We start from the raw sequence: 57,671 nt of genomic DNA on the forward strand, positions 1-57,671 counted from the left end.
GCTCGCGCCTCCTTCGTCGTAAGCACGCACCCTTTACCCTTGCAGGCAAACGGCACTCGCCCTCAGTGCCTCTCAGCACCGAAGACTCTGCGCTTCCGCCGGTGCTCTCGCTCCCGGTGTGCTGCGCAGTCCAAAACCATAACCCATCTCGCTCCGATCGCGCAAGCTTCCCTCGAATGGCGCAGGTCTTCCTCTGCCTGCCTGGCCAGTCCCGGCCTCTGAAGGCCCCAGCTCAACCGTGCCAGCACGGGCCGAAGCAGCTCCATAGAAGGGGCAGGAGCAGCGACGAGCCAGGCTCAAGAGGTGACTCAGTCAGGAGCCAGGCAAGGGAGTAGGCAGGGATGGCACGGGGGGCAAAACCCGGACCCCTGAGCACCCACATCAGGGCGTCAGGCCGGGCACTGCTCCGCTCAGACTCAGATGCAAGCGGGTCAGGGACGACTGAAACGCTGCTTCACGCCAACACAGCTGCAGTTGCAGGCAGACACAACCCAAGCCCAAGCGCCTGATCCAGCCCTGGACCAAAGCGCAAGCTACGGATCCAGCCCGGGCCCTGTGGCTCCTTCTTGGACCTGAGACCTTCCTTCTTGGACCTGGCAGTGCTGCCCGAAAGAAGCTGTGCACATTCAAGGCTCTGCAGCCACTCTCGGGCAACCTGCATCCCCCCCCTGCATCCCTGAATTGTTCGATCCGTGGTTCAGGGCGGGCACAACGTTTCTAGCGTTGGCCCAAGCTCCGATGGAGGCCCGTGGCCCGACCTTTCAGCCAAGAGCACCAACGGGTTCGGCCCAGCTCCAAGGAAGACGCCGTGGTGATCCGCGCCCAGGAGCACTTCGAGCGCACCCTGGTGCGGGTCAAAGGCGAACTGGTGGGATCGGTCGCCGCGCTCGACCATCCCGGCCGCTCCGGAGAGGCCAATTACGGCGAGGTGTTCCTGCGGGACAACGTGCCGGTGATGATTTATCTGCTGCTGCAGGGCCGTTATGAGGTGGTGCGCAACTTCCTCTCCGTCTCGCTGGAACTGCAGAGCAACGACATCAAGACCCGCGGTGTTTTCCCCACCAGCTTTGTGGAGCAGGACGGGGTCGTGCTGGCCGACTACGGCCAGCGATCGATCGGACGGATCACTTCAGTCGACGCCAGCCTGTGGTGGCCCATCCTCTGCTGGCTCTATGTGAAGCGCAGCCGCGACATGGAATTCGGCGCCAGCCAACAGGTGCAGCGCGGCGTGCAGCTGCTGCTGGATCTGGTGCTGCATCCCACCTTTGAGGGCACGCCGGTGCTGTTCGTGCCGGACTGTGCGTTCATGATTGATCGTCCGATGGATGTCTGGGGCAATCCGCTGGAGGTGGAGGTGCTCCTCTACGGCTGCCTGCGCAGTTGCTGCCACCTGATGGAACTGGCCCAGCGTGACCGCATGAGCCGCCTGCTGCATCAGCGGATCGAGCTCACCCAGGAGTGGATGCATGATCTGCGATCCTTCCTGCTCAAGCACTACTGGGTGACTAGCAAAACGGTGCAGGTTCTTCGTCGACGGCCGACCGAGCAGTACGGCGACCACCAGCACGAAAACGAGTTCAATGTGCAGCCTCAGGTGATCCCCCCCTGGCTGCAGGACTGGCTCGAGAACCGGGGCGGCTACCTGATCGGCAATATGCGCACCGGTCGGCCGGACTTCCGCTTCTACAGCCTCGGCAACTCCCTCGCCTGCCTGTTCGGCGTGATCACGGCGCCGCAACAACGTGCTCTGTTCCGGTTGGTGCTGCACAACCGCGACCACCTGATGGCGCAGATGCCGATGCGCATCTGCCATCCCCCCATGGAGGGTGACGAATGGATGAATAAAACCGGATCAGACCCGAAGAACTGGCCGTGGAGCTACCACAACGGTGGGCACTGGCCAAGCCTGCTCTGGTATCTCGCCGGTGCTGTGCTGTTGCATGAGCAGCGCCATCCCGAGGCGGACGTGCTGTTGATGGGCCAGATGCGGGCGATGATGGAGGAGTGCTACTGGGCCCAGCTCAACCAGCTGCCGCGCCAGCAGTGGGCCGAGTACTTCGACGGTCCCACAGGCACCTGGGTGGGGCAGCAGGCTCGCACCTACCAGACCTGGACGATCGTGGGCTTCCTACTGCTGCACCACATGCTGCGGGTCAATCCCAGCCAGGTGAGTCTGATTGATATCGAGACCCACTGAAGTCAGGTCGACGCAACCCAGCCTGACAAACAACGCTGGATGAATCAGGATCACTGCATGAAACAACATCACTGCATCAAAAAACCCCGGCGTCGGCCGGGGTTGAAGTGTCAACAGAAATAAGGTCTTTGAATCAGCTGATTCAGAACAGACCGAGAGTCAGGGATTTGTCGATCGGCAGAGCGGCTCCGATGCCGAGATAAATCGTGAAGGCTGTGCCAAACAGGAAGGCAGCCATGGCGACTGGGCGACGGAAAGGATTCTGGAACTTGTTGAAGCTCTCAATAAAGGGAATCAACATCAACCCCAGCGGAACCATCGTCTGCAGGGCGATGCCCAGCAACTTGTTGGGTACCACTCTCAGAATCTGGAAAACCGGATACAGGTACCACTCCGGCAGAATTTCCAGAGGAGTGGCAAAGGGATCCGCCTTATCCGCCAGCATGGCGGGATCCAGCACGGCCAGCCCTACAACACAGGCGATCGTGCCCAGGATAACCACCGGAAAGATGTAGAGGAGATCGTTGGGCCAGGCGGGCTCGCCGTAATAGTTATGGCCCATGCCCTTGGCCAGCTTGGCCCTCAGCTTGGGATCGGTGAGGTCAGGCTTCTTGAGGATGTGCATGACGAAGGCCGTGGAGGGAGAGCCGGAAAGCCGGCAGGAACCTGGAGACGAAAGCTAGGAAGGGCGCAAGTCCGAAGGTGTGGCCAGTCCAGGCAACAACGGGTGGATTGCAATACTTCGCAAAACAGGGCCCAGGTCGCATCGGACCTGGGCTGCCTGGAATCACAAGGGACCGGAAATGCCCTGCTTGCGGATCATCAGGAAGTGCATGAGCATGAACACCGCCAGCAGCCAGGGCATCACAAAGGTATGCAGGCTGTAGAAGCGGGTCAGGGTGGCCTGGCCAACGCTTTCGCCACCACGCAGCAGTTCGACCATGAAGTCGCCCACCACGGGCACAGCTGCCGGAACGCCACTGACGATCTTCACGGCCCAGTAGCCCACCTGATCCCAGGGGAGCGAGTAGCCGGTGACACCGAAAGACACGGTGATCACGGCCATGGTGACGCCGGTGATCCAGGTGAGCTCACGGGGGCGCTTGAAGCCACCGGTGAGGTAGACGCGGAACACGTGAAGGATCAGCATCAGCACCATCATCGAGGCGCTCCAGCGGTGCACCGAACGGATCAGCCAACCGAAGCTGACATCGGTCATCAGGTACTGCACCGAGGAGTAGGCCTCAGCGACCGTGGGCTTGTAATAGAAGGTCATCGCAAACCCAGTGGCGAACTGGATCAGGAAGCAGACCAGGGTGATGCCGCCAAGGCAATAAAAAATGTTGACGTGCGGCGGCACGTACTTGGCGGAGATGTCGTCGGCGATCGCCTGAATTTCCAGGCGCTCCTGGAACCAGTCGTATACAGGTGACGACTTTGCGGCAGGAGAGGAATTCGCCATGCAGCGGGCGGCTTGGGTTGCGAGAGTCTACCGACCGCCCGAAACCCTCCGTGAGCGCGCAACGGCAGCCCCCCCCGCCGAACCGAATCCCATCGCAGAGCCAGCCAAGCCGCAGGCCCTGGCTGGGGTGGGCCAGTGAACCCTGGCAGCGCCGGCTGGGACGGGGACTCGGGCTCACCCTGTTGCTGAGCCTGCTGCTGGCCCCCTGGAATGCCCCGGCGGCGCTGGCCCTGAACGACGCCCAGCAACTGGTGGTGGAAGCCTGGCGGCTGGTGAACCAGAGCTACGTGGATCCAGGCCGCTTCGTGCCGATTCACTGGCAACGGCTGCGGCAGAAGGCCCTGGAGCAGCCAATCAGCAGCTCAGCGGACGCTTACGCGGCGATCGAAACGATGCTGACCCCACTCGACGACCCCTACACCCGCCTGCTCCGGCCCACCGAATTCAGCACCCTGCAATCCGCCACCCAGCAGGGCACCGTGACCGGCGTGGGTCTGCAGCTTGGCCTGCGTGCCGCCGACGAGCAGATCGTCGTGATCGCCCCGCTGGACGGCTCTCCGGCCGCCGATGCCCACATCGCCAGCGGTACGGAGGTGCTGGCCGTGGACGGCAGCGACACCGCTGGACTGGGACTCGATCTGACCGCAACACGGCTGCGAGGCGCCTCCGGCAGCACCGTTCTGGTACAGCTGCGGGACCCGCAGGGTCAGGAGCGGGAGGTGGAACTGGAACGGCGCCAGGTGGACCTGCGGCCGGTGCGCAGCAAACGGCTGCGCCAGGACAATCTCACCCTTGGCTACCTGCGCATCACCCAGTTCAGTGAACCGGTGCCGGAACTGGTGCAGCAGGCGATCGCCGACCTGACCGGCAAGGACATCGAAGGCCTGATCCTCGATCTGCGCAACAACTCCGGCGGACTGGTGAGCGCCGGGCTCGCCGTGGCCGACGACCTGCTCAACGGGTCGGTGATCGTGGAGACAGAAGACCGTGGCGGCATCGGCGATCGCCAGCAGGCCCATCTCGGCGTGCTCTATGACGGCCCGATGCTCACCCTGGTGAATGGCGGCACGGCCAGCGCCAGCGAGATCCTGGCGGGCGCCCTGCAGGACCAGGAGCGCAGCCGGCTGGTGGGCAGTCGCACCTTCGGCAAGGGCCTGATCCAGACCCTGATTCCCCTGGGAGACGGCAGCGGCCTGGCGGTGACGGTGGCCCGCTACCTCACCCCGGATGGTCGCGACATCCAGAACCAGGGCATTCGGCCTGATCTGGAGCTGGCGGCGCCGGAACCACTCGATCCGGGCGGGGAGGACGACACTTGGTTGGCGGAGGCCCAGCGACTGCTGACCCACCAGATCGAGCAGGCACAAGCCCCGACCCACGCCCAGTGATGGGCCAGCGCACCTATCACGATCCCCTGCATGGCGCCATCCAGCTCGATCGGGAGGATCCAGCCGAAGCCCTGGCGATCGACCTGATCGACACCGCACCGTTCCAGCGGCTGCGTCGGATCCGCCAGCTTGGACCGGCGTTCCTCACCTTTCACGGTGCCGAATCGAGCCGCTTCACCCACTCCCTCGGCGTGCTGCATCTGGCCCGCCTCGCCCTGCAGCGGCTGATCCGTCAAGACCCCTCCCTTGAGGAGCACAAGGCCGTGCTGTTTGCCGCGGCCCTGCTCCACGACCTGGGCCACGCCCCCTTGAGCCACACCGGCGAGGACATGTTCGGGCTGCGCCACGAGCGCTGGTCTGCGCGGCTGGTGCGGGATCACCCGGATCTGCGGCAGCGCCTCGATGCGGAAGGCGTCGGCACCGCCGATGCGGTGGCGGATCTGCTGGAGCACGGCCGCTATCCCCGCCAGGCGATCGGGGCCCTGGTGAGCAGCCAGCTCGATTGCGACCGCCTCGACTATCTGGTGCGGGACAGCTACAGCGCCGGCACCCGCTACGGCCAGCTCGATCTCGAACGCATCCTGGCGGCCCTGACACTCGCGCCCGACGGCAGCCTCGCCCTTCACCCCAAGGGACTGATGGCGGTCGAGCACTACCTGGTGGTGCGCCAGCTTATGTATCGCAGCGTCTACAACCACCGTCTCAACGTGGTGTGCAACTGGCTGCTCAGCCAGGTGATCGCCGTGGCGCGGCGGCTGGGTCCAGGGCAGGTGTTCAGCGACACGGTGATGGGCCGCTGGCTGTGGCACAGCGACGAGCTGGACCTGGAGACCTACCTGGCCAACGACGACCTGCGCAGCGGCTACCACCTGCTGCGCTGGCGGGAGGAAGGGCCCGAGGAACTCAGGGAGCCCTGTGCCCGTCTGCTGGATCGGCGCCTGCTCAAGGCCACCGACGTGAGCGATCTGGCCAGCACCCAGCGGCTGGAGCTGCTGGCCGAGGTGCAGGGAATGGCCCGGCGCCAGCAGCTGGTGGCGGAGCGCTGCTGCGGGCTGCAGCAGAGCCAGAACCGGGGCTATCACCCCTACAAAGGCGGGCTGCGGCTCTGGGATGGCGAACGGCTGGAGGCGCTCGAAACCCGTTCGCCCCTGGTGCGGAGCCTGATCCACCCGGTGGAGCAGGCCTGGCTGATCCATCCTGCGGAGGTGCGCGAGCCCTTGCAGCAGCGCCTGGCGGAACTGCACACCTAGCCTTCGCCCCAATCGAATCCGGAACGGATGGCAGCGGTGTTCCTGGCGGCGGCTCCGGGCCAGCCCCACCGGCTGGTGCTGACCGCCACGGCCGATGGGGCCAGCGGAGTCGAGGAGGTGCGCTACGCCCTCGGGGCCTCACCCCCACCGGGCTGGGTGGAACTGGAGGCCCTCGATCTCCGCCTCACCTTGCCGCAGCTGCGGGCCATCCAGGAACTGCTGGACACGGCCGGGCATGGCCTGCTGCGGGTCGTCAGCCGCAGCGACGACACCCTGGTGGCTGCGGCCGCCCTTGGCGTCGAGAGCGGCTGGCCACCGCCACCGCGGAACGCCGAGCTCGGAGCCCATCCCGGCGAGAGCCCTGCCTCAGCAGCGGCTTCCACAACCGGCCAGGAGCTCGAATTCCTGATCCATCGGGGCACCCTGCGCTCCGGAGATCATCTGCAGGCCCCCGGCTCGGTGCTGCTGCTGGGGGACGTGAACCCGGGGGCCCGGATCAGCGCGGCTGGCGACGTGCTGGTCTGGGGCCGGCTGCGGGGCGTGGCCCATGCCGGCTGCCAGGGTGATGACCAGGCCAGGATCGTGGCGCTGCAGTTGCGCCCCCTGCAATTGCGCATCGCCGCGGCCGTGGCCCGGGGCCCTGCGGAGCCGCCACCGCCGGGCCTGGCGGAGGAAGCCCGGTTGATGGACGGAACGATCCGGATCGATCCCGCCGGACCTCAGCTGCCCAGGCCACGGGGGGGCCTGAGCGCAGCCGAGCGGATCAGCGGTTGATCACCCCGAAGCCGCCCAGCACCCCTGCCACCGCCATGAACCAGAGGGGCGAGATCCGCGTGCGCAGCATCAGCGCACACACCACCAGCGACACCACCACCCCGGGGGGGTTGGTATCGGCGGTATGGAGGATTTTCAGGCCCACCGCGAACAGGATGCCGAGGGTGATCGGCCCCAGGCCCCGCTCAAAGGACACCCGCCAGGGGGAATCGCGGAAGCGCTGCCAGCTGAGGCAGGCCACCACCATCAGCAGGGTGGAGGGCAGCAGGATGGCGCATTCGGCTCCGTAGGCCGAAAGCAACGCCCAGAAGGGCCCCTCACGCTGGGCCGCCCCCAGGCCAAGCAGGCCCACGATCATCGAGCTGGGTCCGGGCGCCGCCTCGGCCAGGGCGTAGAGATCGGCGAACTGGGCATTGCTGAGCCAGCAGAACTGGTCGACGCTGAGATGGTGGTATTCGGCCAGCAATGTGTTGCCGCCCCCCAGGGAAAACAGCGACAACGACAGGAACTCCCCGATCACGCGCAGCAGGTTGGCCAGATCCGAGAGGGGCAGGGGGCTGCAGGCCTGGGCCTCGGCCAGAAGCCGGGTCGATGGGGACAGCCAGATCAGAGGCACCATCAGGGAGGACCCGATGGGGTTGTGCCTGGGCGGGGCCAGTACCACGCCATTGCGAGTGGACCGAGCACCAGTACCACCGGCACGAGGCGCACATGAGCCAGGGTCAGGGCCAGGAAGGTGACGGCCGCCAGCAGCAGGGCCATGCGGTCGCTCAGATAGGTGTGGAGAATCTTGAACCCCATCGACAGGGCCATGCCAGCGGCGGCGGCCACCACTCCGGCAAGCACCCGATCCACCGCCGGCAGCCCATGCAGCTGGAAGTAGGCCAGCCCCACCAGCATCAGCAGAGTGAAGGGCACCAGCAGCATGCCGGCCAGGGCCACCAGAGCGCCGGGCAGGCCGCGAAACCTGGTGCCGATGTAGATGGCCATGTTGATCTGATTCGGCCCAGGAAACAGACGGGCCACCGTGAGCCCGGTGATGAAGGCCTCATTGCTCATCCAGCGGCGCTGTTCCACCACGATCCGCTGGCTCCAGGCCGACAGGCCACCGCCGAAGGAGGAGAGGGCGACCTGGAGCATGCCGCTGAACAGGGCCCCCAGCCCGGGGGGCGGGGCCAGGGCGAGATCCTCGTCAACAGGATCCCGATCAGGGAGGACCACGCCCTCAGGAGGGGCACCCATCAGTCGTGCACGAAGTGGGGATCGGGCGGCAGCTCACCCTCCTCATGCAGGCTCGGATCCAGCGGGTCGGGAGCGTCGTATTTGCAGGCCTGGTCCCAGTCGGCCTCGAAGGTGGCCTTGAGGCGCTGCACCACCGCAGGGGCATCACTCTCGATGCCGAGTTCGCGCCGCAGATCGAAGGCGCTGCGGTCGATGTTCATCGAGCCGGTCTGGGCAAAGGCCCCATCCACCAGGATCAACTTGGCATGCAATTTGAGGTGCTTCTGCCGGCGCACCTTCACCCCGAAGCGGCGCATCACCCGAAGGGAGGAGAAGGTGTCGTAGATGTCCCAATCACTGATGCCGTGCTTACCACCGCACAGCACCCGCACCTTCACACCCCGCTCCCGCGCCGAGAGGATGCGCTCAAGGATCACCGCATCCACGAACTTGGGGTGCTGGATCCAGAGGGTGTGACGGGCCGCGTCAACGATGCGGGCCATCTGGCCTCGGCTGTGCATGCTGCTCCACACCAGGCCCACGGCGAGATCGGGCTGGAAGAAGGTGCGGTTCCAGTCGGCCTCGAAACCAGCGATCACCTGCTCGATCACCGGGGCCGCGTAGGTGACCACGCCGTAGTCGCGGGTCTGGGTGAAATATTTATCCGACAGGTTGAAGGTGGCGATCAGCGCACAGTCGTGATCCACCACCAGCGACTTCTCATGGGTCACCGGAAAGGCCTCGCTGGTCCAGGCCACGGCAATCCCCCAGCCCTGCAGTCGGGAGTAGGTCTCGTCATTCCAGCGGTCGCCGCCGGAGGTGTGGGGGTTGAGCATCACCCGCACCTGCACGCCGCGCTGCTGAGCCCGCAACAGGGCCTGCTCCACCGCTTCGGACTGGAGCTTGAACTGCTTGAGACGCAGCTCCGACCGGGCCTGGTCGATCAGCGCCACCACCGCATCGGCTCCGTCGTCCGGCATCACGATCAGGTGCTGATGGCTGCGGATCGGCACCGGCGGCGATGCGGCTGTCGATTCGGCCACGCGTCTATCCCGGGCAAGGGGGAGGGAAGAAACCCTGTTCTATCGGGGTCCGGGTCCGGCGGCCCGCATCAGCCAGCACCGCCAGCGCCTGGGGGTGGCCTTAACCTGCTGCAACGCCAGCCAGTGCCGTGACCGCCGCCCCGACGCGCATCATTCTGATCTGCTCTGGAAAAGGCGGAGTGGGCAAGACCACCCTCACCGCCAACCTGGGCATCGCCCTGGCCCGCCAGGGTTCCCGCACCGCTGTGCTCGACGCAGATTTCGGTCTGCGAAACCTCGATCTCCTGCTGGGGCTCGAGAACCGGATCGTCTACACCGCCCAGGAGGTGCTCGCCGAGACCTGCCGCCTGGAGCAGGCGCTGGTGAAGCACAAGCAGGAACCCAACCTGGCTCTGCTGCCGGCGGGCAACCCGCGGATGCTGGAGTGGCTGACGCCGGAGGATATGCAGCGGATCGTCGCCCTGCTGGCCGAGCGCTTCGACATCGTGCTGATCGACTGCCCCGCCGGCATCGAAGACGGCTTCCGCAATGCCGCAGCGGCGGCCCGCGAGGCGATTGTGGTCACAACCCCGGAGGTGTCCGCCGTGCGGGATGCCGACCGGGTGATCGGGCTGCTCAACACCCAGGGGATTGAGCCGATCCAGCTGGTGCTCAACCGGGTGCGGCCCAAGATGATGCTCAACCAGGAGATGCTGGCGGTGAGCGATGTCACCGACATCCTGGCGCTGCCACTGCTGGGCCTGGTTCTGGAGGACGAGCAGGTGATCGTCTCCACCAACCGCGGCGAACCGCTCACCCTGAACGGCAACGGCTCACCAGCCGCGAAGGCTTATCACAACATCGCCCGGCGCCTGCGGGGCGAGACCGTCCCCCTGATCGATCCGGCCAAGGAGGGGCAGGGCCTGCGGGCCAAGCTCGGTCGATTCATGCAGACCCGGATTTTCTGAACCGATGACCCTGCGCGATTTCATCAACCGACTGCTGGGTCGTCAGCCCGCCAGCGCCACCCTGGCCAAACAGCGGCTGCAGCTGGTGCTTGCCCACGACCGCAGCGACCTCAACCCCGAGCTGCTCGAGAAAATGCGGAGCGAGATCCTTGAGGTGGTCTCCCGCTACGTGGAGATCGATGTGGAGGGAGGTGATGTGAGCCTCGAAACCGAGGACCGGGTCACCGCCCTGGTGGCCAACCTGCCGATCAAGCGGGCCCGTGCCATCCCCCTGGCCGCCGTCGCCGAGCCGGCGGAAGGGTGAGCCAGCGGATTGCTGAGTCGCCAGAAAGCTGAGCCTGTCCGTATTGGGGAATCCTGCAGACAGCTCGACCCGGATCGATGGCTCTCTGCACCAACACCGCTCCTTTCCCCCTGTCGCCGCTCACCCCAGCGGAACAGCGGGTGCTGCAGCAGCTGCGCTGTGGCTTCAGCAACAAGGGCATCGCCGCTGTGCTGGTGGTGAGCCCGCGCACCGTCGAAAGCCACATCTCCAATCTGCTGGCCAAGACCGGTTGCCGCAACCGCACCCAACTGCTCCTGTGGGCGCTGGGGGAGCGATAAAGTCGGCGCGGGGCCTGAGGGCCCGGCCCTTGCCGGCTTAGCTCAGCGGTAGAGCAGCGCTTTTGTAAAGCGAAGGTCATCGGTTCAAATCCGTTAGCCGGCTTCCTGCTTCAGTTCAAGAAAGCGCTCCACCATTGGGGTCTGGGCGTATTGGGCAGACTGAAGCGTCCACACGAGCGAGCCTCCTCGCGCCCGGTTTGACACGGATTTGTCCGAGTGTTGTCCGACAGACTGAGGGGGATCAAAGTCTTGAACCATGGACGCCGAGGGCCTGCGTGAGCTGCTGAAGAAGGATCGTCTGGTAGGCCGCGGCCAAGGATCCCTCTTCAGTGACCGAGGGTCCCTCTACCTCCGGGTGGACGGGCTTCGGCTTCGCTTGGGGGTCCCTGAAGAGTCGGCCCGCTACGAAGAGGTCCGTGACCTGGTTCATGGCCTGCAAGCACTAAGACGGAGGGGCGCCCTCAGCCGGCCTGCTTGGGAAGCCCACCTTCGACAGCTGGAGACCGAGCAGGCTGCAACGAATCTGGACGGCTTTGCGGAAGTTGCAAGGTTCGTCTTGGCACAGAAGCTCGACGAGGGAGCCTCTGAGGCAACCGTCCGCTCCAGGTACTTCCCTGTGCTGCGCCGGATGTACGAACACCCCTCTGGCGCACCATGGGCAACAACCACAATTAGGGAGGCACTTCAACCCCTAGCCCCCTTAGGCCAGACAAGGAGGCAAATCGTGCCCTTCCTGCGTCAACTTGCTCAGGAGCTCAGCAAGCCCTGGGATCCGGTGCTTGATCGAGCGGCAAACGCAGGTAAGAAGATCGAACGAAGCCGCGGACTCGACTACTACGACGACCAAAGGATCCTCCGGATGCTTCATGCGGAGCTTGAGCCGGAGTGGAGAGTCGTGGTCGGCCTTCTTGCCATTTACGGCCTGCGCCCATGGGAGGTCACCGTCGCGGAGCCCTGCGAAAGGTACCGGAAGATGGTCTGGGTCAATCAAGGGAAGAAGTCAGCTCGCGGAACAAATCCCCCGAGATCTGTCCCCCCTTTCAGAAGTGAGTGGGTCGAGGAGATCGATCTTTTCCAGTTGTGGCGAATTCACGGACTGCCAGAGGCCCTAGGGGTACAGAACCGACGACAAGCCGGCAGCATCATCCAGGTGGCACTCCAACGGAAATCCCGAGGGGTCCTCACACATGGGGAAGGAGCTTATGGATTTCGTCACTCATGGGTCCGAAGGATGCACCAGGCCTTCGAGATCTCCGATACGGACGGGGCACTCTTTGCAGGGCACACCCTGGACTGCCACATCCGCACCTACAGGAGCTGGCTTCCCGGCATGGATGATCCGTACCAGCGGCTCACCACCCATGAGTGTCCAGCAACCGAGTGATGTTCTCAACATGGAACTGCATCCTGTCCCGAGTGCCAACAGTGATGCAGCGAAAATGCTTGCCCCTGACCCAGTGCGGGGCCGTCTTGGAACGATCGCGAAGGGTCGTCGGGCTCATACCAAGCTGGCCAGCCGCATCCCCGGTCCCAAACCATGAGCGAGCCCTAGAGCAGGAAGCAACAGGGCGAGCGGAGTCCACCACAAGCAGGGGTCCTATCAGAGTCCTTACACCCTAGTCGGTCAAGCGCAGATCGTGACAAGCGTGGAGCTGCTGTTCCGACTTGGAGGGCAGCACCGCCAGGGGGTCACCGGGCGCGCCCGTGAGCTCATCAATCAAGCCGCGCGGGGTTCTGGCCATCCCATCGATGAGGCCGAAGACCTTGCAGATACCTTCTGCATCCAGAGAAAGCTCTTCAGGCTCGTATTGATCAAGTCCAGCCGCCACTGCAATAAGCTTCGACGCGCGCTCCCTTGCAGGAAAGACCTTCTCTGCGATGGCCTTGACCTCAATGAAATCCTTCCCTGACCTGGAGATCAGTCGTGACGCGTACTGAGGGAAACGACTGACAGCGATTTCCATGCTCTGGTCACCTCTGGCACCCCCCACAACCCCAGTGATAGCAATGTATCCCAGGTAAAGCAACATCCATCCTCCCTGATCCAAGGGCAGGCCACTTCGGGGATCTTCGATCACGAAAGCGTCCTTAATCAGGCCCTCAATCTTGGAAGTAACAGGCGCCGTTCCGAGCTTCTGGAACAAGTCACGACGATTCTGGTAGGCCCAAACAGCCAAGTTGATGGCTCCAAAAGCATCCAGAGTCTTAACGCCCATCATCCGCATCTTGCCATTTCGGATGTGTGAGATCTGGGAGGTGTGAAGTACTCCCGTCTCGTTTAGCGCCCAGGTCGCGAGGGCCTCGGTGGCTGGATGGCTCCATTGATTTCGAGCCAGCCAGTAGATCATGACTGCACTCATGTGCTGCCTGCCCAGCTCACGCCGGGTGTGCCCATCGGCGGGGGCGCCGGGGATCAGGAACTGCGGCGACAGGATCGCCGTGGCAAGAGCTTTCGTCATGCTTCGCACCCTAACGAGTCCACGAGCAGAGAGGAAGGCGTTCCACAGGAGGCATTTCTGTCAGCATGCGCATTGGGGTCTAGGCTGTCGGAGTACTGACAGCAGACCACCATGACATCGAATGCCGAACACCGCTTCCTGTCCGCTCAAGAATTTGGAGGGTGGTGGGCACCTGTAAGCCTTCGCGATGCCTTGTCAGGCGGCAGGTTTGTAGGCCAGACGATGCGGGAACACCGCAGGCGCCAGGAACGCATCAAGCGCCGTGCTGCCAAGGCCTCCTCTTTCCCTGGGTGCAAGCGCCGTAACGGCCGTAAAGACAGGTAGGCCGTCACGCTCCGATAGGCGGCGACGGGACCTAGTGCTCCGTCGCCGCCACCATTGACATGAGCCCCAGAAGCTCAGTCACGAAAGAGCCGGGGACGAGTCAGCCGGCCCAGCGGTTCGACTTCTGGCCCCACACAGGGGGCACCTCTCTCCCCCCTCCCCCTTGCAGCTGAGTGCATTGTTCGGATTTCCCTATTCCGTCCCCCCACCACAGACGCCGACTCAAACGGCCGCATTCATCGAAGCGGTAGCCGAGCTCGCCACCTATGGCATTGATCCCAATCTGGCTATGGCAAGCATTCGGGTAGGGGTTGCCCCAGAGCAGGAACAGGCCTGGGCACGTCTTGAGCGTAAGGCTGCAGAGAACTCCTTGCATGGCCAAGCCGCTGAGATGCGCCGCATAAACGACTGGACCAGGCAAGCCCGTCAAATCGCATCGACCAACGGAATCGGGTTCTACGGCGTCAAGGTGGTGCACGGCGTCATCAAACAGGAGGCGACCTTCTCGACGATGCGACGACCTACTGGACCTCGTTATGACAGTTCCTACCAATCGGACGCCGACCGGATTTATCTAGCACCGGTGCCCTTGTCCGTCGCGGCCCGAATCTTCCCTGGGACCTTCACCAAACTGGGGTACACGCCAGATCAATTCTGGAGGCACGTCCTTGCAGACCCGAAGATCGGGATCTATCTGGAAGAGGGCGTGAAGAAGGCTCTCGCTCGTCTCAGCGCTGGAGGTGTCGCGATCGCACTGGGAGGCATCGATGGAGGATTTCAAGCTGGGAGTGGGGGCAGGCTCCAATCCATCCTCCGCAAGTTCGCGAAGGGTGGGCGACAGATCATCGTTCAGTTCGACCGGCCCGGTGAGAAGCGCCCCGAAGTCCGCGCCGGTAAGCGAATGGTCCGGGCTTTAAATGCCAGTGGAGCCGACGCCAGACTTGCACTCTGGGAAGGCGACCAGAAGGGCACCGATGACGTACTCAAGATGCTCACAGAGCTGCGCAGGCTCGCGACAGAAGACCTTGAGCTCTTGCCCAATGAGCTACGTACCCGAATAGAGGCTTACCTGCAAGCTGCACCTGATTCAGCGACGGCACTGGCGATGCTCACTGTCGCAGAATTGGTACCTGATGGAGATGCACCTCGACGCCTCACCAGAGAGCCCTGGCTGATCTCCTCAACAGAGTTCAACGTGGTTCATGTTCTCGACGGCTTAGGTCTCTCCAATATGAGCGCCGCTGCCTGGGATGGGAACCACACACTGGCGATCGCCGGTGCCACTGGCACGGCAAAGACTGAATCTGTGCTGGCCGCACGTGATGCTCTAATCGACGCCAATCCAGAAGATCCAATCCTCACGATATGCCCCACCTACCGGGCCTCATTGGCTGGAAAATATGGCAGCCAGTTCGGCGTTCCTCTGATCCGCGGCAATAAAGTGCTACGCGCCGGCTCAACGAAACCAGGAGCATCTTTCTGCCTAGAGTCTGGCCTCAGGCCTGGGGGACTGGAAGACCTGCATCGCAAGCTCAAGGACGGCGCTCGCGCACTGCTTCTACTTGACGAAGCTGATCAGGTGCTGGTCTCGTTGCTCATCGGCGGGACAGAGCCTCTCGTAGAGAACCGCCGCAAGACGCTTGATCTCCTGCTCGCACTACTGGCTCATGAGAATGTCCTTACCGTCGCCCTTGATGCGGGGCTAAGCGATATGACTCTGGACTTCCTGGAACACGCCACGGGGCGTCCTGTTCGACTGCTCTCAACCTCGTTCACCAGGCAGAAGTCAGTTCGGTTAGTCACCCACAAAACCGCCATAGGGAAAGCATTACGGGCCGCAGCAGATGGGATTCCTGTGCGAGTGGCCGTGGCAACCCCGAAGCTTGCTGCCGAGGTCGTCGAAGCTCTTTCTGAACACATTCCCAAAGACAAGATCCTCACCATCACTGGAGAGAACTCCGGCGAACCGAACGCGCTGGTATTCATGCAGGATCCTGATGGTCAGGCTCCTCGGTGGCGTGCACTCGTTCATACTCAGGCGCTGGTCTCGGGCGTGTCCCTGACTGGTGGGCATTTCAAGGTCATCGTCTGTCTGCAGGATCACGCGATGGGCCCCGCAGACGTGATCCAACTCCTGAACCGCGACCGTCTCGCGACACAGCGCTTCCTCGCCATTCGGCGTTCCGTACCGCAGGCCTGCCCACAGCATCGCATCAGCAGCCCTAAGGGAGTGGACCGCTACTACCGCGATCTCGCGATGCAAGCCGACCCCGGCCGCTTTGTAGAGGATCTCCGGACAATGCCGTATTGGCTCCACTCGCTGATCTCTCGATTCGAGGCCCAACAAGTCTCTGAAGCTCTGAACAGCGAGGTTGTTCTGCGGCGCATGCTGTCCGAAGAGGGATATGACATCGCCGAAGTCGATGACGAGACGGAGATGGCACGGGAGCCAAACCCCAAATCAGGACCTACAACCACTGAGGAGCCAACAGGACCAGGGGCAATCCCAGAGATATGGCAACTCGTCACGGGGGAGGCTCTTCTAGAGGAGCACCACGAGCGAGTCGACCATGAGCTGGAAGGAAGCTTGCCGACCGACAGAATCCTCGCCGACCTGACAGAAAAGCTTGCTCTGGCGCGGGGCTTGAGACTTGATCGTCTGGCCACCCTGGGCACTTCATACACAGCCAACACGCCGGAGGTGATGGAGACATGGGAAGCGCTTTGCACCACAGACAAACCGATGAGGCAAAGGCTCACCCGGGCTGGCTACTTTCAGAAGGTGAAATTGATCCCGGGCTGTGATCAACGGGGTGTGGTGCCGCCAGTGAATATGCGCACCATCGGTGCCGTCTTGGCGAAGGTGGGCGGGAAACAAGCGCAGACCGGCTACGAAGGGGGCCGGGGGAATCAGCTCCGAGCCTTCCGCGTGGCTCCCAACCTGCACATAGGTTCCTGATTCTGTACTCGCTAAATACCCCTGGCCGATTGTCGCTCTATAAAGACAAGCCATCTCCCCGGGGTATTTGGCGCATACCATCCCGACCTTTCACACCCTCTACCACGCCGCACCATCGATGGGGTTCCCCCTATTTCGTGGAACCAGATGCGTATGACACCGCACCCTCAATGCTTTCGTCCCTGAGATTTCCTCCCGATCAAGCCCGGAATACTTCGACGTCTCTTGCGAATGGCCCCATGGATCAGGTTCGTTCCCTCCCACCCAGCAACTGCTCTCCAGTTGCGATCGAGGTCCTGAATCGCTCGGGAGGCTGGGTGGCCGGCTTCAGTCTCCTTCGGTTCAACGATGACGGCACTGTCAAGGTCATGAGCGATCGCTCGGGTGCTGTCCGTGATCTGCCTCAGACCGCCTGGCGCGACCTTCCTCCGGCCCTTACCTGAGCCACCACGGAAGACAAGGTCAGACGACTTCTGCACTGTGTCTGACCTACGCCGCCAGATCTTCCCCGAGTACAAGAAGGGCCGGCCCTCCATCGCTGAGCGAAGAGCTGCCCACCGGCGCCGGTTCCTGGAGAGCTTCGATGTTCCGCTCTCTTGGTGGCTGAGCGGACCGGAATGGCCCTGCTGCCCGGTTCCCGAGAGATCAGACAAGGCGGCGGATGGTTTCGGCTTCTGACGGAGAAGCGACGCTCTGGAGCTGCTTGGGCGGGAACCGGCCTGGCCACGATCAAGACCCTTCTACCGGTTCTAGGTGCTGCCGGCTGGCACACGACAACGGCTGGCCAAGCATCCCCCACCTGATCCACCTTCAGAGAGGTCTCTGGTGTGCCCCTCCCCGCCAGTGACCGAACTGTTCTCATCGCCTGCCCGGTTCGATTCCCTGCCGGTCCGCTGCGATCCGCTGCGACGCCCTGGAAGCCTGAGGACACCGCCTGAGGACACCGTGACAGCCCCGCCATCTCCCTGGGAGCAACTCGACGGGGAGCACGCCCGCGACTTCGAGCGATTCCTCAGCTATCTGCATCTGGGGCCCAGCCGTACGAACGTGGCCACGGCTGGGGTCTGCGGTTGCTCTGAGGCCTTGGTCCGTCGCCTTGCCGTCGCCTGGGACTGGAAGGAACGGGCCGCGGCCTACGACCGCCAGCGTGGGCGGAAGGTCAGTGACTGCCTGCTGGAGGCCGTCCAGGGGGATGTAGCCACCTACCGCGACGCGCTGACTGCCTACCGGGATCAGCAAGTGCGGAACGCCGAGGCCCTGACCAATGCCGCCAGCCTGATGCTGCAGCTCTGCGTTCGCAGCGTGAAGCAACTGCAGGAGAGCGGTGCCGCCGTGCCGCCGGCCTCCCTGGGCAGCCTCTCCGCGGCCGCCTGCAAGATGCTGGAGCAATCAAGCAACACCGTGGCGAGTCTCCTGGGCATCGACGAACTGACCGCGATGCTTGACGACGACGATGACAACCCCCGCCCCGGGCCCCCACTCCTCGAACCCCTGCCTGGGAGCACTGGCGAGACCGCCGAGGCCCTGCGGAACGTGGCCCGGGCCTGAGCCTGCCGTCAGATCAGCCCCCGCCCCCGGAGTCCTTCGGTCAGCAGCTCCCGCGACGACGTCCGGGGAGCGACGCCCTGGGCCTCGATCACCTTCAAGGTCGCCGGAGGGATCCGCACGCCGAAGGCCTTGAGGGAATCCGGGTCGGTACGGAACCGCCCTGAAGGGTCCTGACGACAGGGGGTCGGATCAGCAGCAGGAACGGTGGGGCACGGCTGAGATCTGACCGCTACGGCTGGCGGTTGCGCCCGGTGCCTTGGATCGTTACGCCCCCCTACCCCTGGCCGCGGCTTCCTGCTGGCCGTGTCCGCTGCCCTGGGGCGTCAGGCGCAGCTCATGGGGGTCAGACACTTTCTAGATGGCCCAGAAGAGGATCTCGAAGAGAAACTCTGAATAGGAGACCCTTGGCAGGCTCAATGCTGTGGGGAGGCAATCAGCTCTTATCAGCTCAATAACTTAATCCAGCTCGCCGGCCTGGACCTTCTTCCGGATCCTTCTCAGCAACCCCCGGATCTCCTCTTCTCCGCCACCAAAGCCCCCGGAGTGCCGGTCTGCCCTCGCCTTGAAGAAGAGGGCGCAGCGCAGCTGGGTGAGGGTCTCAGCGCTGCTTGGGTTGTTAGCAAGGTCGGCGCAGGCTTCGAAGGAACCAGCCACCTCGTAACCATTGATCGTGTGGGCAAACACCACCCAGTCGTAGAGGTCCCCGTCAGGATCAGGAATTCGGTTGAGCGTGAGCAGATGGTTGTTCACTCGCCCATCGAGTGCCTCGTGTCCCCTTGCGAAGTCCCTGTCGAAGTCGGCCCTGCCTGGCGACAGGAAAGATGATGGCTTGCCGCTGTAGGTCACAACCACCCTCTTCTTGGCTCGGGTGGCAGCGACATGCAGAAGCGATCGCTCCTGCTGTTCGAACAGCTCACGCGAGACCTGATCCGGACGACGGTTCAGCTCCACCCTGTAGGGCATCTGGTCGGCCGTGAGCTCGGGGATGAAGACCTGGTCAAACTCCAGCCCTTTGACGCGATGCATGGTGGCCAAACGCAGGGCCGGATCGCTGGGGTCATCGGCCTCATTGGCCTCAATCAGACGAACGAGGAACCCGGCCTTCTCCAGGCCCTTGGCGACCCGGTCGCGGGCCTTCTTGGTGCGCAGGGTGACGCAGGTGGAGGCAAGGTTGCCATCGCCTTGGCAGAGCTGACTGAGGGCGTCCTGTAGGAAGCGCTGTTCGTCGGCCGGGTCGTCGAAACCTCGGAGCACCGGCTTCTCGCCGTGGAGCAGCGAGCGGTAATCGCTGGTGGAGTCGTTGCCTCCATCAAGGTCGTCAAAGTCGACCCCCTCCAAGACAGCAGTGGCCCAGGCGCGGGTCTCTTCGGTGGTGCGGTAGTTGATCCGCAGCTTGCGGGAGCGGCCGCGCACATCAATGCCGCAACGTCCGAGCACGATCGGCTTGCCGTAGATGCGCTGATGGGGATCGCCCACGATGAACAGGTCGTTGGGATGGGGCTCGCCGGCCAAAACCCGGATCAGGGAGAACGAGGCGACATCGAGGTCCTGGGCCTCATCCACCACCACCGCCACGTAGCGCCCCCCCTGGCCGGCATTGCGCAGCAGATCCGCCGCTGCGGTTTTGGCCTCTTCCGGTTCCCAGAGCCCGCGCTGGCGGAACTCAGCCCGCAGGGCATCGAACACCGGCCAGATCAGGGCCCGCTGCTGCTTGCTCAAGCGGGTGCCGCGTCCGATCCTCCGGGCTGCCAGGTAGTCGTCACGGGAGCGGCAGCCATTGGCCAGCACCACGTCTTTCCACTCCTCCCGGTAGAAGCGCTCCTCCAGGCCCAGGGCGGGGTCAGCCACATCCATGGCGAGGCTCCAGCAGGCATCACGCGCTTCTTCGTTGAAGACCCGTACCTGGAGACCCTGATTTTTGAGGAAGGTCATCACCCAGCCATCGAGGTGGATGACTTCGATGCGCCTGAGTTCTTCAAGGCTGCAGATCTTGGCGAGGTTGCTGCGGATGTCGGTGGCGAGGTTGCGGGTGAACGTGGTGAACAGCACCTGGCCCGGGGCACCGGAGGCGAGTAACCGGTTGGCCAGCCAGCGGGCGCGATGCATGGCCACGACCGTCTTGCCTGTGCCGGCGCCGCCCAGAACCCTCACCGGGCCGTTCCAGTCGCGATTCACCAGTCGTCGCTGGCTGGGATGCAGGAACACCCGCCACTGCTCCAGCGGCGCCGAGAGCATGGCCTCCAGCTCGTCGTCGTCGGTGATGACGAGAAACTCCGCCTGGCTTTCGGGTGTGGCCAACGCCGTGGCCACATCCTCGGGATCGATGTGAGCGGGCCGCTGGCGCTCCAGCTCCTCGATCACCGCCTCGATGGGCTTTCCCTCAGCCAGCAGGATCAGACCATCGACGCAATCCTGCGGCACCCATTCGATCAGCCGCGCCAGGGCCTCCTCGCTCTGGACAGCACGAACGGCCGGCAGCAGTGCCTCGGGAACGCCGAGCAGCATGAGCTGGTCATCCCCGCAGTGGGCAAACAGGGAAACCGCCTCTGCTGTGGGTTGACGCTCCGGGAGGGTGACGTCGCTGGGGGCTGCGGTGATCCCTTTGGTGCCGGCCGTTGCGCTCGCATCCCCCACGGCGGTCTCGGCCGCCTCGACATCGACGATCTGCAAAGCGCCAGACACGCGGTTCACATGGCAGGTCTTGCGCCGCGCCCAGTTGTAGGCGTCATCGTGCTTATCGATCCAGAGCAGCACGAAGGTGTCTCCCTGCTCGGGCGCCCGCAAGATGCAGCGGATGTCCTGATCGACCCGGATCGAGCGGATCAAGGGATCCTTGCCGCCCTCGATGCGCTCGTAGTTGAGGCCAGGGCTACGCGGATTGTCGCGGAACTTGGAGACGAACGCCGCCACCTTGCCGCGAGCCTTCTCCGGCAACTGGTTGAGGGCCTTGAGGAAGCCAGTGGAGAGGGCAACGGTGATGCGGGGTTCGCTCATCGGGAGAGGGGGACGGGGCAGGACTGAAGGCGTTCGATCAAGGCGCTGGCCGTCGCATCGGGTGGGTCCTCCGCCAGCCAGCATTGCCAGCCCGCGGCATCAAAAGCTGGTTGGTCGCCTGACTCCAGCACCAAGGCCAGGCGCTGTTGAGGCCAGGCCAGATCGGCCATCGGCCCAGCAACGTCTCCCCTGGCTCCTTCCAGCTCGTAGCCGAGATCCGGGAAGGGGATCTTCTCTTGCAGGAGCAGATCCCGCAGTTTCTCGAGAACGGGCCTTGATGCAGGTTCGGCCAGGTCGAGAGCCTGATCCCATTGGCGCTGCAGCTCGGGGTTGCTGGCTGTGGCTGCTCCCCTGCCATTGGCTCCCGCCAATCCAGCCACCCACACGGTGGGGGGATCCACGGCGGCGCTCTGTTCCGCCCCTGACCAGCCTGGGGTGGACAGGAGGAAATGGGGCAGGAACTGGAAGAGGTTGCCCTGACGCAGCCATTCCTGCCAGCTGCTCTGCTGCTGCTGGTCTGAGCTGGCGAGTTCCGGGTCGTAGTGGATGGAGCGAAAGCTTGCGGCAGGATGCCGGCTGCCATGGCGCGCCTGCTCCAGCAGGTTGAGTGCACTCAGGCCAGGGGCAATGGCCAGAACCTGGCCCAGCCGACGACCGGGCTCTGGGCCCTGCCACTCGTCCACGTGATCCTCCAACGCCTGATCGGCGATGGCCGCCTTGATCTCGGTTCCATCGAGCGCCATAGCACTGCCCTGGGACAGGCAGAACAGCTGTGCCAGCCCCTGCCACAGGCTCTCCGATGGGTTGGCCAGATAGGCCATCAGCAGCTGCAGGCTGTTGGCTGCCTGTACCTCGCGGGGCATCAGCAGGGGCGGCTGAGGGAGGGACTGGAGCAGCGCCTCTGGCCACCACCTTTCAGTGAACTTCTCCGGGCTGGTGGCGAAGGCCGGCACCACCCCGACCGCCAAGCCATTGGGCTCCAGCGGGGTCTGGGCGCTGGGTAGCTTCTCGACCACGTCGGACCAACTCAGCGACCACACCAGATAGCGGCCGCTGCGCTGCAGGGCCATGCGTTGGCGGGCGTCATCGGCGAGGCGGCCGTGGTGGAATTCCCAGCCATCGGTGTAGATGGCGATCGGCTTGCCCCCTGCGGTGGGGGTGAGCAGGAAGTCGGCGCGGGAGAACTCCGCCACGCCCTCGCCCTCACCCAGGGGCACCTGCTGCTCCAACTTCCAGGTGGTGGCCGCCGGCCCGCTACCGATCTTGAGGAGATAGCCGATGCGGCCATGGATCACGTCCTTCTTGAGCACCACCGGCACGCCATCCGGGGCACCCTTACCGGTGCGCAGAGCCTCGAGGAAGCGGAGCTCGAGTTCGCTTTCGGCTCGACTGTTGATCGTGATCTCTGAAAGGCTGCGATCGGTGGCCTGCAGGTCATCCCAGCGGCGCAGGATCGCCTGCAGCTGCTCGATAGCGCGGCGCTTGCTGGTGCGCTCGCGATCGAAGCGCTGGCGGTACATGAAGATGCAGCGGTAGCAGCCGTCGCTGCAGGGGCAGGACTGCAGGGCCGCGAGCGAGCTCTGGAACACCTCGCGCAGATCCTTGCCGCCCTGCTCCATCAACTGGCGCACGTAGCCGGTGCCGCCGGGAACTGAATCAAAGAGGTAGAGGAAGGTTTTGCGCTGCTGGCTGCCGGGCTGGGGTTCTTCACCAAGGGCAGAGCGCAGGTGGTCCACCTTGCCGCCGAAACGATGGCGCAGGCCAAGGTGCAACGCGCCCACGAAGGAGGGCTGGCCCTCGTCATCCCAGAAGCTGGCACCGGGCAAGAGGAAACGCACCGCCTCGGAGCTGAACTCCCGGTACATGAACAGGAGATTGCGGAGCTGAGCGCTGTCGGGCTGGTCACGGGACTTGCAGGCCCAGGTGTGGTTCGAGGCCTTGGCGGGGCCACGTTGCACCTTGCCGCAGCTGCGGCAGAGCTCAAACCCCCTGACCCGGAGGGGTTTGCCGGCGATGTTGTGCGTCGCCCCGATGGGTGTGAGCTCCCCGAAGTTGATCTCGCGGAAGGTGGTGCTGGCCAGGTACTCGGCGCCAAAGGGAAAGTCTTCGTCGTCCACGGCCAGGGAGATCTCGCGGCGGGACAGGTCGGGAAGGATCAGCAGTTCGCGGTGGAAGAAGAGTGGATTCCGCTCGTCGGTGTCGTCCCCGAAGCGGCTGCGGGCATCTTCCGTGGTGGCCTGCACCTGGCGCAGGCGGGCCATCTCCTTGACCTGACCGTGGTCGGCGTAGCCGCTGTGGCCACAGCGAGGGCACTCCTTGCGGTTGTAGTCGTCGTCGGTTTCGCGGCAGGCGAAGGAACAGGAGGGGCAGAACCGCCAGTGCTCCGGCTTGTTGAGGTTGGGATCGATCTGATCCACCTTCACCCGCCTGCCCTGGGCATAGAACTGGCCGTCGGGAACCAATTCGCGGATCGCGACGTTGGCCGGCCGCTCGTAGCTGAGGGTCGGCAGCTCCTCGGTGCGCCTGGGGCCACCGCCACGAGCGGGCAAGCGTCGCCAGAGCACTGACTTCAGCGTCACGCCGGCTTCAGGGAAGGCGTAGTTGGGCAGGAAGCCCTCGTCGGTGAGCATGGCCAGCAGTGGCCGGCCATCGAGGTCCTTGCGCAGCTGGTTGTAGGCGATCTGTTCGCGCCGGATGGCGTCTTTGTCTTCCCGCTGCTGCTCCAGCAGGGATTGCTCGGGAATGGCGGCGAGCTTGTTGAACCGCTCGCGCAGTTTGGTGGCCTCACTGCGCAGGCGCTTGCGCTCGGCGATCAGCTCCTCGAGCCGCCCGATCAGGCCCCTGGCGTAGGGCGCAGCGAAGGCACCGGCCTGGCCGGCATCAGGGGAGCTGAGGAAGTAGGCGCGCAACTCCTGGCGGCTTGGCTCCTGCAGCTGTTCATCGAAAAGCGCCAGGAAGCGATCAAGCAAGTCGGTCTGTTCGGTGCTGCACCAGCGCAGCCAGCTGTAAGGGAAGGCGTCTGGGATGGTGGCCTCCTTGCCGGCCCGCTCCACGGCATCGAGCACGGGCTTGAGCTTGCGGGGCAAGGCTTCCGCCGCGATGCCGCTCTGCACCCAGCGATCGATCGTGTAGGCCAGCAGCTGGCGTTTGAGGATCGCGGCAGCGTCGAGATAGCAGCCGGGGGGGCTCACCTGCCCCTGCAGCATCTCGCGGGGGTCGGAGAAGAAGTAGAGGTCGTGGGCGGTGCCAGTGACGACAGTGCCGACCATGGCATTGCCATCGCGGCGGCCGGCGCGGCCGATCCTCTGCAGGTAGTTGGCGGGCTCGGGAGGTACCGAGGCCAGCAGCACGGTGGAAAGATCGCCGATGTTGATGCCCATCTCCAGGGTGGAGGTGGCCGAGAGCAGGTTGGGATCGCTGCGGTACTTGCCTCGGATGAACTGGGTTTCCAGCCGCTCGCGGTCGGGGCGCTCCAGCAGACCGGTGTGCTCGCGGGCCACGATCCGATGCACTTCTCCGCGCTCGTAGAGGCGGCGGTAAAGCGGCAGGCCAGCGCGGGGATCGCGCCGGTAGTGGCCTGGGCATTGGCGCACCAGGCAGGGCATGCCTTCCCACACGGGCAGCTGCTCGGCGAGAACGCTTTCCCCATCGCCACAGCAATCGCAGCGGACCAGCTGGGGTTGGGCGGCGACCAGCAGAACCTGGCGCGGAATCGCCCAGATGTGCTCACCCCTGGGGCCGGAGAACTCCTGCAGCAGGCCGGCTTCTGTGAGGGCGCCAACGATGGACTGGAGCGCCTCTTTCTGCTGCTCGACGTCGAGGGGTTGGCTGGTCTCCAGCGTGCGTGCCAACCAGTGCTGGCTCCAGGTGGGTCGGCCCTTCTCGCGCACCAGCTGCTGGAAGCTGCCCTTGCCCCTGTAGCTGGTGAGAAAGATCGGTCGGGTGGAGGAGCCACCGAACCTTGGGGTATGCAGGATCTGGTTGAACTTGAAGGTGTTCTCCGCTCCGCTGCTGAGGTACTCAGATCCTTTGCCATCAAGCCCCACCAGCTCGGGAACGGCGATGGCGCCGCGCTGGCGCAGGTGATGCAGCAGCCCCACCACCAGCTGCTGCAGCTGGGGGATGCGGACGTTGCGCAGCGGTTCCACCTCGTTCTGCAGGCGGGTGAGCAGGGGTGGCAGCAGGTTCTGGATGCGGGCCGGATCCACACCAGCGGTCAGGGAGCCGGCCTGCTCCACGGAGGAGCCGAGGCGGGAGCGGTAGCCGAATTCGGCGGCCACCTCCCAGCGCAGCCGCTCACAGACGGTTCGCACCAGGAAGCTGTCGGTGCCGAGGGCCGGTATGTCCTGGTGCTGGAGGTCATCCCATTCCCGCAGCCACTCCAGTTCAGCCGGCAGGAAGGTGGCGGCGAAATCCACCGGATTCGGCAGTTTCTGCTGCCAACGACTGATCAGCTGGTCTTGCAGCTGATCAAGGAACAGAGGTCCGGTTTCCTGCAGGGTGCCGGTGAGAGCCGTGCGGAAGGAGGTGCGATAGGCGCGAGCAGCGATGAAGCCGGCGCGATGGGCGGCATCCTGCACCGAATCGGAAAAGGCCAGCAGCTTCTTGTCGCCGTTGAAGGCGGAGGCAAACAGCGCGGCGCTCCAGGTGCTGGTGAGGCTGGCGGCCGATGTTCCCACCAGCAGCAGGCCCTGCTGGGCGTTGCAGTAGGGGCAGTCGCGGCTGATGCGGGGATGGTTGTGCTGATCGAGATAGCCGCACTCGGGCATATCGACCAGCAGCAGCTCGCGGCTCTGGCAGTTGGGGCACACCTCCTTGAGGTCTTTCGGCGCGTGGATCGAGAGGCAGTCAGTACAGAGCACCTTGAGGCTGGACTCTTCGGGGGAGGCCTCTTGGGGAGAAGCGGCGGCAGGCTGGAAGGGTCGCTGAGGGAAGAGGTAGCGAACCTCCGGTTGACCGGAGAAGTAGGCCTTGTAGAACGCCCGCAGGTTGCCGGCACGATCGAGGCGATGGCTGCCCTGGTTCAGCAGGGTGGAGGTCCAGGCGGTGGCACCGCAATCCCGGCAGTGCACCACCGGCAGATGGGCACCGCTCTCCTTGCCGGCCAGGTCGTCGGAGTGAACCAGCTGGGGCTCGGCCTCCACCGAAGCCACCATGCGCTTGAGCTCCCGCAGCCATAGCTGCACCCGCAGGTTGAGCCAGGGCACCACGACGGGCGTGCCGTCGAGTTTGTCGGTGGTGCGGCGGGCATGGGCAAGCAGGGCCAGCAGGCTTTCAAGCAGCAGCACCCTGTAACGCAGGGGATAGCGATCCCCGAGGCCGAGCTGCCGGGAGAAACGCTCCAGCAGCTCCTCGGTGGAACAGGTGGCCGCGGCCTGGCGCACCAGGTTGTGAACCGCCGGCAGGGTGCCGAGCCGCAGACCCAGATCAAGGCGCCAACCCTGATCAGCCACGTCATCGCCTGGCGCTGGTGGCAGGGTGTCGCCTAACCAGATCTCCGCCTGCTTCTGGATGTACGCCTCGGCGCTGGTGGCGTGCTCTGGATCCAAGGCCTCCATCGCATCGAGTCCAGGCAGGGGTAGGGCGAAGAGGCCCTCCTCGCCAAAGGCCGTATGGACGGTGAAGAACTCTTCAGGGCTGAGCCGTTCTTCTTCGATCAACGACTCCGGATCGAAGCGGCTGGCAAAGATCTGCCCGGCGTAGTCGCGCATCGCGCCCCGCGATTCGGGGCCACCCAGGGTGGCGGAGGTGCCGACGCACACCAGCTCCTCACCGGGGCAGTGGAGCCGATCGCGCAGACGGCGGATCAGGCAGGCGAGATCGGTGCCCTGGGCCCCGTCGAAGGTGTGGAACTCGTCCACCACCAGATAGCGCAGAACGCTGGTTCCATCCGGCAGCTGGCCGTTGTGCTCCCAGAGGCTCTGCACATGGGGCTGCAGCAGCAGGTAGTCGAGCTGCTTGTAGTTGGTGAGCAGAATGTCGGGCGGAGCCTTGTGCAGGGCGTCCTTGTCGGTGATCACGCTGGTGGCACTCATCGCCGCCGTTGGCGCGTCGTCGGAGGCGCCGATGTAAAGGCCGGCCCGCAGGCCGGCCAGGGCGGGAATGGTGTGGATCAGATCGGCGATGCGGCGCGCCTGGTCGGTGGCCAGGGCATTCATCGGGTAGATCAGGATCGCCTTGATGCCCCTCTGCCCCTGGGTGTGCTGCAGGCGGCAATGTTCCAGCAGCGGGAGCAGGAAGCACTCGGTTTTGCCCGAACCGGTGCCGGTAGCCACCAGGGTGTTGCGGGGCGTGCCAGGCAACAGCCGATCAAAGGCCTTCTCCTGGTGCCGGTAGGGGGGGAACGGCAACGGGATCTGGGGGAACCAATCGCGCCCAGAGCCCTGGTGGAAGGGCAGTGCCACCGACACGTAGGGCCCCTTCAGCAGCCGCTCACGATCGGCGAGGAAGCGATCGATCAGCCCCGCGAAGCCCGGCGTGGTGGGGTGAAAGGCGGTGCGAATCGCATCGCAGGCCACCTGCTCCAGTTCGCTGGCAACAACGGAGGGAAGCAAGTTGCGGGGCCGTGCGGCAGAAGCAGGCTAAGCGAGATCGCTGGTCTGCCAAGCGGTTTGAACCATTCAGCCACTGCTTAGCGGCCCCGCCTGCACGACCGGCGCTGCGAGACGACCCAAGGCCTGGACGAACCAGCCTGTTGCTCCCATAATGGGAGGACACTGCCTTGCGACGTGCGCATCATCGCCAAGCGGACGCTCGTGCAGTTCTGGGAATCAGGCCATGGCGATGCCGAACAACCCCTCAAGGCATGGCATGCCGTCGCCAAGGCGGCCAGCTGGAGCGAACCTGCCGAGATCAAGGCGATGTTCTCATCGGCAAGCTTTCTGGCCAACAACCGGGTGGTGTTCAACATCAGCGGCAACAAGTATCGACTGATTGCCAAAGTTGAATACCGCCTGAAGGCGATTTACATCCGCTTCATCGGCACCCATGCCGACTACGACAAGCTTGACGCTTCCACGCTATGACCTCCACACTCCGCCCCATCCAACCCATTCGCACCGAGGCCGACTACGAGAGCGCCCTTCGTGAGATCGATCTCTGCCTGGATGCCGACGAGGGGAGTCCCGAGTTCGAAAGATTGGAAGTTCTTTCGATCCTGGTTGACGACTACGAGGCAAAGCACCATGACATTGGGCCGCCCGACCCCATTGCCGCAATTCAGTTCGCCCTTGAGCAACGTGGCCTAACCCGAAAAGACCTTGGGGACGTGATCGGCAGCAGTGGACGTATTTCCGAGGTGATGAACAAGCAGCGCCCGCTGACGCTGGCCATGATCCGGAAGCTCATTGCCAAGTTTGACATTCCCGCAGCGGTCCTCGTACGCAGCTCGGAAGCCCCATCTGCAAAGGAAATCAGCACGAATGTGAGCCCAAGAGGGCAGTCGCATACTGGGCATCGAACCAATCGGCCTAAGACTGGAGTTGCAGCAGTCTGATCTGACGCAGGTTTGTTCAACAGCTGGCGAACCGTGAGCGTCATAGACAACGCGCCATTGCCTCCTTGAATAAACAACGAGCTAATTCACTCCACAGAAGAACTGGTTCATGATATTCCTATAAGTTGTGTGGCATCGACCAGCCCGCAGCAGGCTTGACGGTGGCGCGCTATCGAGACATAGCTGTGAATGGCCGAGCCGAATCTCCAAGCGAAAGCGACCAATTGAACGGGATTGCGAGTAGAAAGAGTTCAGCTATCCCACCCCCCTTGGACGACTCCACCCCAGATGCCGTCGGTGGAGGCGGCTATGACCCAGAGGCGATCAAGTCTGGGATCCTGCAGGAAATCGCTGATCTGAAGCAAACCGTCCAATCCTTCGGGGTCCAGGCGATCAAGGACGGCACCTGGTTCAACAAGTTCCTCAATAGCTGCCTGGGCAGCTACGAGCGCAAGGTGATGGAGCAGGGCGGGGCCGCCTACCTCCAGGGCAAGTACCCCGGGCTGCCCATTGACGCGGTTGCCGGCAAGCTCTGCGAACTGGCAGAGAAAAACGCAGCCATTGCCGGTGGGCTTTCGGGAGCCGCGGCCAGTTCAGTCGCGCTCTCCGCAGGGGCGTCCCTGCCTGCTGCGATCTCGGCTGTGATGGCCGAAGTGCTGTACACCGTGCGCCTCCAGTTGCGGCTGGCCTTCGACTTGCATCTTCTCCACGGCATCCCCATGGATGCCGATGATCCGGAGGATCTGATCAGGCTTTTCGCCGTGGTCTATGGAGTGAAAGTCGCTGAGGTGGGAGGTCTGGGCGTCAAGGCTTTGGGTCCGGAGGTTGCACGGGCCCAGCTGTTTCGCCTGATCCATGGCAACACCAAGGTGATCCAGGGCGCGGCGAGATCGGTGCTTGGCCCACGGATCGCCAAGCAGGTGACCCAGAAGGCGATGATCAAGGCTGCTGTGCCGATTGTGGGCGTCGGGATTTCAGCCGGCTGGAACTACACCACCACCCGGATGATTGGAACCCGCGTGCGGCATGGCGTACGGGTGTCGGCGGCGTTGCGGGAAGAAACCAGACGACTGCAGGGGCAGATCGGCCGCAATGAACAGGCAGAGGTGGCGGTGCTGGAGGGCCTGATGGCCTTGGCCCTGGCCGACAGAAACTTCGATGACAAGGAACGGGAGGTGTACCTCACCTTCCTCAAGCAGCTGGCCTTGCCGGGAGAGGAGCTTCAGCGGCTGGCAGAGCAAGTGGATACGGATCTCGACGCGGTCTGCACGGCCTTGCGTTCGATTCAGGAGGCCGCCAACCGGGAATCGGTAGCGCGTGTTTTTTGCCTGATCACCGCTGCCGATGGCGAGCTACAGACCGCTGAGCAGGAGGTGCTGGCTCGGCTGCTGGAGGCCCTCGGCCAGGAGCAGCTTCTGGAGGAGCAGCCCGCCTTGGCCAAGCGGTTCCGCCGGGAGGATGGCGCGTTCGATCAGGCGCTTTTCGCCGCAGGAGATGTGGCCAATCGGGCGGGGGCCAAGGTAGGAGAAGCTCTTGGCTGGGCCGGCAAGCTGTTCAACAAAGACAAGCCGGCGGAGTCGGACGGCTCAGCCGTGGTTTTCGAGACAACGGTGGAGGAAAAAACCAATGAGGTGATCCTGGCCGGGATGGAGAGGCTCACCCAGCGGTGTGCGGCTGGTGAGCTGAGCCAGGATGAGTACAAGGTTCAGTTCGCGGTGCTGGTGGAGCAGCTGAAGACATGAAATACGAACAGATCACCAAGCTCTCGATCAAGAGCCACCCCGAGCTCACTGAGCGATGGGTGCAGGACCGCATTGCTGAAAACCCTCAGATCCTTGGGCTGGGGGATGTGGTGCTCAAGGACAAGGAGCGCATCCATCCGAGGGCCGGCCGACTGGATCTGCTCCTCCAGGACGCGGAGGCCAGCCACCGCTACGAGGTGGAGGTGCAGCTGGGCAAGACGGATGAATCCCACATCGTCCGCACCATCGAATACTGGGACATCGAGCGCAAGCGTTATCCCCAGTACGAGCACACGGCGGTGATCGTGGCGGAAGAGATCACGTCCAGATTCCTGAATGTGATTTCCCTGTTCAACGGCACCATCCCCCTGATCGCGATCCAGATGAGCGCAGTACAGCTCGCTGACACGGTTTCGCTGCTGTTCACCACAGTGCTGGATGAAGCCCGCTTCGGGTTGGTGGACGAGGACGAGGAGGTGCAGGAGGTGACCGATCGCGCCTATTGGGAGACGCGGGGTTCGAAGGCCACCGTGGCCATGGCCGATGAGGTGCTCAAGCTGGTTGCGGAGTTCGCTCCTGGCCTGGAGCTGAAGTACAACAAGTTCTATATCGGCTTGGCCACCAACGGGCAGCCCAACAACTTCGTGCAGTTCAGGCCGCAGAAGAACGCCTTGCGGGTGGATGTTCGCTTGCCACAATCCCAGGAGACAGAAGCCACTATCGAGGCCTCGGGGTTGGATGTGATGGACTACGACAAGCGCTGGGGACGCTATCGTCTGCGACTCAACAAGGGAGAAGTGGGAAAGTTCGCCGAAGTTCTGAGTGCGCTTGCCAAGCAGGCCTTTGTGGGGGCTGGAAAGGGTATTGAATGATCTCCCACCAAGTGTCGGTCTTAAGCATGTGCTTTTGCTCAACAACCAATATACTCTTTCGTCGGCGAAGGAGTCGAAGAATGAGTGTAGCAAGTTCGAGGTCCACGCTGAATCCATGAGACAGGAACGATGACCATCCTCACCACTGTTGTTGCTGGTGTTCTGGTCTTTCTTATTGGGCAGCTTGTGCTGAAATGCGTGATTGAGCCCGTGCAGGCACTGAAGGCAACGATCGCACGGGTCAGCAATCTACTGCTGCTCTATCAGGCCAAGCTAACGAATGCATCATGCGAGGATGCAATCGCCGAAGACATCAAGCGGTTGTCAGCGGATATCATTTCTGATTCCTATCATATTCTTTGGTTCCCTGTATCCCGTCTGGCTTTTGGCTTGCCTTCAAGAGAAGCGTTATTGAACGCAGCTAGAGAGCTCAATATGATTCATTATGGAATGCTCCCGGCTGCAAGGAATACTGAGGCGACCGGAGGATATGGCTCGACTCCAAGCCGGGCAATGCGGAACATCAATGCGATGGAGCGAATCGGCAAGCTTCTCAGGGTCATGACTGATTATTCAACTAGCCCATAGCCCTTGCTGCCCGTTCGATTGTTCAATAATGCGAAGCAGAAAATCGCTCCAAGACTCATGCGGAGAGGAACTCCCAGGCTATCCGATAGTCCCCCACCCGATCACAAAGATCAAACGGCGCCTGATAGATGATCGTGCGCTCGACGCCCCCCCCGGGGAGCGTGTCATCGAGGATGGTGCGGGAGACGGTGCCGGAGGCCATCCCCTGGATGTCTTCCCATCCGGTGGTCTTGTTGGCGCCGCGGCCTGAGCCCTTTCGGGGGAAACCGACGCCGGAGAGGCCCTTGCTAGCGGTGAAGACGATGCGACCGTTCTGGTCGTACCAGGTATCGCGTTCGTATTGCTGCATCACCGGGAACTGCACGCGGTAGATGGTGATCAGTTCTTCGAGGGTGAGCTTGAGAGCCTGGGCCACCAGCACATCGATCTCCACCAGGGCCTGGCGGCGAGCGTAATCGGTGCGCAAGGCGCAATCGCGCTGCCAGGTGGGGGTGAGGTTGGTGAAGAACTCGTTGGGGAGGCGGGGATCCTGTTTGGCCCAGCGTTGCTGGCGGAAGGCTTCATCCCAGCATTCGCTCCAGAGATCGGCGTAGTGGGTGGTGAGGCAGTTGAGGGTGAGGGTTCGCAGCTGAAGCTCAGGATTGCTTTGGAGGAGAGGGAAGGATTCCCAGGTGTAGTGAAGATTGCTTCTACCAGTTGTCTTGATGAAGAAATCGGCGATCAGGCTGAAACCAAAGCCTGCCTGTGCAACAAGGGCTTCAGTGCTTTTTAGAACTGTTGTCTGAACACCATGGATGTGTGCTATTCCAGGGGGAACGATCGAGGCAATGTAGGTGCGCTCGCCGGCTTGACTCAGCATTCCCCGGGCTGCAATCCGATAAAAGTCCGTAACCGGTTTCTTCTCCCCCCAGGGCACCTGCGGAGTTCGGGCACTATACTCAGACGGCGCTACATCCGGCCGGTAGTTGGTGCGGGGCAGGTAGTCGTCCGGCAGGCTGGTGAGATCGAGACAGTCGTAGTGGCCCTTTTCCGTGCAGATGGCACGAGGTGATTTGTAGAGAGGTGAGCCTACGTAGAAATGGGGGCCCGAGAGCACCAGCTCGGTGGCATCCACAGGAAAGCTGGTGTCGCGTCGGATGGTGCCGTCTTTCTTGACGGCGTTGGTTTCGTCCCACATCGCCGTGGCGTAGTACTCCCTTTGCAGATCACCCAGGCGTTGGGGAACCGCTGCATACTTCTCCAGCACGCTCTGCAGTTGCTGGGAATGCAACGCCGGCAAACGCGCCTGGCGCGCGGGCGTACTCGGTTCGTCGTAAAGCTGGGCGTAGAGGGCCAGGCTCTGCTCGCCCACCGGTATCAGGCGCTGGCGGTGACCAGATGTATTCCATCTTCCATCTGCAGTCTTGATTCCAGGGACTGTTCCGTTCCCGTCATGACTAAAACATGTGTCGATCGCCTTGGGCGCGAAAAGGTTGGCAAGATGAATAAAACTAGGTTGGCGTGGGGATCCATGGACATTGATGCCGAATCGTCTTGTTCCTCCAATCGGGAAGAGGATCAGTTCGTTCTCGAATTGGAAGTGATTGCGCAGCCGCCCATAGAGAACCTCCCGCAGAGCCCCACCCTTAGGGTCGTCGTACACCCCCTCCGGATGCAGAAAGCCACTCACTCCATGTGTTGACGCCGCCCGCCAGGCCTGGGGCAGGAAGCACTTGAACAGGTTGGTCTGACTGCCCTTTAGCAGCGGGTAGTTTGCCACCGCCTTGAGAAACGCCTGGCTGCCCGCCAAGCCCACGTACTCCTCCAGATACGCCGCCTGTAGAGGGGGATGATCCGCGAAGGCCTCGGTGCGCACCTTGGCCAGATCGCTGGCGCTGAGCTTGCGCACCAGCACCATAGGGTCCACATCGCCGATAATCCCCTTCTCCTCCCACTCCACTCTTAGCCAGGGCGGGTTGCCCACGAACAGATCGAAGCCGCCGCCCTGGAGCACATCGGCGAACTCCAGATCCCAATGCAGGAAGCGCTGCCGTTCGGTGGTGGCCTCAACCAGCTTCAGGCGCGGGAGATCATCCAGCAGCTTGGCCTTGTTCACGTACCCGTGGCGATCGGAGAAATCCACAGCCAGCTGTTTGGGTTGGGTATCGGGCAGTAGCTGCAGCTGCCCTTCCTCCCCTTCCAGCACCGATTCGATGTCCCCAAGAACACAACTCAGATCATTGAGCCATTCCTCCCGGCTGGGAAGCAACCGCGCCTGATCCAGCGGCCAGAACCACAGGGCGCACCAGTAGTCCATCGCCAGCTTCAGCCGCAGCCGTGCGTTGGCATTTGCCACGCCATCGCCTGCCACCTCCTGGGCCTGGATGCGGTCCTTCAGGCTCAGGGGCTTGGCCTCTCCCTTGGCCCCATCACCCGGTTCCTCCCACACCGGCAGTGGATCGGTGGTGCGCTCCCTCACCTGTGCCAGCTCCGGGATCCACTGCTGCCACAGCCCGTCCACCAGGCGGCTCAGCCGCTGCAGGGTGCGGATCTGCTGCTCGCTGAACGGTGCCTTGATGGCCGCGGCCTGCCAGCGCTTGCAGCGTTCGATCTGCTCGGGCACCAGTCCCTTGACCACCTTGTCGCCATAGGCGGCCATGCCCGGATCAGGCAGCAGGAAATGGAAGATTGCGTCCTCCGGCAGGGGCGCCTCCCAGGCCAGTTCCTCGGGGGCGTGCTCATGCCAGAGTTTGGGAGGAGTGGCCTTGCGGCCCGTGCCGGTGGGGAGCTGGCTCACCCGATAAATCTGGCGACGGGCGCCGATCAGGGAATTGCCCACATGCAGCTGCTGGCCGAACCAGGGCACGAAGGCGCGGCCGTTCTCCGGTTGGTAGATGCTGTTGAGCCACAGGCTCACCTCTGCCAGCTCAACCGCCACTGGGTTGAGGTCGATGCCGAACACATTACGGTCGGCCAGGCGCATCTTCACCTTCTGCAGCTCGGTGTTGTAGCGCTCATGGCTAATCGTGCGGCCCGTTTCCTGCTGGCGCAGCTCTAGGTAGGACTGGGCCAGCTGGTCCACCACCTCGTTCAAGAACGCCGCCGAACCCATGGCCGGCTCGCACACCTTCAGCTCCAGGATCTCGGTCGCGGATTTGCCGGGCAGCAGTTCCTTGAGGGCGTACTTCACCAGGCACTGGGTGAGCGATTCGGGCGTGTAGTAGCTGGCGCTCTTCTCCCGGTCGCGGCCGGCCAGGCGGTAGATGAAGCTGCCCTTGGGGTAGCACTTGGCACTGCCGGTCTTGGGGTCCACCACGATCTCGTTGGCCTTGTAGGCCGTGAGCCGCTCGGCGGTCACGAAGTGGCCCACATCCAGTTCGTCGTGTTCCTGGCCGCTGGCCTTGGGAGCGCCATTGCCATCGGCCTCGTCGTCACCGCCGGGGTCCTCCTCTCCCTCGTCGTCGCTGCTGGCGCTCTTCTTCTTCGGAGCCGGCTGAACCTCGTAGAGGTCTAGTTCTGCGAAGAAGCCGCGGAAGCTGAGCAGGGCCTCATACACCGCTCCCAGCTGGTTGATACCCAGTTGCGAGTAGCTCACCCGACCGCGGCGTTTTCCCTTGCCCTCCTTGGTAAGCGACATCAGCTCGATCACCTCCCGCAGCACCACGTTGCGGAAGCGCACCCGGTTCAAGGTGGGCACACGCTCTGGGTCGAACAGATGCGCCTTGAGCGGCGTCAGCCGGAAGCTGTCGTGGAAGGGGTCCTCCGCATCGGCTAGGGGCAGCTGGGCTGTTTCGTCATCGCGCTTGGGGTAGCCCTCCCAGATCATCTGGAACAGCCGATCCAACGAATCACTGATGTAGGTGCTCTCCTTGTCTTCCTCAGTCCCCAGCTCGGCAGAATCCATGTCGCGCAGGCTCTCGAGGCTGTAGCCGAGGCGATACACGTCGCTGCCCATCGGCGCATAGCCCAGATCAGGCCGGCTTTCGATGTAGAAGAGAAACAGCAACCGATACATGTACCGGAGGCACTCAAAGGTAAGGGCCTGGGCGTCGATTTCGCCCTTGTAGACCCCTTCGCGGGCCTTGGTTTTCAGCCACGTGATGGCCTCATTGCCCAGCAGCTCAATCGAGCGGCGCAAGGCGTACTTGAGATCAGTGGAAACTTCGTAGGCGTGCTTGTGGCTGTTCTCGTCCAGCTCATCGAGGAGCGGCGTGCCACCCCCGCTCGGACAGGTGTGTTCGCGGTGCAGCAAGGTGGCCGCGGCCAGCAGGGCGTCGGGGTTGTTCTCCCCCAGCAAGGTTTCCAGCTCGAAGCGCAGCAGCCGTGAAGCGGCCCACTTCTGGCGATCGATCAGCAGCAGCTGGTCGCGGCTCACTGCCAGCACCCAACGCGGCGGGGTCTCCTGGCCGAACACCCGCTCGCTGATCAGCTCCTGCCAGGTTTCGCAGGGTTGGCCGTCCATGCCAAGCACCACCTTGCCGTCTGTGATGTCGGCGACTTGAGTGGCCCAGCTGGTGGCGATGGTGAGATCCAGCGGGTCGGCTGCCTCATCGCTGGGGTTGAAGCACTCCACAACCCACAGCCAGGGGTCGCCTTTGGCATTAGGCACCTCCGCAAGCAGTGGCACCTGATAGGCATCCCCGCCGATCAGCACCGGCTCGGCCTTGGGTTCATAGGGATAGCCGAGTGCCTCCAGCAGTGGCTGGAAGAACAGCTCCCGCTGCAACCTGAGCCGCTCGGCGGGGTCCTTGGTGATTCCCTGCTCCGCTTCCCGCAGCTTCTGCCAGGGTTTGCGTAGGGCCTTGAAGCGTTGCTCCGGGGTGCTGATCTCAGCAGTGGGGTGTGCCTCCTGCTCGGCCTTGGCCTGGTCGGCCCAGCGCTCGCGCACCTTCTTGATGTCGCCCGTGAGCACGCTCTCGAGGTAGTGGGCGGAATAGAACTCGTTGGCGTTACTGATGCCGGGTAGTGCCATTGGTTCAACCCTCGCGGTGCAGCACGGCCACCAACTTGAGGTAAGGCGCCGGTTCGATTGTCATCACCTCTTCCACGAAGCGCTCGTGATCCTGGAAGCACACATCGATGGCCTTCATTCGTTCATCCCGTTTCTTGTCTTTCACCTGTTGGCGGCTTTTCTCATCGGCGGCGTAGGCCAGCTCCAACTGCTCCACCTGCCTGCCTCGCAAGCGGCGCAGGCGCTGCCGCTGGGCCTCCAGCTCCGGCTGCATGCACTGTTTCCACTGCTCACGGCATTCCAGTAGGTACTGGTGGGCCGCATCCACGGCCACCTTGCGTTGCTGCTTGAGGGAGTCGGCGATGGCCGCTCCCGGGTTCGCGTAGCTGTGGCGTCCCAGCTTCAGCCGCTCGGCCACGGCCTGGAACGGCTCCACCGCCGCTACCCGCAAGCCGGTGCCCGCAAAGCACACGGCCACCCACTCCTGCACCACCGGCACACCGCGCTGGTTGGGGATCGTGCCCTGCAGCACCATCACCACCTCACCCGGCTCAAGCCCTTCGCTGAGCTGCAGCACCGGCGCTTGGTGGCGGGAGAAAGCGATCTGGCCGCGGTCAGCCAGCCAGTCGACCAACGGGTGTAGATCCCAGAGGTATTCCAGTTCCGGCCAGGAGCTGTCCTGCCGGCGGGCCTGCTCCAGGGCGCGCTGCAGGGCTTCCGGATCGGTGCTCAGCGCCAGGCGCTGGCCGCGGGGCGGCTGCAGCTCGCGGGGGTAGCGGTCGTAGCGACGTTGCAGATCCTTCGGTGGGGTGAGCTCGAGGCGCTCCTCCGCCGGATAAGGCTTGAGATCGAGCGTTTCGCCGCGGCGCTCCATCTGCTCGCTCACCGCCTCCAGAGAGCGCTCCACATAGCTCCAGAGGCTTGGGAACAGGCTGAAGGCTTGGCTGCGCTGGACTGCCGGGACGGGCTCATCAGGCATGACTTCACCAGCGGAGGTGTTCCCCCCATCACTACTGCCAAACAGCTCATCGAACAGACCATCACCGGCGGATGCCTCCAGATAGGGCGCTGCGTTGGCATCCATCCGCGCTTCCAGTCCCGAGGCGTCGCCAGCTTCCACCGCTTTCTCAATCTCGATCTCTTCCGCCGCCGGATCAAAGACCCGCAGGAACACCGAGGGATCGCCGATGTTCTGCTGGGCCTGCGCATCTTTCCTGATCAGCACCCGCAGGATCTTCTCGGTGTCGCCCATGCCTTCGCTGCGGGAGGCCGTGAGCAGGTAGCGGATCTGGGGTTGCTGCGGCTGGCCATAGCGATCGATGCGGCCATTGCGCTGCTGCAGCGTCATCAGCGACCAGGGGATGTCGAAGTGCACGAGCCGATGGCTCAGGTAGTGCAGGTTCAGGCCTTCTGAGGCCACTTCGGTGGCCACCAGGATCCGCACCGCCTCTTTCTCCTGGGCGAACTGCTCCACCACCTGCGTCTGCTCCACATCGGGCATGGCCCCATCCAGCTGAACCACGGCGCCCTTCGGCAGGCCCAGGTCCTGGGGGAGGTGTTCCACCAGGAAGCGCTGGCTTTCGCGCCGCCCCGTGAAGATCACCAGCCGGTCCTTCGGGTCCTTGCCCTTCCAGCTCCAATCGGTGCGGATCAGCTGCAGCAGGCGCTGGTACTTGGAGAAGTCTTCGGCGCCGATCGCCACCAGCAGGGGTTCCAGGGGCTCCAAGGCTGCGATATCAGCTGGAGCCGGCGTAGTCCCAGCCCGTAGCCGCTTGAGGCGATTGCGCACCGTTTCCAGCGCCGCCATCGGGCTGGAGAGCATGCTCTTGGCCAGGGTGGTGCGGAACAGCTGGCCCGCCTTGGCCTTGGCATCGGTGTCGGGCAGCTTCAGATCAGCCAGCAGGGCGAAGACCCGCTCTTCCCGCTCGCTCGCCTGGCACTCCACGTCCATGCTCTCCCGCTCCTTGACGGTCTTGCGCAGGTCGGCGATCACGTCCTTGCGGAAGCGCCGCACGTAGAGATCCTTGATGTCGTCCTTGGTGTAGTGGCTCGGATCGGCGATCGCCGTGGCATCGAGCATGTTCATCAAGCTGGCGAAGCTCCTTGAGCTGCCGTCGTGGGGGGTGGCCGACAGCAGGATCAGCGTGTCGGAACGGGTGGCCAGTCGCTTCGCCAGGCGGGCCCGTTGCGAATTCTGCGCCGAACTCTTGCCGCGCTCGGCCACGTTCTGGCATTCATCGATCACGATGATGTCCCAGCTGGCGCTATCGAGGTAGTAGCGGTATTCGCGGTCGTTCTTGAGCGTGTCCACCGACACGATCGCCTTGTCGTAGTAGTGGAAGGGATTCTGGTTGGTGGGGATCTGCTCGCGAATCCGCTGGATCCCCACGGAATCGAGGCGCACCAGGGGGATCGAGAAGCGTGTCCAGAACTCCTTCTGGAACTGCACCAGCATGCTCTTGGTGGTGACGACCAGGAGCCGTTTGCCCCGGCCGCGGCGGATCAGCTCGCTGCAGAGGATGCCGCATTCCAGCGTCTTGCCGAGCCCCACCGCATCGGCAATCAACAGCCGCTGCCGCGGCATCGCCAGGGCCTTGGCGGCCGGCTGCAGCTGGAAGTCCATCACGTCCATCGCCGCCCGATGGCCCACCACCAGGGAGCCGTCGGTGGGCACCGTGCGGCGCAGATGGGCCTCAATGAACAGCAGGCTGTCGCGGTACTGGGGAGAGGGGTCAGCCACCAGCTCGGTGTCTTCCGGCTGCAGCACCTTGAAGCTGCCTGCCGCCTGCTCCACCTCCACGATGAAGCGAGCCTCCTTCTCCCGCAGGAAGGCCGAGACCCCCACCACATCCACCACCTGCTTGCCATCGGAGCTGCGGCCCAGGCTGCGCACCATCCACTCGGCGCTACGGCACTCGATGCGGGCTCCGGGGGCGAGAACGGCGGCGCTCATGGCTGGGTTTCGAGGGGGGTGGACACGATCTCTTCCAGGGCCTCCACGTAGGCCTGCTGGCGACTGACAAGCCAGGCCGCCAGCTTTGGCCAGGTGGCTGGCTCGCGGGCATCGGCATCCAGCGATTGCGAAAGTCCGTAGCCCTCGCCGTCGCTGATCGGTACGGCCAAGCGCTGCTCGAGCTCCTGCTGATGCTGCAACAGCAAGTCCCTGGACTCCTCCAGGGATTGCCCACGCCTGCCGCGCACGAAGATGCCGCAGCAGTCCACCGAGATGTAGGTCACCACCACCAGGCTGCTGTTCTTGAGCGGATGCCAACGGGAGCTGGCCGCATTCGCGGAACCCCACTGGGCCTGTTCGGGGTGGAGCTCCAGCAGCTTGCTCCAGAAGGCCAGGCGGAACTGGCCCAAGGCCGAGAGCTCACCGGCTTGGGAGGCCACCTGCTGCTGGAGCTGCCGGTCCCAGCCGTTGGGCTTCGCCATCACTTCGAACAGGGGAGCGATGGCTGAATCGCCGATCCGCACCGCCTTCACCTGCACGGCAAAGAACGCGAAGGGATCGACGGTGTGATCGTTCAACCAGTTGATCGCCGAGAGATGGGGGTCACGGAAGTCGCTGGCGATCCAGATGATCACCTGGGCCTCAAGTCCAGCCAGATAGGTGAGGATCTGGCCTAAGTGGTTGTGATCGGTTTGTTCCAGTTGGTTCTCGATCAGCACCAGGGAGCCGTCCTGGGGGTTACGGGCCAGCAGATCGGCTGAGAACGAGCCCACGCTCACCTCCTGGCCCTCCAGTTCCAGGGGAATCCCCAGTGCTGCGGAGAGGCGGTTCAGGTTCTCTGCCAGCCAAGGGGTGAAGCTATGGGCCTCATGGGCCCAGGCTTGCCTGAGATCCACGGTCTCCAGCTGGCCCAGGCTGGGGAGCTCCTTCATGGCTCGAATGCTGGCCCCTGTATGGAAGGAAGCTAGTTGGATCCAGAGGGATTTGCCCGTCTTCTCGAAGGCTGAGCAGGCTGCCCAGGCACCAGGTCCTCCAGTGCCCCCTGACAGGGGCAGAAGGCAAGGTTCCCAGGGATCAGGGACCACCCAGAGCCCGGTGGTGCTGGCAACTTATGGGAGAGGGTGGGCTTGTTGCTGGCGGCAAGGGTCCGGTGGACGTTGGCCAAGGAGCAATGAGCGACTCTTCCGGTTTTTCGTGGTGGCGGGGCTACTAGCCTTCACCTGGATGGGCGCCCATGCAGACGGATATATGAGCGACTGCTAGACCCAGTCCGTCCGAGGAATATCCGAATCACACGAGCAAGCCACACCCAAGATGGCTGCCCAGCAAGGGGTCCCAGCGAACAGTTCCCGCCTTTGTAAAGCGAAGGCCATCGGTTCAAATCCGTTAGCCGGCTTCCTGACTCCGGGAACAGACCATTCCTGGAGCCATCGTTCCGTCAGAGGCCACGGTGTCCTGGGGAAGTGATCTGACCCAATCGCTTGGATCTCCGGCCTCAACCGGCCGGCAACGAACGCTCCCCATCCTCCAGCAGACCTGCCTGCTCGACATGCAGCAGGCACTCGGCACTGGTGGGAAAGATCCGGAACACCTGGATGGTGCCGGTGGTCTCCAGAATCACCCGCAGCTGGCTGTTGAGGCTGCAGAGGAAGAGCTCCCGCCCCTGCCGGCGCAGCTTCTTCAATGCGGTGATCAGACAGGAGAAGCCGCTGCTGTCCATGAAGGTGATGGCACTGCAGTCGATCAGCACAGAGCGGGGATCACCCACCGTGAGGCTGTGAATACGGTCGCGCAGATCGGCGCCGGTATCGGCGTTGATGAAGCCCTGCGGCCGAAGGATGTGCAACTCATCCATGGGTCGTCTGCACCTGGTGCGGGCATTCAAGGGCCAGGCGCCTGGCTCCACCATCGTCGCAGCCAGCGGCAGCGCACATCCCTGAGCCACTGAAGGGCCAGGATGTTCACAGACCTTTCTGGACCCACAGTCCTGGTGCCCACCGGTTCGATGGCCAACGACCAAGAACTGCCGCCTCCGGTGCTTCCTGACCATGAGGGCGCGATCCTGCCGGTTCCCCCCACCCTGCCCACCACGGCGAGCCTGGAGGCCGCCCTGGAAGTGATGCGTTCCAGCCTTCGAGAGGCCCGCGACGCCTCGACGGACGAGGAACAGCTCACCGGCAACTGCGTGCTGGTAGTGGAGGGGCAGCAACTGGTCGGGATTCTCACTGAACGGGACGCGGTGCGGTGGGCCCTGAGCGACCTGCCCCCCAACCAGATCCGGTTGGGGGCGGTGATGACCCATCCGGTGATCTGCAGGCAGCGGCATGAATGCCTCGACATCCTGGCGACCATGAGCCTGCTGCGCCGGCAGCGGATCCGCCACCTGCCGATCGTCGACGAATGGAACCACCCGGCCGGCATCGTCACCATCACCAGCCTCAATCGTGTCCTGAAGGAGACCTTCTTTCTGCGGTTTCGACAGGCTGTAGAGGTGATGAGCACCGCCGTGGTGACGGTGCGCCCCCAGGACACGCTGCGTCATGCCATTCAGACCATGGCGCTGCGGGGGATCAGCTGCGTTGTGGTGACGGAACTGATAACCAGCCGGCGTGGCCCAAGCCGTGAACGCCCGATCGGCATTCTCACCGAACGCGACATCCTCCAGATGCGCCGGTTTGCGCTCTCCCTCAGCACAACACAGGTCGACGAGGTGATGAGCGCGCCTCTCGCCTGTATTCACCCCGCCGACGACCTGGCGGCCGTGCGGGATCGGATGCAGAAACTTCGCATCAGGCGGATGGTGGTGGCCAATGATGCCGGTGAACTGGTGGGGCTGATCACCGAGAGCAATCTGATGCAGAGCATCGATCCGGTGGATCTCTATGGCGTCTACGAGATTCTGCAGCGGCAGGTGAGCATCCTCCGCGAGGGCCAGTTCCAGCTGCTGAGTCGTCAACGCTTCGATCTCTCCCGTGCGCTGGCCAACAGGGAATTCAGACTGGTGTATCAGCCGCTGCTGAATCTTGGCCAGGGAAAGATCCGATCGGCAGAGGCCCTGATCCGCTGGACGTCACCCCAGCACGGCACAGTTCCCCCCTGCGATTTCATCCCCCTGGCGGAGCATTCGGGCTTCATCGTGGAGCTGGGTGACTGGATTCTGGAAACCGCCTGTCAGCAGATCCAGCAGTGGATGCAGGCAGACGGACAGGCGATCCAGATTGCCGTGAACGTGACGGCCCATCAACTTCTGGAACCTCAGTTCGTTGCCAAGCTGCTGGGCATCGTGGAGCGTGCCGGCATCCCCCCGGCTCTGCTGAAACTGGAACTCACCGAAAGCGTGCTGGTCGAGAACACCATGGCAACGGCCCTCTGTTTCCAGGAACTGCAGAAGCAGGGAATCCAGATCGCCATCGACGACTTCGGCACCGGCTACGCCTCGCTCTCCTATCTGCAGCACTTCAGCTTCGATACGCTCAAGGTGGATCAGAGTTTCGTGCGCGGAATTCACAACAATCCCAAGGCTCAGGTGATCGTGCATTCCGTGCTTGACATGGCCGAAAACATGGGATTCGAAACCGTCGCCGAAGGCGTGGAAGATCCTGAAGAGCTGCAGTGGCTACGCAATGCCGGCTGCCAGGTGATTCAGGGCTATCTGATCGGCAAACCCTTGCCGCCGGCACAGTGGAGGCCCGAGTGGTTGTCCGGTGCTGTCCTGCCTCCGATCGGTGCCGCGACCGATTCAGGTGGCCGTGAGGATCGTCAAGCGTCCTCGCCAGGACGATAACTTTAAGATCCGTTGGTGACAATTAGGTCCAAAAACCTGGCAGGGAAGATAATTTTAGGATAGCCAGTTCATTGAGCTCGATGCCGAACTTGTTGCGTTCTGCACCACCCCGGCGGCTACTGAGGGAATTCCTGCCGATCGCAGCCCTGCTGAGCGGGATTGTCAGCCTGGCGATCTGGCCGTTGGTGCGCTCGATCGAGCAAGGAGAGAGAGCCGCCTTGACAGCGGAAGCCATAGGGGCGTTACAGGAATCCAGGAGCGATATCGAATGGCTCTTCTCCGAAAGGCTGGCTGACATTCGCGTGATCAGCCAGCTGCCATGGGTGCGGGAGGCCGTGAACAGCCCCACGCCAGAACGGCTACGTCCCCTGAACGGGATCTTCCGAACGTTCATGGAGTCCTATGGCCGCTACAGCTCCTTCTCCCTGGTCAACCGCCAGGGCACATCGGTGGCACATGAGGGGCCAGCAAAGCTGGCGCCAGGCCTGGAGGAGTTAGCAACGTGTTCCACCTGGCTAAGAGCCACGAGTCCTTACTGGCGAAGGCCTGGTCCTTGGATCCAGGGCAGTTTGTCGTCGGCCCCGTGGATTGGTACCCGGTGACCAAGCAATCCTGCGAACCACTGATCGGGCTGGCCGTTCCATTAGCTGACTCATCTGGAAGGGTTCGACTTGTGCTGCTGGTGAACATTCTTCTCAGCCCTTTGCTGCAGGAACAACAGCGAATCCTGCATCTGCACAACATCTCCGCGTTGACAGCCATTCTGGATGCCCAGGGCCGTCCGATCAACAGCCTCATTGCAACATCCGGCAACATCGGCATCCCCGATACCCGGAGTGCAAGAGCGGATCCAAGGACTTGGCTCGCGATCCGACGCAAGTTGTTCAACGAGGGGCTCGTCCCAGCCTCCCTTCAGACAGACCATCAAGGCCTGTTCATCTTTTTCCAGGTGAACCCGCTGAAGACCAGGCGGCTCCTTGCCCAGCCACTGGATGGCGAGATCCGTCCGAGCCGACGGATTCTGGCCATCGAACCCAAGGAGTGGCCCTGGGTCTTGCTCATCCAGATCCCGCAGAAGACCCTCCAGACCCACGAGTTTCTGGGGAAGGGCAGGGGCTGGACGCTTCTGGTGGCGCTCTACCTGAGCACAGCACTTCTGGCCCTGAGCCTTGCCTATACCCGGCTACTGCGCAGGATCCGCTACGAGGAGGTGCAGGGTCACAGCGCTGAACTTGAGCTGTTGGCCCGCACCGACAGCCTCACCGGCCTGCCCAATCGCCGCAGCCTTGAGGAGCTGGCCAGTTACGAACTGGCGCGGTGGCAGCGTCACCGTATTCCGCTGGCGATCCTGATGCTGGATCTGGATCATTTCAAATCGGTCAATGACCAGTACGGCCATTTGGTGGGCGATGCTGTGCTGGTGGCCTTCAGCCGCATCTGCCAGACGGAACTGCGCAACACCGATACCCTCGCCCGCTGGGGCGGCGAGGAAATCCTGGCCCTTCTCCCCAACACCGACCGTTGCCAGGCCGAGACCCTGGCCGAACGACTGCGCCAGGCCGTTTCAGCCATGTCGATCCCCATGCTGGAGAATGCCGACCAGGAGGAATCCCTATCGAGATCCGTATCGACGTTGCACATCACAACCTCGATCGGCATCGCCATCTGCCATGGCGATTCAGGCAGCTTCGACGCACTGTTGCGGGAAGCGGATGCAGCCCTCTATGCGGCCAAGGAGGCTGGCCGCAACTGTATCCGCCACGCAGCGACTGGCATGCAGGCTCCCCTGAATGCTGCACCCAGTGAATGATCAGCGACTGCTGTGCGGTGATGGGTGTTCAGTGACGACTTTTCGATGATCGATGTTCGGCAATGGCGGAGGACGCACACTGATCCCTCATTGCTGGTCAGCGCTCGCCGGCAAACAGCCAGACAGCGGCGGCCAGCACAAACCAACCCAGGGGCGCCAGGTTGAACAACTCAGAACCAATCCCCATCAGCGGGGCCAGAAACCAGTGCACCACGGCCATGGTCAGCACCACCACCAGGGCCAGAATCGCCATCGTTCAGAGGTGCCGCAGCGCTGACGGCAGTAGAGCACCTTGCCGCAGCACCTGCCAGCCTCCCGTTTCTCTCCAGGCCACCACCGTGCTGGCCTGCCCCGATGCCGCCGGCCAAGGCAGGGGAGCCAGCAGGGGCAAGTCCGGAAACTGATCAACCGCCTCCTCTGCAGTGGTGGCCGCCGGTTCCCCTGACCGGTTGGCACTGGTGGTGGCCAGAGGGCCGCTCAAGCGCAGCAGGGAGAGGGTGGTCGCACAGTCCGGCACCCGCAGCCCGAGGCTGTGGCCGCCGGGATGGAGCGCCTCCACCAGGGCGCCGCGGCACGGCAGCACCAGGGTGAGCGCCCCGGGCCACCCCTGCTCGGCCAGGGCGAGCCACTCCTCTTGCCACACCAGAGCCAGGCAGCGGAGGAACTGATCCAGATCCGCCGCCATCAGGATCAGCGGTTTGTCCGGGGGCCGGTGCTTGAGACGCCAGATCTGGGCTGCGTGCTCAGGCCGCGCTGCCAGGGCCGGCAGGGTGTCGGTGGGGAGGAGGGCCGCACCCCCCTGCTGCAATCGCGCCGCCAGGGCAGGGGCATCGAACACGGGCATGGAGGGGTGGCGGACGAAAACCGCGTCGGCGCCCAGGGTCTAGCGGGCAGCTGGCGGCTGTGGGGCACGCCGGGCCAGCGCGAAACGGAGAGTCCCCTCCAGGTCCGCTGCGGCCTCCACATCTTGCAGGGCGGCATCGCCGAGCAGGGCCAGAACGGCATCACTCTGATCATGGTGATGCTCCAGCAGCAGCAGGCCACCGGGTGCCAGGGCCTCAGCAGCGTTGGCGGCAATGCAGCGCAGGGCCGCCAGACCATCAGCACCGCCATCGAGGGCCAGGCGGGGCTCGTGATCGTGCACCACCGGATCGAGAGTGTCGACAACCGCACTCGGGATGTAGGGGGGATTGGCCACCACCAGATCGAGGCGGCCCCACCAGGGCCGCAGCGGCTCCCACCAGTGGCCCTGCAGGGGGGTGATCTGCTCTTGCACACCACCGAGCTGCCAGTTGCTGCGAGCGATCGCCAGGGCCTCAGCGCTCAGGTCCACCGCCAGTCCACGGCTGGCGGGCCAGGCACGTGCCAGGGCCAGGGCCAGGCAGCCCGAACCGGTGCCGAGATCGGCCCAGAGCAGGGAAGAGTCGGCGGGCTGGCCGATCGCCAGGGCCAGCTCCACCAGCAACTCGGTCTCCTGGCGGGGGATCAGCACCCCTGGCGCCACCTGGAGCTGCAGATCGCGCCAGGGGCAAAGGCCCACCAGATATTGCAGCGGCACGGCCGTGGCGAGGTGCTGGCTCCAGAGCGCGGCGAGATCCTTAAGCGACAGGCGCAGGGTCAGCTGCCGGTCTGGGTGAAGCCGCAGGGCCTGCAGCTCAGTCCAGGCCACTCCTCCGGCCAGATCGAGCAACCAGTCGAGGTCGGCCGCATGGCCTCCCCGCCCCAGGCAGCGGCGGCGCCACTCCAGCAAGGCCGTGGCGCTGACGTGCAAGGGGTTGGACGGAGCCACGCAACGGCAAGCGGCGACGAGGCCGGCCTTGATTGGTTCCAGGATGCTGTGCCCCTCAGCAGGGTCGCCAGCAGAGGCCCGGCTCAGCGTGCAGCACCCCCGTCAGTTCGAGCTGCAGCAGGGCGGTGACCAGCTGATCAGCCGGACGATCGAGGCGATGGCAGAGCTGCTCCAGCGAGGCGCCGGCCCCCACCGCCTCCACCAGGGCCTTGGCCGGTTCCGAGCAGGCAACTGCCGAAGCCCCGCTGCCGATCGGGGCAGCGAGCATGGTGCCCTTGCGGGTCAGGGGGCCGGGCCCCAGCTGACGGATCAGATCGCCGGGATCCAGCAGTGGCGTCGCACCGCGGGCCAGCAGCCGGTTGCTACCGGCGGCAGAAACCCTGCCCGTATCGGCCGGCACCACCCAGAGCGGCAGCCCCTCCCGCCAGGCCCGTTCGGCCGAATGCAGGGCACCACTGCGCTCGGGGCACTCCACCACCACCACGGCGGCGGCCAGAGCGACCTGCAGGCGATTGCGTTCGGCGAAATGGCCCGGTCGCACCGCCGCACCGGGGAGCTGTTCGGTGACCAGCAGGCCCCGCTCGCCCACCTGATGCTGGAGCCGGTCGTGATGGCGCGGATAGACCCGATCCAGCGGTGTCCCCAGCACCGCCACCGGCGCTCCTGAGCCGCGCAGGCACCCGTCATGCACCGCTCCATCGATGCCTTCTGCCAGACCGCTCACCACCGGCCAGCCCGCTCCGGCCAGGGCCTCACCCAGCTGCCGCGCCACGGTGAGGCCATGCAGGGATGGCCTCCTGGTGCCCACTACCGCCACCGCCTGACGGCGGCGCAGCGGTGCCCAGAGGCTGCCCCGCCCGCGCCAGTGGAGGGCCAGGGGCGGGCGCTCCAGCCAACGCACCGCCGGCGGCAGGGATGGATCGCCGGGCAGCAGCAGGCGCCGATCCTCGGGTCGGGACAAAGCCGGGTGCAGAAGGGGATCGTCTCCCCAGGAGAGCCGAAAGGCCACCACCTGCTCTGTCAGCCGAGCCCCCCAGCCGGGCAGACCCTCCAACTGACGGCGGGGCACCCGCCAGGCCTGCTCCAGGGACCCGCAGCCCTGCTCGAGGGCCTGCAATCGCTGCCAGCCCAGGCCGGGGCAGCGGCACCAGAGCCGCCACCAGAGCCGCCGCCGCGCCGGCCAGCCCACCATCGGCTGGGGCGAGGCCAGCGCTGACGCAGCAGGAGACTCAGAAGAAGGCAGCTCAGAAGGCAGCGGCACCTGAAGCGGCAGCGCACCCGACAACTCCCGAGGCGGCTCGCCAGGGCCACCAAACACAACGGACACCAACTCGCCCAACGAACCGCTCGCCGCTGAGAACAAGTGTACTACTCACTGATCTGATCCGGGCCGATCTCCAGGCGCTCGATCGCTTTGTGCAGGTCATCCGGGAGGCGACGCAGCAGCCGGCGACGTTCCGGGCCTGCCGAGAGGTCGACCAGCACAAGCTCCACCCGCGCCTCGGCGGCAAGGCCTCCAGCCGGCCCCAGAAAGCGGCTGTGCCACGGAAGTCTCACGCCACTGCGGGGCAACACCTCACTCCAGAGCTCCACCGTGTCGCCATGCAACAGGGCCTGGCGATAGTCGATCGTCAACGAGACCACTGGCAGCTCCAGCCCCCGCGCCGCCAGATCCCGGTACGCCAGACCTGCCGCCGCCAGCGCCTCCACCCTCGCCTCCTCAAGCCAGGCCAGATAGGCGCCATGCCACATCACGCCAGCGTGATCGGTGTGCTGGGGCAGAACCCGGCGGCGCAGACACCATCCACGATTCGGAGAAGTGCCGGTCTCGATCCCGGCGGCGGGGATTTGTCTCTGCATCACGGTCTGCACCAGGGGGCGCTGTCAACCCTTCCATCGGCCATAGGCTGCCGCAGAGCTGGACCTGTCCTGTGTTCCGCAATCTTCTGATCGCCGATTCCGGCAAGGGTCATGTGGAGGAGATGGTGCGCATGCTGCGCGACATCCCCCCCTGCCGACAGGCCCGCATCAACCTGCTGCATGTGGTGCCCGAGCAGGCCGGCGAAGACTTCCAGGAGCACTGGCAAAAAGCTGCGGGCATCGTGGCCGAAGCCGTGCAGCGGCTTGGACTCAACCCCGGCGATGTGAACACGATCATCCGCCAGGGGGACACCAAGCAGACCGTGCTGAAGGTGGCCGATGAGCTCAACGCCGATCTGATCGTGATGGGCTCCCGCGGGCTGGGACGCCTGCAGTCGATCCTGAGCAACAGCGCCAGCCAGTACGTCTTCCAGCTCTCCACCCGCCCGATGCTGCTGGTGCGGGACGACCTCTACGTCCGCCACGTCAACCGCGTTCTGGTGACCGTGGACGGAACCGGCGTGGGTGACGACGCCCTACGCATGGCCTGTGAACTGGTGCGCGACATCCCCGGCGGCAGCCTGATCGGCGTCCATGTGACCCGGCAAGACATCACGCCATCCCGGGGCGGCAAGAGCCCGGTGGACGAGGTGCTGGAAAAGGCCGTGCAGCGCGCCCGCGGCTTTGGCGTCGAGATGCAGACCCTGCACCGCACCGGCGACATCGGCCGCACCGTCTGCGCGGCCGCCGAGGAAGCCAAAGCAGACCTGCTGGTGATCGCCTCCCAGGACCGCAGGCCTCTGGTGGCCCAGGCCCTTGTCGACCTCGACAGACTGCTGGGCAGTTCGGTAAGCGATTACATCCGCGTGCATGCACCAGCCCCGGTGCTGCTGGTGCGCGAGCCGGAAGGGCGTCGCTGAGGCTGCCGACTGAGGCCAGAGCCCGGCGGCTTGATCAGCCGTGGCCTCTTGTGCTGAGCGGCTGGCCTTCTCGCGGAACAGTCATGCAGTGGCAGGGGCCATCGCAGCAGGCCGGCAAGCAAACCGGGAAGGCAAAGGGCGTGGTACTCAGACCTGAGCTGATGGCGCCCAGGAAAGAGAAGAAGCGCCAATCAGCTGCCAGAAGAAACACGGCCACCCAGGCAAAGCAACCTCAGCCACAGCCAGAGCTACCCAGTGGCAAAACGGGCATCAAGGCTCCAAGCAAGCCAGAGGCCTGGCCCAGAGTGAATGAGCCAGGCCTGCTGACGCCTTAAGGCGCCTTGAACTGAAGCTCAGACGCAGGAGATCCGAATCAACCCGAAGACCGATCAGCCGCCCTGACGGCTACTGGTCTGGATGTAAAGAATGATCAAAAACACCGCGGGCACCAGAACGAACAGAAGGCTGGCGACGAAACCGAGATCGTTGGTTTCCATAGCAGTGTCGGAGATGCTGGGAGGGTATCACCGCCATTCAGCCCTCTTTTCAGCCCCTTCATCGCTCGTTGCGATGCCACCCTTTCAGCCCGGCTGCGGATCGTCGGGACGGTCGCTCCCTGCCATGTCAGTCAGGGCGTCATCCGCGGGGATCTCCTCTGGCACTTCGATCGGCTCGGGCGGGGCGGGCCAGGCGGTGGGGCCCTCGGGCAGAAGCTGCTGGCTGGCCTGCGCCAGCAGAAGGTCGCGATCGGGAAGCCCCACCTGGGGACGGGTCAGCACCAGCACCGAGCGGTTCACGAGGGTCTGGCAGGCGAGGCGCCAGCCCTGGGGCCTGCTGCGCAACTTCTGCTCTTCCACCGCCGTGAGCGGGCTCAGGGCAGACGGCGTCTCCGGGTCTTCGACGATCTCGACAAAGCAGGTGATGCACTGGCCGCATCCGCCGCAGTTGCCGAGCTTGCCCTTGAGGCCATAGAGCTCCAGCCCCTGGCGCAAGGCCACCTCGCGCAGGTTCTCACCCGGGTAACACTCCACATCCTGACCTTCACGCACGAATCGGATCACGGGCATGGCGTCTATCCAGCTCAGCCCCCATTCTGAAACCGGCAGTTGCGCTCCGTAACTCAGGCTCCCGCCGGACCGGGAACAACCCTTACGATCACCAGCACTGATCGACTCAATGGCAATTCCCCGCCAATGGGTCAATCGTTGCTGGCCCAACCCCATCGACCGGATGGGGTTGGGCCAGCTCCCTGTTTCCCCGGACCTAACCCCCATGGGATTGCCCTGGTATCGGGTGCACACGGTCGTGATCAACGACCCGGGCCGTTTGCTCGCCGTGCACCTCATGCACACCGCTCTGGTTGCCGGCTGGGCCGGCTCCATGGCGCTCTATGAGCTCGCCATTTTCGATCCCTCCGACCCGGTGCTCAACCCCATGTGGCGCCAGGGCATGTTCGTGATGCCCTTTATGGCGCGTCTGGGCGTGACCGGCAGCTGGGGTGGATGGAGCATCACCGGTGAGACCGGTGTGGATCCAGGCTTCTGGAGCTTCGAAGGTGTGGCTGCTGCTCACATCATTTTCAGTGGCCTGCTCTTCCTCGCCGCCATCTGGCACTGGACCTTCTGGGATCTGGAGATCTGGCAGGACCCACGCACCGGTGAGCCGGCCCTGGATCTGCCCAAAATCTTCGGGATCCACCTGCTTCTGGCCGGCCTCGGCTGCTTTGGCTTCGGTGCCTTCCACCTGACCGGCGTCTTCGGTCCCGGCATGTGGGTCTCTGACCCCTATGGCGTCACCGGTCACCTGGAGGCTGTTCAACCTGCCTGGGGACCGGAGGGCTTCAACCCCTTCAACCCGGGCGGCATCGTGGCCCACCACATTGCCGCGGGCATCGTGGGGATCATCGCCGGCATCTTCCACATCACCACCCGACCGCCGGAACGCCTCTACAAGGCTCTGCGGATGGGAAACATTGAAACGGTGCTCGCCAGTGCCATTGCCGCCGTGTTCTTTGCAGCCTTTGTGGTGGCAGGAACCATGTGGTACGGCGCCGCCGCCACCCCTGTCGAGCTGTTTGGTCCCACCCGCTACCAGTGGGATCAGGGCTACTTCAAGACCGAGATCAACCGTCGCGTTCAGACCGCACTCGACAACGGTGCCAGCAAGGCCGAGGCCTATGCCGCCATTCCTGAGAAGCTCGCCTTCTACGACTACGTGGGCAATAGCCCTGCCAAGGGTGGCCTGTTCCGCGTCGGTCCGATGGTGAATGGCGATGGCCTGCCCACCAGCTGGCTGGGCCACATCTCTTTCACAGACAAGGAGGGCCGTGATCTGGAAGTGCGCCGCCTGCCCAACTTCTTCGAGAACTTCCCCGTGGTTCTCCAGGACAAAGACGGCATCGTGCGCGCCGACATCCCGTTCCGCCGGGCTGAAGCCAAGTACTCCTTCGAACAGACCGGCGTCACCGCGACGGTCTACGGAGGCGCACTCAATGGCCAGACCTACACCGATCCTGCAGACGTCAAGCGACTGGCTCGCAAGGCCCAGCTGGGTGAAGCCTTCGAATTCGACCTCGAGCGCTACCACTCCGATGGCACCTTCCACAGCTCTCCGCGTGGCTGGTTCACCTTCGGCCACGCCACCTTCGCGCTGCTCTTCTTCTTCGGCCATATCTGGCACGGTGCTCGCACCCTCTACCGCGATGTGTTCGCCGGCATCGACCCCGATCTCGGCGAGCAGGTGGAATTCGGTCTCTTCCAGAAACTGGGAGACCGCTCCACCCGTCGTCTGCCGGAGGGCTATGCACCTCCTGCCGGCTCCCCGCTCAGCTGACCGCCAGTTCCTTCGAGGTAACCCATGGAGAGCTTCGCTTACATCCTGATCCTCACGCTGGCCATCGCCACCCTGTTCTTCGCCATCGCCTTCCGCGATCCCCCGAAGATCGGTAAGTGAGAGTTCACTTGCGGCTCCAGGGTCGCTTCCAACCCCCGCCAAGGCGGGGGTTTTTTCTTGGCAGCACCTGGCAAAGCCATGCGATCTGGAGCAATGTTCCGTGACTGTTGCAACACCGGGCAGCATCTGTCGCCCCGCTGGCTATTGCCGAATCAGAGGATCGCTGTCTAAGCTAAAAAAATTCGCGTCGCACCTTCAGGGATGCAATGTCCCTCCTGCCAACACACGGACAGTCGGGTGCTCGAATCCCGTGCGGCCGATGTCGGGCGCAGCGTCAGGCGCCGCCGCGAATGCCTGGAGTGCAGCTTTCGCTTCACCACCTATGAGCGGGTCGAAACCGTACCGATCACCGTGGTGAAGCGGAGCGGCGGTCGTGAGATCTTCAGCCGCCACAAGGTGTTGCATGGCCTGATCCGCGCCTGCGAGAAGACCGGCATCGAACCAGCCTGCCTCGAGAGTGTGGTGGAAGAGATCGAAGTGCAGCTGCAGCAGCGGGGTGGACGCGAGGTCCCCAGTGCTGAGATCGGTGAACTGGCGCTGCAACGTCTCGGGGATCTGAGCGAAGTGGCCTATGTGCGCTTCGCCTCGGTGTACCGCCAGTTCCAGGGCATCAGCGATTTTGTGGCAGCCCTCGATGGGCTCAGCCGTCGGGAGACCAGCAGCAAGGAGAGCCTGGAGCCTGTCTCCCTGGCCGCCGTGGGCTGAGTCAGACGACACGCATGGGATGGCCTGATGGCCAGAACGGGACGGCCTGCCTGTAGGTTGGGAGATTGCGTTGGTTTCGCTGGCGGGCGGACGCAACGCACCCTTCCCATCTGCCACCGGCAGACCGCCGTTTCACGATGACCGTAACCCCTTCCGAAGCCAGCGCTCTTGAGAGCACGGCCGAGATCGCTGCAGACGTGGATCAGGCCTTCGATGCCGACACTGCCACCGACCTCGATCTGGCCATTCCGGAAGAGGTGCCCAGCGCCGATGACCCCAGCAGCCGTGCCGTGAGCCGCGACCTGGATGGTGTGGGCTTCACCCTGGATGAATTCGCAGCACTGCTCAGCAAATACGACTACAACTTCAAGCCCGGTGACGTGGTGAACGGCACCGTGTTCGCCATGGAGCCCAAGGGCGCCATGATCGACATCGGCGCCAAGACGGCCGCCTTCATGCCTCTGCAGGAGGTGTCGATCAACCGGGTCGAGGCGCTCAGCGACGTACTCGAACCCGGGGAGGTGCGCGAATTCTTCATCCTCAGCGAGGAGAACGAAGACGGCCAGCTCACCCTCTCGATCCGTCGCATCGAGTACCAGCGTGCCTGGGAGCGGGTGCGGCAGCTGCAGAAGGAAGACGCCACCATTCACTCCGAGGTGTTCGCCACCAACCGCGGTGGTGCCCTGGTACGGGTTGAAGGTCTGCGCGGCTTCATCCCCGGCAGCCACATCAGCACCCGCAAGGCCAAAGAAGAGCTGGTGGCCGACTTCCTCCCCCTCAAGTTCCTGGAGGTGGACGAAGAGCGCAACCGCCTGGTGCTCAGCCATCGCCGCGCCCTGGTGGAGCGCAAGATGAACCGCCTCGAGGTTGGCGAAGTGGTGATCGGCACCGTGCGTGGCATCAAGCCCTACGGCGCCTTCATCGACATCGGTGGCGTCAGCGGCCTGCTGCACATCTCCGAGATCAGCCACGAGCACATTGAGACACCCCACACGGTGCTGAATGTGAACGACCAGATGAAGGTGATGATCATCGACCTCGACGCCGAGCGGGGCCGGATCTCCCTCTCCACCAAAGCCCTCGAGCCCGAACCCGGCGACATGCTCACCGACCCCCAGAAGGTGTTCGACAAGGCCGAGGAAATGGCGGCTCGCTACAAGCAGATGCTGCTGGAGCAGGCTGAAGACAACGAGCCCATGGGCGTCACCCTCGACTGAGGCACCCGGTTTCCGTTTCCGTTCTGCTTCACCGCGCAGCCTCCGTCCCATTGCCCATGGTCCACCTGACGCTGCGCGGCCAGCCCCTCGGCCGCTTCGCGGCGGTGCTGTTCGACAAGGACGGCACCCTCAGCCACAGCGAACCGCTGCTGATCGCCCTGGCCGAAGCCAGGGTTTTTCATGCGGTGCAGCGCCTGATCGCCGCCCATCCGGAGCGGGCCCACGACGGCAGCAGCACCGAACTCAAGACCTTGCTGCGCCGGGCCTATGGCCTTGATCAGCACGGTGTGCATCCGGCCGGCACCACGGCCGTGGCTTCGCGCGAACACAATCTGATCTCAACCGCCACCGCCCTGGCCCAGGTGGAGGTCGGCTGGCCCGAGGCGTTGGCGCTGGCGAACGCCGTGTTCAGCGACACCGATGGGCTGCATGGGGAAGGTGCCGCCGCTGCGGCCCCCACCGACGGACTGATGGAGCTGCTGACGGCGCTCTCTGGCGCCGGCCTGCGTTGTGGTGTGATCAGCAACGACGGCACCGCTGGAATCCGCCACTTCCTGCATCACAACGGACTGAGCGGCTTTTTTTCGGCCAGCTGGAGCGCCGATCACCGGCCCTGCAAACCGGATCCTGGTGCGGTGCATGGGCTGTGCGCGCTGCTGCAGGTGACGCCGGCCGAGTGCCTGCTGATCGGAGATGCCAACAGTGATCTGCGCATGGCTCTGGCGGCAGGGCTTCCCACCGCCCTCGGGTACACCGCCGGATGGCAACGACGACCGCCACTGGACCCCCTGTTTCCACAGCTGCAGCACTGGTCTGACCTGGCCGTCATGGAGATGGACGATCCGAGCGGCGTGAGCAGAACAGCGTCTGGCTGCAGCGTTGCCGAATAAGCTGCTCACCTGATCCATCAGCCAGCGTGGGATGAGCCGTTACGTGTTTACCTCTGAATCGGTAACCGAGGGGCATCCCGACAAGATCTGCGATCAGGTGAGCGATGCGGTGCTCGACGCGTTACTGGCCCAGGACCCCGCCTCACGGGTGGCCTGCGAAACGGTGGTGAACACCGGCCTCTGCCTGATCACCGGTGAAGTGACCACCACCGCCCGGGTGGACTTCAACACCCTGGTCCGCGGTGTGATCCAGGAGATCGGCTACGAGGGCGCCCGCGCCGGTGGCTTCGATGCCAACAGCTGCGCCGTGCTGGTGGCGCTCGATCAGCAGTCGCCCGATATTGCCCAGGGCGTGAACGAAGCCGATGACCACGACGGCGACCCCCTCGATCTGGTGGGTGCCGGCGATCAGGGCATCATGTTCGGCTACGCCTGCGACGAAACCCCGGAGCTGATGCCGCTGCCGATCAGCCTGGCCCACCGGCTGGCCAGGCGCCTGGCGGAGGTCCGTCACGATGGCACCATCGGCTACCTGCTGCCCGACGGCAAAACCCAGGTCAGCGTGGTGTATGAAAACAATCAGCCGGTGGCCATCGACACCGTACTGATCTCCACCCAGCACACCGCCGAGATCGACGGCATCAGCGAGGAGAACGCCCTGCGCGAGCGCATTGCCGCTGATCTCTGGGATCACGTGGTGCTTCCCGCCACAGCCGGCCTGGCACTCCAGCCCCGCAAGGAAGCGACTGACGACGGTCCAGCCACCCGCTTCCTGGTCAATCCCACCGGCAAGTTCGTGGTGGGCGGCCCCCAGGGCGATGCCGGCCTCACCGGCCGCAAGATCATCGTCGACACCTACGGCGGCTATGCCCGCCACGGCGGTGGCGCCTTCTCCGGCAAGGACCCCACCAAGGTGGATCGATCCGCTGCTTATGCGGCCCGCTACGTGGCCAAAGCCCTGGTGGCCGCCGGTCTGGCGAAGAAGGTGGAAGTGCAGCTCAGCTACGCCATCGGCGTGGCCCGGCCCGTGAGCATCCTGGTGGAGAGCTTCGGCACCGGCCGCATCAGCGACGAGAACCTCACGGCCCTCGTGCAGGAGCACTTCGATCTGCGCCCCGGCGCCATCATCGAAACCTTCAAATTGCGGGAACTGCCCGCTCAGCGGGGCGGCCGCTTCTACCAGGATGTGGCCGCCTACGGCCACTTCGGCCGCACGGATCTCAACCTTCCCTGGGAAGACGTGGCCGAAATTGCCACAACGATCCAGCAGGCCACCCAGGATCTGGTGGCGGCGGCCGCCTGATCCAGGGTTCAGCGGTCGTCAGCTCGGCACCCTTCCATCGTTACCCCAGGCCCAGGCAGCGATCCAGGCTCACTGGACTGGTCACTTGGCGTGGACCTGGGCAGCAGCGGCCTACGGCTTGCCCTGATCGATGGAGCCGGCCAGCGACAGGCCGACGAATCCTGCGCCTACCCCGCTCCGTTCCCAGATCCCGGCGGCTGGCGGAGCGGACTGATCGCGCTGGTGGATCGGCTGCCCCGACGGTGGCGCCAGCGGATCGGCGCCATCGCGGTGGACGGGACCTCCGGCACGTTGCTGCTGTGCCATCCCAACGGTGAACCACCTGCAGGGCAACTGGGCCAAGCGTTGCCGTACCACCAGGCCTGTCCAGACAAGGCTGCCGAATCTGCCGCCCTGGCCGCGGATTGCGCCGCCGCCGCCAGTCCCAGCGGCAGCCTGGCCCGGGCCCTGCACCTGCTGGATCAAGCGTCAGCAGAGGGCTACGGGCCTGCGGATCTGTGGCTGCGTCATCAGGCCGACTGGCTGATGGGCTGGCTGCTGAACGACTGGCGCTGGGGCGAGGAAGGCAACAACCTCCGCCTCGGCTGGCTCTTGCCAGACTCGGCAACAGGAGAAGGGCAGTGGGCCGGAGCGATCTGCCAGCAGGCCTGGAGCCCTGCCCTGCCTCAGATCCGGCCCAGTGGCACCTGTCT

At 64.1% G+C, this 57,671-nt stretch carries 44 protein-coding genes and 1 tRNA gene (1 of these 45 running past the window's edge); 26 read left to right on the top strand and 19 right to left on the bottom strand.

Going from position 1 to position 57,671, the window contains the following annotated elements; all coding sequences use genetic code 11:
- The first annotated feature begins 748 nt into the window (after nucleotides 1–748).
- Entirely contained in the window at nucleotides 749–2,197 is a 1,449-nt protein-coding gene (locus KQ310_RS10335) for a glycoside hydrolase 100 family protein (protein ID WP_259721671.1), read from the top strand.
- A gap of 142 nt (nucleotides 2,198–2,339) precedes the next feature.
- Here the strand turns inward: KQ310_RS10335 and petD are convergent, their stop codons facing one another.
- Together petD and petB are read right to left on the bottom strand one after the other, a co-directional pair.
- Nucleotides 2,340–2,822, bottom strand: coding sequence for a cytochrome b6-f complex subunit IV (gene petD / locus KQ310_RS10340; protein ID WP_259721672.1), 483 nt, complete (start codon nucleotides 2,820–2,822; stop codon nucleotides 2,340–2,342).
- A 162-nt stretch (nucleotides 2,823–2,984) separates the two neighbouring features.
- On the bottom strand, nucleotides 2,985–3,659 hold the full coding sequence (petB, locus tag KQ310_RS10345; RefSeq protein ID WP_197158829.1) for a cytochrome b6: 675 nt from the start codon (nucleotides 3,657–3,659) through the stop codon (nucleotides 2,985–2,987).
- A 122-nt stretch (nucleotides 3,660–3,781) separates the two neighbouring features.
- Between petB and ctpZ the strand changes: the two genes are divergently transcribed.
- Genes ctpZ through KQ310_RS10360 form a run of 3 tightly spaced genes read left to right on the top strand, consistent with a single transcriptional unit; the run spans nucleotide 3,782 to nucleotide 7,071 of the window.
- Nucleotides 3,782–5,047, top strand: a complete 1,266-nt coding sequence (ctpZ, locus tag KQ310_RS10350; RefSeq protein ID WP_399238135.1) for a carboxyl-terminal processing protease CtpZ — start codon at nucleotides 3,782–3,784, stop codon at nucleotides 5,045–5,047.
- Complete coding sequence (locus KQ310_RS10355) at nucleotides 5,047–6,297, top strand: HD domain-containing protein (protein ID WP_259721673.1); 1,251 nt, start codon at nucleotides 5,047–5,049, stop codon at nucleotides 6,295–6,297. The genes ctpZ and KQ310_RS10355 overlap by 1 nt, the downstream gene beginning before the upstream one ends.
- A gap of 27 nt (nucleotides 6,298–6,324) precedes the next feature.
- A complete protein-coding gene (locus KQ310_RS10360; protein WP_259721674.1) occupies nucleotides 6,325–7,071 on the top strand; it encodes a septum site-determining protein MinC in 747 nt (248 codons plus the stop codon).
- Here KQ310_RS10360 and KQ310_RS10365 read toward each other — a convergent pair.
- The 3 genes from KQ310_RS10365 to KQ310_RS10375 are packed head-to-tail and all read right to left on the bottom strand — an operon-like array spanning nucleotide 7,061 to nucleotide 9,335.
- On the bottom strand, nucleotides 7,061–7,690 hold the full coding sequence (locus KQ310_RS10365) for a chromate transporter (RefSeq protein ID WP_259721675.1): 630 nt from the start codon (nucleotides 7,688–7,690) through the stop codon (nucleotides 7,061–7,063). The genes KQ310_RS10360 and KQ310_RS10365 overlap by 11 nt on opposite strands.
- A complete protein-coding gene (locus KQ310_RS10370; protein WP_259721676.1) occupies nucleotides 7,690–8,313 on the bottom strand; it encodes a chromate transporter in 624 nt (207 codons plus the stop codon). Before KQ310_RS10370 ends, KQ310_RS10365 begins: the two co-directional genes overlap by 1 nt.
- Complete coding sequence (locus KQ310_RS10375) at nucleotides 8,313–9,335, bottom strand: phospholipase D-like domain-containing protein (protein WP_259721677.1); 1,023 nt, start codon at nucleotides 9,333–9,335, stop codon at nucleotides 8,313–8,315. Before KQ310_RS10375 ends, KQ310_RS10370 begins: the two co-directional genes overlap by 1 nt.
- A gap of 128 nt (nucleotides 9,336–9,463) precedes the next feature.
- Here KQ310_RS10375 and minD point away from each other — a divergent pair, with 128 nt between their 5' ends.
- The 5 genes from minD (at nucleotide 9,464) to KQ310_RS10400 (ending at nucleotide 12,269) form a co-directional block, all read left to right on the top strand.
- Entirely contained in the window at nucleotides 9,464–10,282 is an 819-nt protein-coding gene (minD, locus tag KQ310_RS10380) for a septum site-determining protein MinD (protein WP_259721678.1), read from the top strand.
- 4 nt (nucleotides 10,283–10,286) lie between these two features.
- A complete protein-coding gene (gene minE / locus KQ310_RS10385; protein ID WP_259721679.1) occupies nucleotides 10,287–10,586 on the top strand; it encodes a cell division topological specificity factor MinE in 300 nt (99 codons plus the stop codon).
- A 77-nt stretch (nucleotides 10,587–10,663) separates the two neighbouring features.
- Nucleotides 10,664–10,885: a response regulator transcription factor gene (locus KQ310_RS10390; protein WP_259721680.1), complete on the top strand. Its 222-nt coding sequence runs from the start codon at nucleotides 10,664–10,666 to the stop codon at nucleotides 10,883–10,885.
- A gap of 31 nt (nucleotides 10,886–10,916) precedes the next feature.
- A tRNA-Thr gene (locus KQ310_RS10395) sits at nucleotides 10,917–10,988 on the top strand.
- 153 nt (nucleotides 10,989–11,141) lie between these two features.
- Entirely contained in the window at nucleotides 11,142–12,269 is a 1,128-nt protein-coding gene (locus KQ310_RS10400; RefSeq protein WP_259721681.1) for a hypothetical protein, read from the top strand.
- Nucleotides 12,270–12,501: 232 nt separating this feature from the next.
- Here KQ310_RS10400 and KQ310_RS10405 read toward each other — a convergent pair whose 3' ends face one another.
- Nucleotides 12,502–13,344 carry a hypothetical protein gene (locus KQ310_RS10405; RefSeq protein ID WP_259721682.1) on the bottom strand — a complete coding sequence of 281 codons (843 nt, stop codon included), beginning with the start codon at nucleotides 13,342–13,344 and terminating at the stop codon, nucleotides 12,502–12,504.
- Nucleotides 13,345–13,846: 502 nt separating this feature from the next.
- Between KQ310_RS10405 and KQ310_RS10410 the strand changes: the two genes are divergently transcribed.
- Both KQ310_RS10410 and KQ310_RS10415 read left to right on the top strand, forming a co-directional pair.
- Nucleotides 13,847–16,627 carry a DUF3854 domain-containing protein gene (locus KQ310_RS10410; protein WP_259721683.1) on the top strand — a complete coding sequence of 927 codons (2,781 nt, stop codon included), beginning with the start codon at nucleotides 13,847–13,849 and terminating at the stop codon, nucleotides 16,625–16,627.
- Nucleotides 16,628–17,572: 945 nt separating this feature from the next.
- The gene (locus tag KQ310_RS10415) at nucleotides 17,573–18,175 is read left to right on the top strand and encodes a hypothetical protein (protein ID WP_259721684.1); all 603 of its coding nucleotides are present in this window, start codon (nucleotides 17,573–17,575) and stop codon (nucleotides 18,173–18,175) included.
- A 456-nt stretch (nucleotides 18,176–18,631) separates the two neighbouring features.
- Here the strand turns inward: KQ310_RS10415 and KQ310_RS10420 are convergent, their stop codons facing one another.
- Together KQ310_RS10420 and KQ310_RS10425 are read right to left on the bottom strand one after the other, a co-directional pair.
- Entirely contained in the window at nucleotides 18,632–21,169 is a 2,538-nt protein-coding gene (locus KQ310_RS10420; protein ID WP_259721685.1) for a UvrD-helicase domain-containing protein, read from the bottom strand.
- Nucleotides 21,166–27,723, bottom strand: a complete 6,558-nt coding sequence (locus tag KQ310_RS10425) for a DEAD/DEAH box helicase (protein ID WP_259721686.1) — start codon at nucleotides 27,721–27,723, stop codon at nucleotides 21,166–21,168. The genes KQ310_RS10420 and KQ310_RS10425 overlap by 4 nt, the downstream gene beginning before the upstream one ends.
- Nucleotides 27,724–27,897: 174 nt before the next feature.
- On the opposite strand from KQ310_RS10425, the gene KQ310_RS10430 reads away from it, so the two are divergent.
- From KQ310_RS10430 to KQ310_RS10450, 5 genes are all read left to right on the top strand, one after another.
- Nucleotides 27,898–28,194: a type II toxin-antitoxin system HigB family toxin gene (locus KQ310_RS10430; protein WP_259721687.1), complete on the top strand. Its 297-nt coding sequence runs from the start codon at nucleotides 27,898–27,900 to the stop codon at nucleotides 28,192–28,194.
- A complete protein-coding gene (locus KQ310_RS10435) occupies nucleotides 28,191–28,664 on the top strand; it encodes a type II toxin-antitoxin system HigA family antitoxin (RefSeq protein ID WP_259721688.1) in 474 nt (157 codons plus the stop codon). Before KQ310_RS10430 ends, KQ310_RS10435 begins: the two co-directional genes overlap by 4 nt.
- Before the next feature lie 269 nt (nucleotides 28,665–28,933).
- Nucleotides 28,934–30,406 (top strand): TerB family tellurite resistance protein, encoded by a 1,473-nt coding sequence (locus KQ310_RS10440; RefSeq protein ID WP_259721689.1) that lies wholly within the window; start codon nucleotides 28,934–28,936, stop codon nucleotides 30,404–30,406.
- Nucleotides 30,403–31,278, top strand: coding sequence for a hypothetical protein (locus KQ310_RS10445; RefSeq protein ID WP_259721690.1), 876 nt, complete (start codon nucleotides 30,403–30,405; stop codon nucleotides 31,276–31,278). The genes KQ310_RS10440 and KQ310_RS10445 overlap by 4 nt, the downstream gene beginning before the upstream one ends.
- 129 nt (nucleotides 31,279–31,407) lie before the next feature.
- The gene (locus KQ310_RS10450; RefSeq protein WP_259721691.1) at nucleotides 31,408–31,866 is read left to right on the top strand and encodes a hypothetical protein; all 459 of its coding nucleotides are present in this window, start codon (nucleotides 31,408–31,410) and stop codon (nucleotides 31,864–31,866) included.
- Nucleotides 31,867–31,921: 55 nt separating this feature from the next.
- Here KQ310_RS10450 and KQ310_RS10455 read toward each other — a convergent pair whose 3' ends face one another.
- The 4 genes from KQ310_RS10455 to KQ310_RS10470 form a co-directional block, all read right to left on the bottom strand.
- Entirely contained in the window at nucleotides 31,922–36,817 is a 4,896-nt protein-coding gene (locus KQ310_RS10455) for an Eco57I restriction-modification methylase domain-containing protein (protein WP_259721692.1), read from the bottom strand.
- 4 nt (nucleotides 36,818–36,821) lie between these two features.
- Nucleotides 36,822–39,749 carry a DEAD/DEAH box helicase gene (locus tag KQ310_RS10460; protein ID WP_259721693.1) on the bottom strand — a complete coding sequence of 976 codons (2,928 nt, stop codon included), beginning with the start codon at nucleotides 39,747–39,749 and terminating at the stop codon, nucleotides 36,822–36,824.
- On the bottom strand, nucleotides 39,746–40,681 hold the full coding sequence (locus KQ310_RS10465; protein ID WP_259721694.1) for a hypothetical protein: 936 nt from the start codon (nucleotides 40,679–40,681) through the stop codon (nucleotides 39,746–39,748). The genes KQ310_RS10460 and KQ310_RS10465 overlap by 4 nt, the downstream gene beginning before the upstream one ends.
- 563 nt (nucleotides 40,682–41,244) lie before the next feature.
- Nucleotides 41,245–41,604 carry an STAS domain-containing protein gene (locus tag KQ310_RS10470; protein WP_259721695.1) on the bottom strand — a complete coding sequence of 120 codons (360 nt, stop codon included), beginning with the start codon at nucleotides 41,602–41,604 and terminating at the stop codon, nucleotides 41,245–41,247.
- A gap of 150 nt (nucleotides 41,605–41,754) precedes the next feature.
- Between KQ310_RS10470 and KQ310_RS10475 the strand changes: the two genes are divergently transcribed.
- Together KQ310_RS10475 and KQ310_RS10480 are read left to right on the top strand one after the other, a co-directional pair.
- Nucleotides 41,755–43,533, top strand: a complete 1,779-nt coding sequence (locus tag KQ310_RS10475; protein WP_259721696.1) for an EAL domain-containing protein — start codon at nucleotides 41,755–41,757, stop codon at nucleotides 43,531–43,533.
- Nucleotides 43,534–44,482: 949 nt separating this feature from the next.
- Nucleotides 44,483–45,343, top strand: coding sequence for a GGDEF domain-containing protein (locus tag KQ310_RS10480; RefSeq protein ID WP_259721697.1), 861 nt, complete (start codon nucleotides 44,483–44,485; stop codon nucleotides 45,341–45,343).
- 97 nt (nucleotides 45,344–45,440) lie between these two features.
- Here KQ310_RS10480 and KQ310_RS10485 read toward each other — a convergent pair whose 3' ends face one another.
- The 5 genes from KQ310_RS10485 to KQ310_RS10505 form a co-directional block, all read right to left on the bottom strand.
- Nucleotides 45,441–45,596 carry a hypothetical protein gene (locus KQ310_RS10485; protein WP_259721698.1) on the bottom strand — a complete coding sequence of 52 codons (156 nt, stop codon included), beginning with the start codon at nucleotides 45,594–45,596 and terminating at the stop codon, nucleotides 45,441–45,443.
- A 3-nt stretch (nucleotides 45,597–45,599) separates the two neighbouring features.
- Entirely contained in the window at nucleotides 45,600–46,187 is a 588-nt protein-coding gene (locus tag KQ310_RS10490) for an L-threonylcarbamoyladenylate synthase (RefSeq protein ID WP_259721699.1), read from the bottom strand.
- A gap of 39 nt (nucleotides 46,188–46,226) precedes the next feature.
- Nucleotides 46,227–47,132: a peptide chain release factor N(5)-glutamine methyltransferase gene (prmC, locus tag KQ310_RS10495; protein WP_259721700.1), complete on the bottom strand. Its 906-nt coding sequence runs from the start codon at nucleotides 47,130–47,132 to the stop codon at nucleotides 46,227–46,229.
- Nucleotides 47,133–47,187: 55 nt separating this feature from the next.
- Complete coding sequence (locus tag KQ310_RS10500) at nucleotides 47,188–48,393, bottom strand: DNA-processing protein DprA (protein ID WP_259721701.1); 1,206 nt, start codon at nucleotides 48,391–48,393, stop codon at nucleotides 47,188–47,190.
- 107 nt (nucleotides 48,394–48,500) lie between these two features.
- The gene (locus tag KQ310_RS10505; RefSeq protein WP_259721702.1) at nucleotides 48,501–48,992 is read right to left on the bottom strand and encodes an acyl-CoA thioesterase; all 492 of its coding nucleotides are present in this window, start codon (nucleotides 48,990–48,992) and stop codon (nucleotides 48,501–48,503) included.
- Nucleotides 48,993–49,063: 71 nt separating this feature from the next.
- Here KQ310_RS10505 and KQ310_RS10510 point away from each other — a divergent pair, with 71 nt between their 5' ends.
- Nucleotides 49,064–49,912: a universal stress protein gene (locus tag KQ310_RS10510; RefSeq protein ID WP_259721703.1), complete on the top strand. Its 849-nt coding sequence runs from the start codon at nucleotides 49,064–49,066 to the stop codon at nucleotides 49,910–49,912.
- A 389-nt stretch (nucleotides 49,913–50,301) separates the two neighbouring features.
- Here the strand turns inward: KQ310_RS10510 and psbM are convergent, their stop codons facing one another.
- A complete protein-coding gene (psbM, locus tag KQ310_RS10515) occupies nucleotides 50,302–50,409 on the bottom strand; it encodes a photosystem II reaction center protein PsbM (protein WP_197158811.1) in 108 nt (35 codons plus the stop codon).
- 84 nt (nucleotides 50,410–50,493) lie between these two features.
- A complete protein-coding gene (locus KQ310_RS10520) occupies nucleotides 50,494–50,979 on the bottom strand; it encodes a (2Fe-2S)-binding protein (RefSeq protein ID WP_259721704.1) in 486 nt (161 codons plus the stop codon).
- 205 nt (nucleotides 50,980–51,184) lie between these two features.
- Between KQ310_RS10520 and psbB the strand changes: the two genes are divergently transcribed.
- The 7 genes from psbB to KQ310_RS10555 form a co-directional block, all read left to right on the top strand.
- A complete protein-coding gene (gene psbB, locus KQ310_RS10525; RefSeq protein WP_259721705.1) occupies nucleotides 51,185–52,744 on the top strand; it encodes a photosystem II chlorophyll-binding protein CP47 in 1,560 nt (519 codons plus the stop codon).
- A gap of 24 nt (nucleotides 52,745–52,768) precedes the next feature.
- A complete protein-coding gene (locus KQ310_RS10530; protein ID WP_006042122.1) occupies nucleotides 52,769–52,864 on the top strand; it encodes a photosystem II reaction center protein T in 96 nt (31 codons plus the stop codon).
- A 201-nt stretch (nucleotides 52,865–53,065) separates the two neighbouring features.
- The gene (gene nrdR / locus KQ310_RS10535) at nucleotides 53,066–53,569 is read left to right on the top strand and encodes a transcriptional regulator NrdR (protein ID WP_259721706.1); all 504 of its coding nucleotides are present in this window, start codon (nucleotides 53,066–53,068) and stop codon (nucleotides 53,567–53,569) included.
- A gap of 137 nt (nucleotides 53,570–53,706) precedes the next feature.
- The gene (locus KQ310_RS10540; protein ID WP_259721707.1) at nucleotides 53,707–54,786 is read left to right on the top strand and encodes a 30S ribosomal protein S1; all 1,080 of its coding nucleotides are present in this window, start codon (nucleotides 53,707–53,709) and stop codon (nucleotides 54,784–54,786) included.
- Between the two features lie 56 nt (nucleotides 54,787–54,842).
- Nucleotides 54,843–55,676, top strand: a complete 834-nt coding sequence (locus tag KQ310_RS10545) for an HAD family hydrolase (protein WP_259721708.1) — start codon at nucleotides 54,843–54,845, stop codon at nucleotides 55,674–55,676.
- Nucleotides 55,677–55,707: 31 nt separating this feature from the next.
- Complete coding sequence (gene metK, locus KQ310_RS10550) at nucleotides 55,708–56,979, top strand: methionine adenosyltransferase (RefSeq protein ID WP_259721709.1); 1,272 nt, start codon at nucleotides 55,708–55,710, stop codon at nucleotides 56,977–56,979.
- A 90-nt stretch (nucleotides 56,980–57,069) separates the two neighbouring features.
- Nucleotides 57,070–57,671, top strand: partial view of an FGGY-family carbohydrate kinase gene (locus KQ310_RS10555; protein ID WP_259721710.1) — the start only. 682 nt of this gene lie beyond the right edge of the window; only the first 602 of its 1,284 coding nucleotides appear in the window; the start codon lies at nucleotides 57,070–57,072; the stop codon falls past the right edge of the window.

The sequence above is a fragment of the Synechococcus sp. CS-1328 genome (assembly GCF_025128095.1).
Taxonomy (GTDB): Bacteria; Cyanobacteriota; Cyanobacteriia; order PCC-6307; family Cyanobiaceae; genus CBW1002.

Excerpts from the sequence above, each read along its gene's own strand:
- petD (WP_259721672.1), bottom strand. The coding sequence starts at position 2,822 with ATGCACATCCTCAAGAAGCCTGACCTCACCGATCCCAAGCTGAGGGCC.
- petB (WP_197158829.1), bottom strand. The coding sequence starts at position 3,659 with ATGGCGAATTCCTCTCCTGCCGCAAAGTCGTCACCTGTATACGACTGG.
- KQ310_RS10355 (WP_259721673.1), top strand. The coding sequence starts at position 5,047 with ATGGGCCAGCGCACCTATCACGATCCCCTGCATGGCGCCATCCAGCTC.
- KQ310_RS10360 (WP_259721674.1), top strand. The coding sequence starts at position 6,325 with ATGGCAGCGGTGTTCCTGGCGGCGGCTCCGGGCCAGCCCCACCGGCTG.
- KQ310_RS10365 (WP_259721675.1), bottom strand. The coding sequence starts at position 7,690 with ATGGTGCCTCTGATCTGGCTGTCCCCATCGACCCGGCTTCTGGCCGAG.
- KQ310_RS10370 (WP_259721676.1), bottom strand. The coding sequence starts at position 8,313 with ATGGGTGCCCCTCCTGAGGGCGTGGTCCTCCCTGATCGGGATCCTGTT.
- minE (WP_259721679.1), top strand. The coding sequence starts at position 10,287 with ATGACCCTGCGCGATTTCATCAACCGACTGCTGGGTCGTCAGCCCGCC.
- KQ310_RS10390 (WP_259721680.1), top strand. The coding sequence starts at position 10,664 with ATGGCTCTCTGCACCAACACCGCTCCTTTCCCCCTGTCGCCGCTCACC.
- KQ310_RS10400 (WP_259721681.1), top strand. The coding sequence starts at position 11,142 with ATGGACGCCGAGGGCCTGCGTGAGCTGCTGAAGAAGGATCGTCTGGTA.
- KQ310_RS10405 (WP_259721682.1), bottom strand. The coding sequence starts at position 13,344 with ATGACGAAAGCTCTTGCCACGGCGATCCTGTCGCCGCAGTTCCTGATC.
- KQ310_RS10420 (WP_259721685.1), bottom strand. The coding sequence starts at position 21,169 with ATGAGCGAACCCCGCATCACCGTTGCCCTCTCCACTGGCTTCCTCAAG.
- KQ310_RS10435 (WP_259721688.1), top strand. The coding sequence starts at position 28,191 with ATGACCTCCACACTCCGCCCCATCCAACCCATTCGCACCGAGGCCGAC.
- KQ310_RS10445 (WP_259721690.1), top strand. The coding sequence starts at position 30,403 with ATGAAATACGAACAGATCACCAAGCTCTCGATCAAGAGCCACCCCGAG.
- KQ310_RS10450 (WP_259721691.1), top strand. The coding sequence starts at position 31,408 with ATGACCATCCTCACCACTGTTGTTGCTGGTGTTCTGGTCTTTCTTATT.
- KQ310_RS10455 (WP_259721692.1), bottom strand. The coding sequence starts at position 36,817 with ATGGCACTACCCGGCATCAGTAACGCCAACGAGTTCTATTCCGCCCAC.
- KQ310_RS10460 (WP_259721693.1), bottom strand. The coding sequence starts at position 39,749 with ATGAGCGCCGCCGTTCTCGCCCCCGGAGCCCGCATCGAGTGCCGTAGC.
- KQ310_RS10465 (WP_259721694.1), bottom strand. The coding sequence starts at position 40,681 with ATGAAGGAGCTCCCCAGCCTGGGCCAGCTGGAGACCGTGGATCTCAGG.
- KQ310_RS10470 (WP_259721695.1), bottom strand. The coding sequence starts at position 41,604 with ATGGATGAGTTGCACATCCTTCGGCCGCAGGGCTTCATCAACGCCGAT.
- KQ310_RS10475 (WP_259721696.1), top strand. The coding sequence starts at position 41,755 with ATGGCCAACGACCAAGAACTGCCGCCTCCGGTGCTTCCTGACCATGAG.
- KQ310_RS10485 (WP_259721698.1), bottom strand. The coding sequence starts at position 45,596 with ATGGCGATTCTGGCCCTGGTGGTGGTGCTGACCATGGCCGTGGTGCAC.
- KQ310_RS10490 (WP_259721699.1), bottom strand. The coding sequence starts at position 46,187 with ATGCCCGTGTTCGATGCCCCTGCCCTGGCGGCGCGATTGCAGCAGGGG.
- KQ310_RS10505 (WP_259721702.1), bottom strand. The coding sequence starts at position 48,992 with ATGCAGAGACAAATCCCCGCCGCCGGGATCGAGACCGGCACTTCTCCG.
- psbM (WP_197158811.1), bottom strand. The coding sequence starts at position 50,409 with ATGGAAACCAACGATCTCGGTTTCGTCGCCAGCCTTCTGTTCGTTCTG.
- KQ310_RS10520 (WP_259721704.1), bottom strand. The coding sequence starts at position 50,979 with ATGCCCGTGATCCGATTCGTGCGTGAAGGTCAGGATGTGGAGTGTTAC.
- psbB (WP_259721705.1), top strand. The coding sequence starts at position 51,185 with ATGGGATTGCCCTGGTATCGGGTGCACACGGTCGTGATCAACGACCCG.
- KQ310_RS10530 (WP_006042122.1), top strand. The coding sequence starts at position 52,769 with ATGGAGAGCTTCGCTTACATCCTGATCCTCACGCTGGCCATCGCCACC.
- nrdR (WP_259721706.1), top strand. The coding sequence starts at position 53,066 with ATGCAATGTCCCTCCTGCCAACACACGGACAGTCGGGTGCTCGAATCC.
- KQ310_RS10540 (WP_259721707.1), top strand. The coding sequence starts at position 53,707 with ATGACCGTAACCCCTTCCGAAGCCAGCGCTCTTGAGAGCACGGCCGAG.
- KQ310_RS10545 (WP_259721708.1), top strand. The coding sequence starts at position 54,843 with ATGGTCCACCTGACGCTGCGCGGCCAGCCCCTCGGCCGCTTCGCGGCG.
- metK (WP_259721709.1), top strand. The coding sequence starts at position 55,708 with ATGAGCCGTTACGTGTTTACCTCTGAATCGGTAACCGAGGGGCATCCC.